The following is a 51,456-nucleotide window of genomic DNA, read 5'->3' as shown; positions in this document are numbered from 1 at the left end:
CTCGACGGCATCAAGAGCAAGATCGAACCACCCACGCCGATCGACAAGGACCTCTACGACCTCCCGCCAGAGGAGTGGGGCGACGTCAAGCAGGTCCCAGGCTCCCTCGCGCAGGCGTTGGACTCCCTGGCTCACGACCACGACTATCTGCTTGCCGGCGGCGTCTTCGGGCCGGATCTGATCACCACGTGGATCGACTGGAAGCGCGCCAACGAGGTCGAGCCCACGGCGCTACGCCCGACCCCGCACGAGTTCGCCCTCTATTTCGACTGCTGAACCGCCCCGCGTTCGGCAGGTCGGCCAGCGGTGGTCTCGGCAGCCAGGTGGTCCGGGGTCGCGACCACGTGCCGACACGTCCCCCGCCCGGATGTCCGCGGTCGGGTAGCCGATTCTCTCGGTTCACCGGGGCCGCGCCGGTGGCGGCTGCCCGAGAGTGCCGCGGGTGCGTGCCGCGATGCGGATGGTGGTGCCTGCGGGCCCGCTGTCGACGAGGACGTAGTCGGCCATCTGCCCGACCATCCATAACCCCATTCCTCCCGTATCGGACAGGGGCGGTCGCTCGGCGCACGGAACGTAGCGGGCAGCGTTGAAGCCCCGCCCCTGGTCAGTGACTTCACAGATGAGCTGACCGTCCAGGAGCAGGCGTAGACCACCGGTGCCGCCCCCGTGCCGGGTCACGTTGATCATCAGTTCGTTGACCGCGATGACCCAGTTCTCAATCTCGTCGTGATCGAGGCCGCATTGACGACTGACGGCCTCAACCTCGTGTCGAACGCGGGTGAGGTCGGCGAGGGTGAACGACGTGGAGAACAAGGGCGGCGTGGCGATGGCGGCACGGTGGTCGAGCGGTGGGTTCGCCACTGCTTCCCCTCCCTGTCGAACGTGGAGACGGTGACCTTGCCGGTGGCACGAGGGAGGATAGCTCCCCGGAACGGCTTCAGCCGGCGACCATTCATCGATGGGACAGGGGAAGGTACCCCACATCGAGGGCGCGACACTGTTGATCTCGCTCCTGACGGGCATCGGTGGCGTACCGGCGTCTAGGCTGCCTGGGTGCCCGATGCCGAGCTGGTGACGAATGAGGAGCGGCTGCGCCGTATCGAGGCGATCACCGATGCCGCCCTGTCAGGGCTGAACATCGCCGAGTTACTCGACGAGCTACTTGAACGGGTCCGGGACCTGCTCAAGGTCGATACCGCCACCATCCTGCTGCTGGACGACCACACCGGCGAGCTCGTCGCGACCGCGGCCAAGGGCCTGGAGGAGGAGGTGCGCCGCGGGTTCCGCATCCGAGTCGGACGCGGCTTCGCCGGCAAGGTGGCGGCGACACGCGCCCCGGTCACGATCGACAACGTGACGCCCGACGACGTGGTCAATCCGATCCTGCTCGCCACCGGCATACGTGCCCTGCTGGGCGTGCCCATGCTCGCCAACGGCAACCTCGTCGGCGTGTTGCACGTCGGCTCGCTGGCCCTGCGGCGGTTCGGCCCCGACGACGTGCGGCTGTTGCAGCTCGTCGCCGATCGTGCCAGCGCCGCAAGTCAGGCCCGAGCGCAGGTCCTCGACCGGCAGGCAGCGCTGGCCCTGCAACACAGCCTGCTACCAGGCCGGCTACCCGACATCCGCGGCCTGGACTTGGCCGCCCGGTACGTGCCCGGCCACGACCTGGGCATCGGCGGCGACTGGTACGACGTGTTCACGTTGCCCTCGGGCTGGCTGGGCGCCGTCATCGGCGATGTCTCCGGCCACGGGCTGCCCTCCGCTGTCGTCATGGGACGCATCCGCAGCGCGCTACGCGCCTACGCCCTCGATTCCGACGCCCCCGCCGCGGCCCTGACCTCCCTCGACCGCAAGATCCACCACTTCGAGGCGGGCACCCTCACCACCGCCGTCTACGCCCTCATCACACCCGACCGCACGAGGGTGCACCTCTCCTCCGCAGGCCATCTACCGCCGCTGCTGGCTGTCCCCGGCCAACCCACCCAGCTCGTCAACCTCCCGGCGGACCGGCCACTCGGCGTGGGCCGGCCATTAGCCAATCGCCGCACCACCGTCCTGGACCTACCGCCGGGCGCGGCGCTCGTCTTCTACACCGACGGACTGGTCGAACGCCGCGGCGAACTGATCGACACCGGCATCGAACGCCTCGCCGACGCCGTCCAGTCCGGCCCCGCCGAGGCGTTGTGCGACCACATCATGGCCACCACCGCGGAGGAGCACCCCACCGACGACATCGCCCTGCTGGTCATCCGCCGCCAACCGCCATCGGACCAAGCCGATCAGGCCGGCTGATCCGGATCCACTGCGAGAACGGGGTGGCAATCGCTCCGTTACGGAGAGGTCAACGCCTGCCGACGGACCGGCGGGGGCAGGCGCTCCGTCTGCCCCCGCCGGCTGCGCCGTCAGACCAGTCGGCGGCGGACCCACCAGAGGGAGAACAGGGACAGCACGACGGTCAACGCGATCAGCACGCCGAACTCCCGCCATTGCAGGGCCCAGAACTTCGAGCCGGGCACGTAGCTCACCTTCACGTCCAGGTTCTGCTTCCCCAGCCACCGCTGGCAGGTCTCCCGGCCGCCGGTCGCCGCCGGACCGCACTGGGTCATGTCGGCCGGGCCAGTGAACTCCGCTCCGGTCGGGGTGATCGTGGTACTCGACACGACCCAGTCACCCCTGCGGTCGGGCTGGACCTGGATCGTCATCCGCCCGGTGTCGGGGCTCATCGAGATCCCGTAATCACCGTCGAACGTCAGCGGGCTGACCGTGGTGACCGGTTGAGCCAGCCAGGGGCGCACCACGAACGGCGCGGCGATCTGAAGGCTGATCACCACCAGCAGGGTCACCGCCATCGCGGCGAGGGTCCGCCGCAGCAGCAGCCCGGTGGCGACACCCACCACGAAGGCCAGCGTCGCGTAGCCGACCGGCACAATTCCCCGGGCCGCGAACACCAGCGGGTTCATCCGGTCGGCGGAGGCCCCGTCGATCGGTTGCGCCCACTCGGTCAGCACCAGGCTGAGCAGGCCGGCACCGAACGCGGCGGCACCGACGCCGACCGCCAGCTTGACCAGCAGCCAGCGGCCCCGGCTGACGGACTGGCTGAAAACCATGCGGTACGTGCCGGACTCCAACTCCCGGGCCACCAGCGGCGCGCCCCAGAAGATGCCCACCACGGCGGGCAGCAGGTACAGGGCCCCGATGGCGGCGATGTGGAACTCACTCGCCCATCCCGGTTGCAGCGCCTGGAGGAATGCCTCGCCCGCGGCACGGCAGGCGTCAACCTGGCAGCCGGTGTAGCCGGTCTGCGTGGCCAGCTCGGTCACCTCCGCCCAGGTCAGCGCCAGACCGCCCAGGAGCAGCAGCAACAGGGTGCCGGTGGCCAGGGCCGAGGTCCGGAACTGCCGCCAGGTCATCCAGATCATCGCTGTCCCTCCAGAACCCGGTCCGGCCCGTCGCCGGTGGCACCGCTCATGTACGCCAGCACGATGTCCTCCAGGTCCAGCCGGTCGACCTGCCAGGACGGGTCGACGATCGGCGCGGTACTGCGCACCACCAGGGTCGACTGCACGTCGGTGTGGCTCTGCTCGACCAGGGCCCGCCCGGCGCCCAGGTCGGCGGTGTCGCGCCGCTGCCCGACCAGGCGGTGGTGGGTGGCGAGGAGGTCGTCCACGTCGCCGGCCACCCGCACCCGAGACGCGACCAGCACGATCAGGTAGTCGCAGACTCGTTCCAGGTCGGCGACCAGGTGCGAGGACATCACGATGCTCATGCCCTGCTCGGCGGTCAGCTCCATCAGCCCCTGCAGGAAGTTGCGCCGGGCGAGCGGGTCGAGTGCCGCCACCGGCTCGTCGAGCAGCAGCAGATTGGGCCGCTTCGCCGCGGCGACGGTCAGGGCAAGCTGGGCGCGCTGGCCGCCGGAGAGCTTGCCCGCCTTCTGCGCCGGGTCCAGGCCGACCTGGGCGATCCGCCGCTCGGCGAGCGCACCGTCCCAGGACGGGTTGAGGTGCGCGCCCATCCGCAGGTGGTCCGCGACGGTCAGGTTGGCATAAACGGGGGTGTCCTGCGCGACGAACCCGACCCGCGGCGACCCGCTGACCGGTCGCGCGCCGAGCACCTCGATCCGCCCCGCGGTCGGATCGAGCAGCCCACAGGCCAGTTGCAGGAGCGTGGATTTACCGGCGCCGTTCGGCCCGACCAGGCCCACGACGTGGCCGGCCGGAATGTTGAGAGTGCAGTCCTTCAGTGCGGAGCGCCGCCCGTACCGCTTGGTCAGGCCCTCAGTGATCAGGGCGCTAGTCATGCTCGGGCCTCCGAAAAAGCCCGAAAGCTGCTGAGGAAGAGCGCTTCGATGCTCTCGTCGTCCAGGCCCGCCTCCCGCGCCTCGGCCAGCCAGCGCGCCAGGTCCTGACGCAGCGGTTCGTGCCTGCTCAGCGAGTCGCCGACCAGCGTGCGGGTGACGAATGTGCCCAGTCCTGGCCGGGCGGTGACCAGACCCTCGTACTCCAGCTCGCGGTACGCCTTCGACACCGTGTTCGGGTTGATCGCGACCCGGGCCACCACCTCCTTGACGGTGGGCAGCTTGTCGCCTTCGTTCAGGACTCCGAGCCGGAGCGCGTGCCGTACCTGTCGGATGAGCTGCATGTACGGCGCAACCCCGGACCGTGCGTCCAGGTGAAACTCGATCACCTCGCCACCCCATTTCACTAGTTGCCTAGCACAATAGGGCCACGGGTGGTCCGTCCGCTACCGAATGAGTCGCCTCGCGCCGTGGGCGTACCCGTCAGATCCGCGACCGGAGCCGTCGCGGAAGTGGGCACCCGGGTCCCACATCCCCGGGCTCAGCCCCTGTCGCCCGCCTCAGGTGGAGTCGCGAAGTTCTCGTCGGTGGCCCTCGGCCGGGGGGTGCCCGGCCGACCTCAGGACATCGGGATCGGGAAGTTGGCGCGTCCGTCGTTTCAGTAACGCCCAGGCACGCCGTTGCCACCATTGCCTACGCAACTCGTGTCGGTATGCCATCCGCGCCAGCCATTCGAAGTAGATCCACTGATCGGGGGCGTTCTGACGCGTGCGCAGGTCGGCGATCATCGGCGACAGGATGACGAAGAGTCGGACGCACCAGTTGGACCAGAAGTCGAGGAACGCCCTGCGGTCGGCGTAGGAATTGCGGAGCAGGAAGCCGACTTGCGAGATCTGCATGCCCACAGCAGTCGCCGCAGCACGCTCCTCCTCCGACCACTGCGCGTATTCCTTGTTCTCCAGTCCATAGACCACGTCTCGCAGCGCCACGTTCTCCGCCGACCAGTGGTTCATCATCGCGCTGGACAGGATGCCACCGCGTGAGACGGACCGGCCGACCAACAACTGAACGCACGAGATCAACGCGGCAACGATCGCCACCACGGCCGAAATCTGTGCCGTCAAAGCGCCCTCCCGCTGACCATCAGGAACGCGATCCGATGTTCCTGGGCGCACCTGCCCCGGACCATCCATCCTCGACGATTTCGTCAAGTGCCCGGGGCGCCGTCGACCGTCTCGCGGCAGTCGTCTCCGGGTCGACGACGACGATGCGATGGGTCCCGCCGACGTCACTACAGGCCCAGGCTCCGCAGGGTCGGTACGGTCTGACCCACCCAGGCGAGGTCGGCGTCCTCGCGAGCACCCTGGGTGCGTTGTGCGCCGGCCAGGAACCACAGGAAGTAGGTGGTGAAGCCGGGTGCGCTGACCACTGTGTGGTACCCCTCGGGCATCATCTGCATCACATGATCACGGATGGTGACGTTTTCCTCGTACCCGTCGTCGGTGTAGACCCGGCTGATGCCGAACCCGTCCGCCGGGTCGACGCGGTAGTAGTACATCTCCTCGTGTGCGGCCTCGGCTGGCAGGTCGTCGACCTTGTGCCGGTGTGGCGGGTAGGTGCTCCAGTTGCCCGAGGGCGTGTAGGTCTCGCCGACGATGAGACGGCGGGCGGGCAGGTCCGGCTGGGAGATTTCGGTGAGGATTTGGTGGTAGGTGCGGCCGAAGTTGGCCGCTCCCCAGCGGCCGGTCGCGACCTGCTCCGGCGCGATGACATAAGGGTCGGTGGCCAGTTCGCTGGGTGCACTGGGTAGCGCGATCTCCACGTCGGTGACCGCCTCGACGGTCACCTCGGAGCCGGCCGGGAGGTAGACGGAGTGCGGCTTGCCGGAGAAGACGTCCGGACGCCCGCCGACCTGCGGGAAGTGGCGGCCGGCGACGGTGAAGCTGGCCGTGCCACCGAGGATGACGGCCAGGATCTCCCGGTCGCCGGACCCACCGGTCCAGGACTCGCCGGTCGACAGCCGCAGCAGGGTGAAGTCCAGCAGCCGGCAGGGGTTGAAGGGCAGCGTGTTCCGGCCGTCGAGGGCGGGGATGGAGCAGTGGTAGCGGTAGTCCATGGTCACCTTTCGGAGGGTGCGGAGCGATGTGGTTCGGTCCTGGCTGTTACCAGGGGCTGAGCCAGCCAGGGATCGTGGCGCGGGTGAGGGCTTCCAGGTAGAAGTAGTCGCCCCAGAGGGTTCCCTCGTCGACGCCGACGTTCTTGGGTTTGTCGTAGACGCCGTGCAGGATCAGCGCGTTCGAGACCGGGTGGCCGCCGGTGGAGTAGTGGTCGATCAGCGAGCGCAGAATCGTGGTGGCGGCTGTCCGGTACCGGCCGGCGCTGGCCGTGTCGGTGAGACCGTCCGCCAGTTCGACCAGGCCGCAGACGGCGATGGCCGCGGCCGAGCTGTCCCGCTCCTGACCGCTGCCGTCGCCGAACTCCAGATCCCAGTACGCGACGTGGTCCTCGGGCAGGCGCGCGAGGAAGTGGTCGGCGCAGGTCCTCGCGGCGGCGAGCAGCGCGGGGTCGCCGATGTGCCGGTGGTTGAGGCTGAACCCGTAGATGCCCCAGGCCTGCCCGCGCGCCCAGCAGGAGTGGTCGGCGTGGCCCTGTTCGGTTTCCCCGCGCAGTGACGCGCCGCTGTCCGTGTCCCAGTAGAAGGTGTGGAAGGTGGTGCCGTCCGGACGCAGGATGTGCTGGCGCAGTTGAGCGGTGTGCCGGCGGGCCGCGGCGGCGTAGCGGTCGTCGCCGGTGGTCTGGCTGGCCCAGAAGAGCAGCGGCGTGTTCATGAGGCTGTCGATGATCGTGCGGCCGCGTTGACGCGGGTCGTTCAGGTCGCCCCAGGCCTGGATGATTCCGGCGGGTTCGAGAACGCGCGTCATCAGGTGGTCGGCGGCGGCGAGAGCCGCGTCTCGGGCCCGCGGGTCGCCGGTACGACGGGCCGGGGTGACGCAGGCGAGGGTGTAGAGGAACCCGAGGTCATGGGTGTCCACGTCGATGCCGTCGGTCATCCGGGCCGCGAAGCTGTCCACGTGCGACGTCGCGGCCCGCAGGTAGCGATCGTCACCGGTCAGGTCGTGCGCCAGCCAGAGCATGCCCGGCCAGAAGCTGGTGGTCCAGCCGATGTTGGCGCCCTCGGGCTGGCCAGCACCCGGTGGCCGGAGGGGGTAGCGGTTGGCGTCGGTGGTGTCCGCTGGGTACCGGTCGCCGAAGGTGTCGATGTTCGCGTCGACGGTACGTACCGCGGCGGCCACCGCGGCCGCCGTGGCTTCTGCGTCGGAGCTGGGACGGACGTCGCTCGCCGTCATGGATGCTGTTCTCCCTCGTGTGTCCGGTCCGGTGCCGCGCAGGTCTCATCGGCGTCCCGGATCGGTGGCCGGAACGTGGTGTTCAGGTGCTCTGGGGTGCTGTCGTCGGTGGGTCGAGGGCGGCGCGCATGGTGAAGCGGCTGTTGGCCCACACGACGTAGAGCAGTGGCGCGGCGGCGAGGCCGAGCGCGATCGCGGGGCGGGCCGCCAAGATCTGGGCGAGCAGCACGAGTACGAGCAGAGAGGCGGCGGTGAGGTACCAGCGGCGCACCGCCAGGTACGCGCAGGCGCGGGCCACCTTGCGCAGTGGCGCGGTCGGTCGGTCGGCGAGGGTCACCAGCCCGAGTAGCGTGGTAGCGGCGGTGAGGACGATCAGGGTCGCCAGGATCGGCAGGGTGAGTGCCCCGATCCGGTGGCCCCACGCGGTGCGGGCGTCGACGGCGAGCACTACCAGTGCGGCCATGGCTGCCGCCGTCCAGAGCATCGCCGGCCGGGCGGTGGCCCGCCAGGCGCGGCCGTAGGTGCGCAGCACCCCGCCGGAGTTGCCGGCGGAGTAGGCGGACATGACAGCGAACACCGCACACAGCCCGGGCGCGCAGAGCGGGGCGGTCAGCGCGTACAGCGGCCAGGAGCGCGCCGCCTCGGTGGTGAACGCGAGCGTCACCAGTGGCAGGCAACCGAGCACGAGCAGCAGGTTGCTGACGAGCGCGACGTAGAACCCGTCGAAGACGGCGGTGATGGTGTGGTGGCGCGACCGCATGGACCTCAACCCTTCAGTCCGGTCGTGGCGATGCCCTCGATGAAGTAGCGCTGGCCGAGCAGGAAGATGACAGCGACGGGCAGCACGGACAGCACGGAGCCCGTCATGATGAGCGCGTACTCGGCGTTGTACTGGGAGATGAAGGTGTTCAATCCCAGCTGGATGGTGCGTAGGTCGGGGCTGCGTAGGTAGATCAGTGGGCCGAGGTAGTCGTTCCAGGTGGTCACGAACGTCAGCAGGGCCAGGCTGGCCAGGGCGGGGCGGGACAGCGGCAGCATGATCCGTCGGTAGATGCCGAACTCGCTGAGCCCGTCCACCCGCGCCGACTCGCTCAGCTCCTCGGGGATCGTCTCGTAGAACTGCTTCATCAGGAACACGCCGAACGCTCCGAACGCCTGTATCGCGACGATCGACCACAGGGTGTTCGACAACTGCAACTTCGACATGAGGATGAACTGCGGGATCATGTACGACTGCCAGGGCACCGCGATCGTGCCGACGTACGCCAGGAAGAGCGCGTTGCGGCCGGGAAAGTGGACCCGGGCGAAGCCGTAGGCGGCGAAGCTGCCGGTCACCACCTGGAGGAGGGTGACGATCACCGACAGCAGCAGCGTGTTCCACAGCCATGTCGTCATGTCCGAGCGCTGCCAGATGTCGAGGTAGTTTCGCCACACCACGGGATCGGGGAGCCAGGTGATCGGGATGGTGAAGACGTCGTTGTTGGTTTTCAGCGACGCCACCACCATCCAGTAGAACGGCAGCAGCAGCCCGGCTGCCGCGAGCACGAGGGCGGTGTACCCGACGAGCCGCCAGCCCCGGGACCGGACCGGTCGGCCGGGCGCGCTGCGGTTGTCGGGCGTGGCGACGGCGGGGGTGGGCAGGGAGAGGTCGGTCGCGGTCATCAGCTGTTCCTCCGCTTGTTGACCATGAACTGGATGACCGTGATGCTGAAGCAGATGGCGAACAGGACGATGGAGACCGCCGAGGCGTAGCCGAACTGGTTCTCCTCGAAGCTCTTCTGGTAGATGTACTGCGAGAGCACAAGTGTCGATTGGCCAGGTCCGCCGCCGGTCATCACGAGGATGAGGTCGAAGACCTTGAAGCTTTCGATGGTGAGCAGCACTGTGACGAAGAAGGTGGTGTGTCGCAGCCCGGGGAGGGTCACGTGCACGAACCGCTGCCACGGTGTGGCGCCGTCGGTCTCGGCCGCCTCGTAGAGCTGGGTCGGGATGGTCTGCAGGCCGGCGAGGAACAGCAGCATGTAGTAGCCCATGTACCGCCAGGTGCCGACGATGATGACTGCCGGCATCGACCAGGTTGACGACGTGGTCCAGCCCGGCGGGTTGTCCACCCCGACGGCGCCGAGAAGAGCGTTGATCGGGCCGTACTCCGGGCTGAAGAGCTGGTTCCAGACGATCGCGATCGCCACGATCGAGGTGATGTAGGGGAAGAAGGCGACGGTGCGGAAGAACCGTACGCCGCGCAGTTTGCGGTTGAGCAGCAGCGCCAGCCCGAGTGCTGCCGCGAGGGTCAACGGGATGTGGAAGGCGGTGTAGTAGACGGTGTTGCGCAGTGCGGTCCAGAAGCTCGCGTCGTCCCACATTCGCCGGAAGTTGGCGGTGCCGGTCCACTCGGCCACCCCGAAGACGTTCCAGTTGGTGAAGGCCACGTAGAACAGCACGGCGACGGGTAGCAGGGTGAGCAGGGCGAAGCCGACGAAGTTGGGAAGGATGAACGACCAGCCGGCGACCGTGTTGCGCGACACCAGCCGCCGGTTCCTGGGTCTCGTGCTCGGCACTGTTGCCATAGGGAGTCTCCGGGAGCGTTCGGCATGGTGGCGGGACCGGCGTGCGGCTCAGGCGCGCCGGGCCCGCCATCAGCTCACTGGTTGAGAACCTCGTTCTTGGCGCGGGTCCGCGCCTCGCTCAGCGCCGCATCGACGCCCTTGCTGTCGGAGAGGATCGCCGAATGCGTCTCGTTGAGGAGGTTCTGCAGGCCGGCGGTGTGCTTCGACACCGGGTTCTCCGGCTTGACGGTGTGCGTGGCGTAGGCGAACTTCGACAGGTCGTCCTGCGGTACGCCGTCCAGCCCGAACAGCGTCGCGGTGACCGCGTCGGTGACCTGGGCCGGGGTGATGCCGATCCCGGCCAGCGCCTTTCCGGCGTCCGGGCCGGCCGCGTACTGGAGGAAAGCCTTGGCCGCGGCGATCTTCGACTTGCTGATCTTCGGGTTGATCCCCAAGCCGGTCGGGTCACCGAAGGTGACCGGTGTGGCGGAGGTGCCGGTGGTGGACTTGTCGAACTGCGGCGCCGGGGCGAGCCCCCACTGGAACGTGTCGGCCTCACCGCTCTTGCGCTGGTTGAGCAGCGTGGCCACGTACCAGGTGCCCATCAGCAGCATCGCCGACTGCTGCTTGCCGAACTGCGCCTGGTAGGTGAGTTTGTTGGTCTTCGCGGTGCCGAAGCTCGGCTGCGCGCCGGCCGCCTGCAGGTCCAGTGAGCGCTCGTAGTACGGCTTCAGGTAGCCGAAGTCCCCGGAGAGCAGGTCCGCGCCGGGGGTCTGGGCGAGCGCGAATCCCTGCACTGTCGACTGGAAGGTGTGCTGGTACGCGCCGGTCGCGTTCGAGCCGGCCGCCTTCAGTCCAGGGCTGAGCCGCTTCGCCGCGTCGGTGTAGTCGTCCCAGGTCCAGCTGCCGTCCGGCGGGGCCACCTTCGCCTTCGCGAACAGGTCTTTGTTGTAGAACAGCACCCACGAGTCCTGCCGGTACGGCACCGCGTACGCCTTGCCATCCACCTGGTACGACGACAGTGCCGGGACCGAGTCGAGACCGGAGGTGGCGTCGGAGACGTCGAGCAGCTGACCACCGCTCTGGTACGTGTAGAAGTTCTTGAGGTTCTTCATGACGTAGACGTCCGGGGCGGTGCCGGCGGCCAGGTCCGTGATCATCTGGGTGTCGTAGTCGTTGCCCGGGGCGTACTCCTTGAGCTCCACCGTCACCTTCGGGTGGGTCGCCTTGAAGCCGTCGGCGAGCGCTTTGAACTCGGGCGTGGACGACAGGCTCCAGCCAGCCAGGGTGATCGTCACCGGGGCATTGGGGTCGACTGGCTCGTCTCCACCCCCGCAGCCGGCGAGAACCAGCGTCAGGGCCGTCGCGGCGCTGATGACGGCCGGTATCGCACGCTTCATCCTCTCTCCTTCAGGTCAAGGGGCCCGGACGGGCCCGCACTGCTACCAGGTCGCCGGGGTGGCCTGGCATGCTCCGTGTCCAGACGGGTCGAGGTGCTGATCCCGTCGGGCCAGTCGACCGCCAGGTGGAGGCCGTGGCCGTCCTCGTCGACCACGGCCTGGCATGCCTGCCCGACCGTGGCCACCGGCACCCTGGCCAGCTCGGTGAAGGTGGCGGCCCATGCCCCCGGCCGGACGGGGTGGTCCAGCCAGGGCACGACCAGCCCGCCGGCCAGGGGCCCGCCGTGCGGAACGGCGGTGGCGCCGGCCGTTCCGCCGCCGTGAACGCTCTCGATCCGGCTGGTCAGGTCGGCCCCCGTCACGACCGCTACACCGCCGCGGAGGTCGGCCGTCGCATCCCCGGCGATGGCCCAGCCGCCGATCCGTAGCCGCAGCGCAGCCGCCTCGACGCCGTCGGCGAGGCCGTCGACGCGGGTCAGACGTAGCTCCCAGGGGCCGCGGACCAGCGAATACACAGTGAGGTGCCCGGCCGGTCGGGACCGTCCCACGCGACCGCCGCCGTGATCGCGCTGACCCGGGTCCGGGTGCACCCAGTGGGCGAGGGCACGTGACCCGGCCACGCCCATGCCGTCGGTGTCGACGTGAACGGTCAGCAGGCGCATACCGGCGCGGTGGGTGACCCGGCCCGCGTCGTCGACGAGAGTGACGGACTGGTCGAGCGGACTGGCCCAGCCACTGTCGTCGAGGACCGGGGTGGTGGCGGTGGAGTAACCCAGTCGGGCGTAGAGCGGGGAATCTGAGACGGTGGCGCCCTCGACGGCGTGGTCGGTGCCGTGGTTGACGACGCGGACGATGCCGTCCGCACGGGTGCCGGAGACCAGCCAGCCGGGCGCGTGTATCGCCCGCACCGCGTCCCGTTCCTCCACCGGCAGCGGCTCCTCGGGAGTCGTCCACACCGGATGGTCAACGGGTAGCGCGATGCCGAGCAGGCCCTTGCTCGCCCAGTACGGCGAGCCGGGCCCGGAGTACGACTGCGCAAGTCGCGGCCACGGCCCGTGCCAGCCGAGGGTGAGCAGGCCTCGTTCGTCCAGGGCGCCGTTGGCGACGAAGTGACGCACGATGCGGGTGGCTGCGCCCCGCAACCGGCCGAGGCTGACCGAGGGCACGCCGGCGATCGCGCCGATCCAGAACGGCGCCGCCGCGGCGAAGCGGTAGGTCAGGCTCCGCCCCTGGATCAACGGTGATCCGTCGGCGCCCACGAGCGCGACCGCGTCGCTCAGGAAGCGGTCGAGGCCGGCCAGGTCCCGTTCGCGGCGCTGCTCGGCCAGGTCCGCGGCGCCGGCCATCCGGGCCCACAGCGTCGGGTAGAGGTGCAGGGCCCAGCCCACGTAGTGGTCGTAGGCGCGGTGCGGCCCGTCGGACATCCAGCCGTCCCCCCGGGCGAAGCCGTCATGGGTGGTCAGGTCCTCGTTCATCTCGTCGAGCGAGTGCGGTCCGCCCACCGAACGCAGGAACGTCTGTACGACCAGCCGGAACCAGACCCAGTTGATCCGTGGGTACGTGTCGTCGCCGACCGCCGGGCGCAGATAGTCCACCACCCGCTCGCGCACCACGGACGGCAGCCGATCCCAGATCCACGGGCGGGTCATGTCCAGGACCAGCGCGATGGAGGCCGCCTCCACCTTCGCCTGGGGGTGCTCGTCCAAGCGCACCCAACGGTCTGGAGAGCGCGGGTCGGTGCCGGCGGTGATACCTGCCGTGTACCGGTCCACGAGCTCGTCCACGCCCACTCCTGCGGCACCCGCGATGCGGAAACCAGCCAGCAGAAATGTGCGGGCGAAACCCTCCAGTCCGTCGACGGCCCGCCCATAGCCGCCCTGCGGCCCGGGAAAGGTGACGAGGGCGTGTCCGGGCGACGCGAACGGTCGGGCGGCGGCGAGCATCCGGTCGGCGAGGGCCAACCAGTCATCTCGGCTCCAGGTCCCGGCGGTGGCGACATCCGAGTCCGTCCCCGGCGTCACCTGGCCGGTCGTCCCGTACGTCATCCGTGGTCCTGTCGCATCGATCCGTCTCCATGGAATGTGGCGAGCGGGGCGTTGCCCATGAATGTGACGCGCAGGCATCCGCAGGGTTTCCGAAGTAAAACGCTCACAACGGAGCAAGTCAATGCCGCTCCCAAACCGATGTGAACACATCCGATCAAAAGAAGGCATGTCCCGTGCCTCGATTCGGGTGCGACCGGCGTCGTCACTACCGACCAGAAGGCGGGCATCGACGGAGAAAACCGTCCAATGAGGCCGTTCCACGAGTCGGGCCTCCGGTCGACCTCCACTTCGTGGCGATCTCGCCGACACCTCGACCGCCATAAGTGCTCTGATACGATCAGAATCGTTCATAGTTGCTCTATCAGCCCGAGGAGCCATGCAAGAGCTCCCGCCGCACGAAGCGTTCCGCGGAGGTCCCCCATGACCAAGGACAGCCCCTTCGTCGCCACGGCGGAGGCCTCCCGAGGGCCGCTTCAGGTCGCCCGCCGCCAGCAACTGCTGGCAGCCCTGCAACGCGACGGCTCGATGCGCATCTCTGACCTGTCCCACGCGCTTGGCGCCGCGCCCGTCACCATCCGGCGCGACATCGCCGAACTCGCCGCCGAAGGGTTGGTTCGCCGGGTCCACGGTGGGGTCGCCCTGATCCTGCCGGACGACGTCCCGGCAGCCGACGAGCCACCCGCCCCAGGCCGGGACCCGCTGGTAGGGCGCGCCCTCGGCATGCTCGTGCCCTCCTTGGACTACTACTGGCCGGACGTGGCTCGCGGCGTCGAGTCGGCCGCCCGCGAGCTTGACATGCGTGTGGTCCTGCGCGGCTCCTCCTACGACAGTGAGGACGACCAGCCGCAACTGGCCCGCCTGGTGGAGCGGATGGGCGTCGACGGGCTGATCATCGCGCCGAGCATGGACGCACCGACCGCCGAGCGCACCATCGAGTGGCTCGACCAGGTCGGCGTCCCGGTCGTCCTGCTGGAACGCACCGCCACGGTAGGCAGCCACCACGCCGTCATGGAGTCGGTGGTCACCGACCACGCGCTCGGTGCGGCCATGGCGGTGCGCCACCTCACCTCACTCGGACACCGCAAGGTCGGCCTGGTACTCGACGCCAACAGCCCCACCAGCCAGCACGTGCGGCGCGGCTGGCTCGACGCCACCACCGAGTGCGGCCTCGACTCGGACGCGACGGTGGTGGCTGTGGTACCCGACGCACGGTCACCCGAGCGAGACACCGTGCTCAACGGCATCCTCGACCAGTGCCAGACGACCGGGACGACGGCGCTGCTGGTGCACGCCGACGCCGAGGCGATCGCGCTGGTGCAGCACTGCGAGGAGCGGCACCTGTCCGTTCCCGGCGACCTCTCCATCGTGGCGTACGACGACGAGGTCGCCGGGCTCTTCAGCCCGCCGCTGACCGCGGTCCGACCGCCGCGACGCTCGATCGGACGAGCCGCCGTGCGTCTCGTCGCCGACCGACTCGCCGACCCCGACCGTCCCACCCACCGGATCGTCATCAGCCCGTCGCTGCGGATCCGGGAGTCGACCGCGCCCCCACCCGCGTAGGCGGTCTCCCCCGGCCCGGGACGTTCGGGCTGGGCAACTCCCGCCGTTCACCTGGCGCGGGCCGGTCGGCCGTGAGCCCGTGCCGGGGAGCGGAACAGAATCCGTTTCCGATCGTTCGTCACCGCAGCACCGGCCTGCGGCCTGGCCACCGGTGCACTCGTGCCGGCGGTGGCCGCCGGCGGGCGGGTGCCGGACGGAGCGGCGGATGCGCCCGCCCGGCCCGCGCAGCGTGATGACCGGTTCGCCGATCAGGGGCCAGCCGAGGCCGCGTGCGACCGGCCTCCACATCAGACGTGGTGTTGCCGCATCCTGCCGACGGGGCCGCACATCACCGGATGCGGCCACGTGAGCGCATCGCTACTATGGGTCAGCAATCCAGAGGAAGGGGTCGTGCCCGCGTGCGAAGTCCCGTCATCGGAACCGCGTCGGCGCCGGACCGGTCCGCGCCGCTTGCGGCCGGCCGGCTGCGCAGGCTCGCCCGGCGGTTGGTGCTGATCGCGGCCGCCGTCGGGGCCGGTTTCGTCGTGGCCGCCCTGTTTCAGGGGCCGGCCGCCGCCGACGGGATGCGCAGCGGGTCCGGTGACGAGCCTCATCGGAGGGTCGACGGTCTGGTCGAGTCGGTCGCGCGGCTCACGGTAGCCGAGCGCCCCCACCAGGACCGTCACAGAGCCGCGGCCGCCGACGACCGCCGCCACGATGGGCTCCGCGCCCCGCTGGCAGGGCCCATCGGTGGCGTCGTCGCTCCCCGCGAGGAGGCACCCTCGACGGAGCCTCGACGGCCGACGAGTGCGCTGCCCGTGTCCGTGCCGCTGCGCCGCGTCGGCGCCTCCGTCGCACCCGGCGCGACGGACCGCGAAGGGCTCCGACCGGTCTCGGGGGCCCGCGCGGCTCATCGTTCGACTCACCGGGTGGACCTGTCGCGGCCGGCCGTCGACCCACCGCGACAGCCGGCCACCGCCGTCCCCGACGCGTCGGCGGTGCGTACGCCAGTGCTCGGCCTGGTCACCGCCCCACTGCCGTTCGTCGTCGACATCGTGAGCACAGTGCCGATCAGGCCCGTCGTCATGGCGCTCCTCCGTGTCACCGATGCCGTTCTACCGCCCGCTCTCGGCCCGGTGATCATTCCGGCGGAGGCACCTGCGCGGCCCGTCCCCCCAGTGCTCTGGCCGGCCGCCGTGGCGGTGACCGAGCCGGCTCCCGTACCGACAGTTCCGGCGCCACCAGCGGATCCCGCCCTGACCCCCGCACGCGCCGCAGTGCCGTCGACCCCGGCCGCGCCACCGCCGATGTCCGTCGTCGGCCCCGCGCGGGCCACGGCCTTGACCGGGCACCTCGCCGCACGCCCGCCACCGGTGGCCGCGGAGGGTGAGCTTTCTGGCCAGCCCGTCGCGCCCGCCGACCGGGACGCCGCTGGCGTTGATATTGGATCGACACCTGGACCGGGGCTGGTCCGGCCGCTCGGCCGGCAGTCACACCTCGGTGCCGGGCAACCCTGCGATCTCGTGCCGCTTCTGGTCGAGAGCCGAACTCCGTCTGTGATCACCCGTCCGGGCTGAGGCCGGTCCACCGACCCCGGTGGCTTGGCCCACAAGGCCTGTTCCACCCGCTGGTCGGTCGGTCAGTGCCCGCGCCCGTCCGCCGCGACGGTGCGGCGGGCCGATGCCTACCCGTCTGTAGCGCACGACCGCCCTGATCAACCCGTGGAGGTTCCGGGGATCGGTGGCCGTCGTGACGCGTACCTGAGATCGGAGAAAACGTGGTGATCCACGTTGTCGTCGCCGAGGACATGGGTTTGCTTCGCGGGGCGCTCTGCGCCGCGCTGTCACGTGAGGAGGACATGGACGTGGTCGCCGACGTCGAGGGTATCGGCGAGCTGTTGACGGTGGTCCGGCGGTGCCGACCGCAGGTGGTGGTGCTGGCACTGACACCGGAGCTGCCCGATCCGGTGGCGGTGGTCGCCCGGATCGGCGTCGAGGTGCCGCACGCCGCCGTGCTGGCGATGAGCCCTCGGTGGAGTCCGGCGCTGGTGGAGGCGGCGCTGGCAGCCGGCGCGCGCGGCCTGGTCGGGAAGGACAGCTCGCTGGCCGAGTTGGTGCGGGCGATCCGCGCGCTCGCGGCCGGGGAACGGGCGATCGACCCGGCTGCGGCGGTCGCGGCGTTGAGTCCCTCGGCGATCCCGTTGACGCCTCGGGAGATGGACGTGCTGCGGATGGCGGCCGAGGGTCTGCCGCTGAAGGAGATCGCCGTCCGCCTTTACCTGGCACACGGCACGGTGCGCAATCACCTGTCGGTGATTCTGCGCAAGACCGGGGCTCGCAACCGGTTGGAGGCGGTGTCGCGCGCGCGGCGTAACGGCTGGTTGTAGCTGTCGGGGCGGGTCCGGTGGAGATGTCCGGGCCCGCCCCCGTCGCCGTGCGGCCCCGCCGAATGCGTGTTTGAATATTGACGTTGTGTGATCATTATCGGAGTGCGGGAAGGTCATCGTGATCCGTACCCTGCTCGCCTTGGACGGTGCCCTGGTGCTGGGCGCGCTGTCGTTCGTTCTCGCCGCCGAGGAGGACATCCGTGTCGTGGCGGAGGTGGATCGCGGCGACGCGGTCTCCGCGGCCGTCCGCGCCCAACGCCCCGACGTGGTGGTGGCCGATCTCGACTTCGTCGAGGGAGTCGATCCCGACCGCCTCGGCCGGTGCCCCGTCCTGGTGCTGGCCCACCCACATCGGGCCCGGCGGCTGCGCGGCATGCTCTGCCCGACCAGGGTGGTCGGCCTCCTGCGCAATGACGCCGCCCCCCAGCGGATCATCGACGGGATCCGCCGGCTCGCCCGCCGGGAGCCCGTGCTCGACGCGGATCTCGTCGTCGCGGCGCTGCACTCGGACGGCCCACTGACCAGCCGCGAGACGGAGGTCTTGAGGCTGACCGCCGCGGGGGCGCCGGTCGCGGAGGTGGCGGTGTCCCTCGGGCTCACCCGTGGCACAGTCCGCAACCATCTCGGACGGATCGCCCGCAAGGTGGGCGCGCGTACCCGGGTGGAGGCCGTGCGGATGGCCGGCGAGGCGGGCTGGATCTGACCGGCGTCGTCCACGCGGACGCGCGGAGGTTCAGCCCTGTCCCGCCGACGCCGCCTGGGACGGCAGCACCGAGCCGTCCCAGCAGCCAACGAGCACCCGGTAGGTGGCCGAACGGGCCAACAAATCTTCGTGCGTCCCCACCATGGGCTCGTCGCCGTCGAGGACCAGCACCCGACCGGCCCGCAGCGCGGAACTGATCCGGTGTGCGATCACCACGAGGCTGCCGGGCCGCCGGGCGAAGGCAGCCTCGACCGTCGCCTCCAGCGCCGGGTCCAGGTGACAGGTCGCCTCGTCGAGGACCACCAACGGGGCGGGTGCCAGCCAGGCCCGGACCGCCGCGATGAGTTGCCGCTCGCCGGCGGAGAGCAGGGCCGGCGCGACCGGCGCGCCCAGGCCTCCCAGGCGGGTCGCCAGGGGACGCGCGCCGAGCGCGTCGAGGGCGACCTCCAGCGTGTGATCGTCGGCGTCCGGCCGATGGTAGCGGAGGTTGTCCGCGAGACTGCCGGTGAAGACGTACGCCTCCTGGGGCACCAGCACTCGCATCCGGGCGAGAACGGCCGGCTCAACCTCGGCGACCCTCGTGCCGGCCAGGTGGACCGTGCCTGCCTGGGGCACCATCAGACCGGCCATCAGGGCGGCCAGTGTGGACTTGCCCGCACCGCTCGGGCCCACCACGGCGAGGTGGTCCCGGTCGCCCAGTGTCAGCGAGAAGTTCCGCAGGACGGGCCGGGCGCGCGGGCCGTAGCCGAAGGTCAGTCCCCGGACCTCGACGGCTGGCGGACGGCCGGCAGGACCGGTGGGCGGTCGGCGGCGGGGCGTCCGGGCGGCGGAGGCTGACCGGCGCTGGTCGTCGGAGACCGGATAGGTGCGCAGGATGTTCTCCAGGGTGACCGCGTAGCGGAGCCCGCCGCCGCCGAGGCCCTGCACCAGGGTGTGCAGGGCGGGTTGCAGCCCGGTGGAGACGTAGATCAGCGCGCCCAGCACCGCGCCGGCGGTGAGACCACGCTCGACCAGCCACGGGGCGGCCACCATCAGCACCAGCAGTGGCAGCCAGCCGCCGATGCCGAGGCTGAGGCTGCGGATCGCCGCCATCCGGGCGAGCATGCGTTCGGCGGCGGCCTGCGCCGACACCCAACGTGCCACGTCGGCCGTCACGCGTGCCTGGGCGCCGCAGGCCAGCACGTCGCGGTGACCGGCAAGCGCGGTCGCCGCCGACTGGCCGAGCTGCTCACCGGCCCGGACGTATGCGCGCTGGTGCGTCACCATCGCCGGCAGCGCGGCGAGGAACACGACCAGACCAGCGATCAGTGGTGCGACCGCCAGCGCCGCCACCACCGGGGCCAGGGCGAGCAGGCCGAGCAGGGCCGCGCCAGCGGAGAAGAGGAAACCGCGGGTCACCATCAGCAGGCCGGCGAAGGTGTCGCGGACGATCTCCACCTGGTGGGTCAGCCGGGTCACGGCGGCGCTGTCCGGGCGGCCACCCACCCTGGTGGCGTCGCGTAACGCGCCCCGGACCACCTGAGCGGCCACCTCGTCACGGAACGGCTCGACCACGGCGCCGAGGCTCCGGTACGTCCTGCCGGTGGCCGCCGCGCCGACAAGCACTGCCACGGCGAGGACCGCCAACCAGGCCAGGCCGGTGAGGAGACGTCCGGCCAGAAAGCCCTCGTCGACGGCGCGGGCGACCAGGTAGCCGGCGAGCAGCGCGGGCAGCGACTCGACAAGCGACCAGCCGCCGAGCGCGGCGAGCTCCCGCCTGCGAGCCCGCAGCGCCCGCCAGGTCACCCGGCGTACGCCGGGACGGCTCACGACGCACCGCCGGCCGGCTGGAAGACGGCACGGTAGTCCGGGTCGGCCCACAGCTGCCGGTGCGGCGCCAGGCCGCGCAGCCGACCACCGTCCAGCCACGCGACGAGATCGGCCGCCGCGGCCGCCGAGGTCCGGTGGGTGACGACCAGTCGGGTACGCCCCCCGGCGCGCCCGAGAACCGCCTCGGTGATCCGGTGTTCGGTAGCGGTGTCGAGGCTGGACGTCGCGTCGTCCAGGATGAGCAGCCGCTCGGCGGCGAACGCGCGGGCCAGGCCGAGGCGTTGGGTCTCGCCACCGGAGAGCGGTGTGTCCACCAGCGGGGTGCGGTAACCGCCGGGGAGACGGTCGATCACGTCGGCGACCGCCGCCATCCGGGCCGCCCGCAGAACCGCCGGCGTGGCCGGGCTCCGACCGGCCGGCGGCGCCGCCGAGTCGACCGGCAGCGCCAAGCCGATCGCGTCGTGGACGGTCGCGCCGATCAGCACCGGCAGTTCGAACGCGTAGCCGACTGCCCGGCGCAGTGCCGCCGCGTCGAGGTCTCGCAGCGGCACCCCGTCCAGTCGCACGTCACCGGCGTCGGGGTCGTACAACCGTCCCGCCACGGCCGCCAGGGTCGACTTGCCGGCACCTGACGCTCCGACGACGGCCACGGTAGCCCCCGCCGGCACGTCCAGGTCGACGCCGTCCAGGATGGACCGGCCGTCGTCGGCGTGCACGCACACCCCACGCAGTCGCAGGGCGCCGCCGCCGGGTGGAAGGGGCCGGTCGCCTGCCGGTGTTACGGGCTGTGTCAGCAGCTCGGCGACCCGGTGTGCTCCGGCGCGGCTGCGGACCAGGTGGTTCAGGGTGGCGAGCACCGCACCGAGCCCGGCGCCCATGGCCGCGTACCGGACCGCGGCGACCAGTTCACCTGGTGTGAGCCAGCCTGCGGTCAGGGCGTACCCGCCGACAGCGATGACGCTCAGGTTCAGCAGCGGCGCCACCGCCGAGGTGCGCGCACTCGCCCGGGCGAGCAGTCCCCAGGTGCGCCGGCCGTGCCGGTTCAGCTCCGGTAGGGCCGCCAGCACCCGGTCTTCCTCCCGAGCGGTGGTGCCGGCGGCGGCGATGGTCCGGGCACCGGTCAGCGACTCCAACAGTCGGCCGGCGATGCTGCCGAGCACCCGTTGGTACCCGGCGGTCGTGACCGAGGCGTCGGCCACGAAGGCGCGCATGAGCACGGCGAGCAGGCCGAGACCGGCGAGCAGGGTGACCCCGAGGACCGGTTCCATGATGGCGAGCGCGACGACGCTGCCGAGCGGCGGAAGCACCGCCACGACGGCCAGGACCACGGCGTTGCCGGCCTGTCCCGCGTCGGCGGTCTGGCCGACCAGTCGGCCGACGAGGTCACCAACCGGGTGTCGGCGGGTGGCGCGGACGTCCAGGGCGAACAGGTGACGCAGCAACTGCCGGCGCATCCGGGCGGTGGCGCGCGCCGCACCGAACCCGCTGGCCAGGTCCGTCAGGGTGTCGACGCAGATGAGGATGACGACCAGGGCGCAGGCGGATATCGCCCACCAGCCGGAGCCGCCGGCGAGGGCGGCGTCGACGGCGCGGCCCAGGGCCGCGGGTAGCAACAGTTCGGCGGCCGCGCCGAGCAGCGCGACCGCGGCGAGTCCGGCGGTCCAGCCGCCGCCCGCCAGGACCGTCTGCCGCAGCAGCCTGTCCCCCGTGGCGAACGTCGGCATCGGTCCTCCCGTTGGTACGCGGTTGCCCTGGGTGGGCACGTCTACCCACCCAGGGCCCCACGTGTGGTGGATCAGTTGCAGGTCGTGACGGAGAGCGAGCTGTCGCCGCAGAGCAGCAGGCTCGCCCGGCTACCGCCACCGGTGCGGTCGGCCGGAGCCATCTCCAGGCCCTGGAGGTCCAGAAGTGCCATGTCGTTCACCTCCCTTCCATCCGTTCGCCGAACTGGTCGCCCCCGCTGTCGCGAGGGAGTCTCGTCGCGCCCGGCAGGGGCGCGAGGAAGGGCAGCACCGGCGGCTGGTCGTGCTCCGCGCTGGTCAGCGCGTGCAGCACGCCGGCGGTGCCGGTGCCGAAGTCCATGGAGAGCCGCAGCAACTGCTCACCGGGGAACGCGGTCCCCTCCCGGTACGGCAGCGCGTGCCAGGCCAGCCGATCCACCTGCGCGCGGAGTTCGCGGCGGTCGGTCTCGTCGGCCGAGGCGGCGAGGTAGGCGATGATGCCGGCCCGGCCGGCGAAGAGCCCGGACTGTGCGTAGAACGGTGAGCGCGCCGCGCGGCGGACCCCGGCGCTCGCCTCAGCGAACTGGTCGTCGGCCCGGTGGCGCAGGTACTGGTCGAGGACCAACCCGATCCCGACACTGCCGTGCGCCAGGTAGGGCATGGTGCGCCAGCCCTCATTGACCTCCAGGGCACCGTCCGGGCGCAGCACACACCGGCGCAGATCCTGACGCAGCGCCGTGGCGGCGTGCCCCAACAGCTCGTCGTCGCCGCTGAGCTCGTAGAGCCGCAACAGCATCAGCGCCGGGCCGGTCCGGCCACGCAACAGCCCCGCGTACGGGTTACGTCCGCCGCTGACGTCCGGGCCCGGGTCGTCGGCCAACTGCCCGATCACCCGCTCGGCGGCTCGCCAGGCAGCGTCGCGCAACGACGCCTCCCCGGTACGCGCGGCCAACTCGGCCAGGTTGAGCGCGATCCCGGACAGTCCACTCGCCAGGCTGTGGTCGAGCCCGTCCAGGGGTTCGCGCAGGCAGATGTCGAGAACGTCCAGCGCGTCCTGTCGGCGGCCGAGGTGAACGAGTGCGTAGGCGACACCGTGCAGCCCGTCGTAAAAGCCGCAGCGGGTGCCGGACGGGGGCGCTGTCGCCCGCCGCACCAGCCAGTCTTCGTGCTCGGGCCACCGACCGGCGCCGCTCCTGTCGAGCGCGTACAGCACTCCCGCGGCGCCGTGGGCGAGGTTGAGGCCGCCGCTGCGGAACTGTTCGATGTCACCGGGGAAGAGCCGGTCGTCGCGCTCGGGGGTCGCGCTGGCCACGATCGCCGTCGTCAGTCGGTCCCGCATGCTGAGCCAGTCGTTCGCGCCGAACTCCCCTGCTGGGTCGGCGGTGACCCGCGGACCACCGGTGATCTCATCGACCGCCGGGTCGAGGAAGGACCTCGGCACCGGGAAGTTCGCGGCGATGATGTCGGCGAGGTGAGTCACCTTCGCCGGGGCGAGCCGGACCAGTTGGGTCAGGGGCAGGAACAGCGCCAACCGCAGGCACGCCAGGGCGTACCTGTCGACCGCCGGCCCGGTCCGGTCCCTCGGTGCCGCGAAGCCCTGGTTGCGCAGCCCGGGTCGGCGGTGCCCGGCGATCGGGGCGGCCACCTCGAAGTCGACCAGGGCGACCCGGTCGTCCGGCCGGATCATGATGTTGAACAGGTGCAGGTCCCCGTAGACCAGGCCGCGCTCGTGGATCGCGGCCACGACGGATTCCACCTGTTCGTACACGTGGCGGGCCCATCGGGCGTACGCCGCCCGGTCGCTGTCCGTGGCGTCGGCGTCGATCAGCGGGTACCTGTCGACCAGCACCTTGTTCAGCGGTCGGCCCTCGATGAACTCGAGGGCGAGGAACCGGTGCTCGCCGAGGGCGAACTCGTCGTGCACCCGAGGCACCTGCGGCAGGTCGGCGAGTTGCCGCAGGGCTTCCGCCTCGCGGGCCAGCCGGGCGACGGCATCGGTGCCGTCGGCGTCCAGGCCGGCGTGCGGTCGGGCCTCCTTCAGCACCACCTCGGTGTCGGTACGCAGGTCCCTGCCCACGTACAGCCCACCGCCGTTGGAGAAGTGGATCACCCGCTCGATCCGGTACGGCACCTCGTTGGTGCTGGTGTCGTTGCGGGCGGCGAGGTGCGGGCCGAGGAAGTCGGGCAGGGTGATCCAGGACGGCACGTGGAAGACGGGCTCGCGGCGGTCCGGCACCAGCGTGCCGGAGTCGTCCTCGATCGCCGGCACCACCTGACCGTCGGTAGAGTGGCAGTAGCGGGCGGCGAAGCCGCCGTAGCGCACGTAGACCGGGCCGGTGCCGTAGCGGAGATCACTGAGGATGTACGGCCCGGGCTCGCCGGTGAGCAGTTCGTCGAGTTCCTTGCAGGCCAGCTCCAGCTCCGCGTCGTCGCGGGGGTAGACCGTGATGAACTTTCCGCTGGCGGCCCGCGTGGCGTACTTGGAGTTGCGCAGCAGCAGCGTGCGCGGCCCGCGCAGGAACTTGAAGGACAGGCCGCGGGGGACGCAGTAGTTCCAGACCGCGTCCAGCACGCGCTCCGCGTTCGCCAGACCCGCCGACACGTGGATCTTCCAGCCCTGCTGCGGCAGCGAGCCGCCGTCCGGCGCGTAGATCAGCCAGTCGTCGAGCGGCTCGCGGCGCCAGCCGGCCGGCATCGGCCGTTCGGCGGCCGGGAAGACGGGCTGGGCGACGGCGCTGCCGAGCGAGTCGTAGAACAGCCGGTCCGCGGCGCAGTAGCTGTCGTAGCGTTCGTCCACCGTCTCGCCGCCTCTCGAACTCGGCCGGCTGTTGTTCCGGCGTTGAATCGAGTCTCATCGACAGGACGTAGCGAGCCCCAGTGCGCTTAGTCACGACGTTCGATGCGGGGTGCACAGGTACTCATGACATTAGTCAGGCCCGCACCCCGTAGACGGCAGCGCCCATCGGCTTGTCGACTTCCAGGTCCGTCACCGCGGCGACGCGGGCGATCATCATGTACTGCCCGATCACCATCAGGAGTTCGACCACCTCGCGCGGGGAGAGCAGCCCGGTCAGTGCGGCGGTGGTGTCATCGGGCGGGCGGACGTCGCGGACGACTTCGGTCGTGAAACGCAGGACGATCCGCTGGTCCGACGTGAAACAGTCCGCCCCGATCTCGTCGCGCCCGAGCGCGTGGATCATCTCGTCGGTGGCGCCGACGGAGCGGGCGATGGGCTCGTGCTGAACCCACTCGTACGTGACGTCGCTCAGCTGCGCGACTCGCAGGATCGCGATTTCGCGGAGCAGCGGGTCGAGGGCCAGGTCCTTGAGCAGCGTGCCGCCCCAGCGCATCCAGTCCGGAAACGCCGTCTCGGCGTGGGCCATGACGCCGAAGAAGTTCAGGGGAAGCGCGGCCTGCAGCGCCTCGCGGACCGGCGCCGGAGCGTCGGCGGGGTTCACGTACGGCAAGCGACTCATATTTTTCCTCTTACAAACGGCAAATCGGGTGCCACGGACCATATCCCGATCCCCGTTGCGCCCGCCGCCAATCTGTTCGGATGCGGGCTGCGGACATCGGCCTACCGAGGCCGGTCCGGTGGTCATCGCGTGAGGGATGTCAGCATGTCCCGCAGCCAGGCAATCTCCGTGCGGCTGGTGGCGGTGGCGATGCGGAACAGTCCCCGACGAAACGGGTCGTCGGGAAAGTCGTCGGCGCGCAGTGGCCGGTCGCCGTCCCAGAAGAAGCTCGCCGGCTGGGTGAGGAAATTCAGCCGCCGGCGCAGCACGGCCCCCTGGGCCGCCGGGTCGTCGAGGTGGCGCAGGAACGCCAGCAGCGTGAACCAGCGGTTCTCGTCGGTGATGAACAGCTCGTCGGGTTCGCGGAGCTGGCGCAGCAACTCCGCCTGCCCGCCCGGGCTCAGGGTCAGCACGTGCCGTGGTGCTGCCATCTGGCCAGCCTGTACGTCGCGGCGCAGCAAGCCCGCACGTTCCATGCGCTTGATCGTCGGATACAGCGTCCCGTCCGCGATCGGCCGGACGTGGCCGGTGAGTGCGGCCACGCGCCTGCGCAGCTCGTAGCCGTGCAGCGGGGCGTCGGCCAGGAAGCCCATTATCGCGAACTCCAACACCGTGTTAGCTTACATCCGCCAGGAGATACCTCGGACACGAGGTACCGGCCTCCGGAGGTATGTGATGCGCGGCGCCCAGGTTCGACCAGATGGCACGACGATCCGCTGGGTGGAACTCCCCGGCACCGATCCCACTCGGATCTACCTGCACGGGCTCGGCGCCTCCTCGCCGGCGTACTACGCGGCGGTGGCCACCAACCCCGCCCTCAGCGGACAGCGCAGCCTGCTGATGGACCTGCTCGGACACGGCATCAGCGACCGGCCGACCGACGCCTCGTACACACTGGAGGAGCACGCCGACCTCCTCGCTGTCGCCCTGTCGGCAGCCGGGGTCAGCGCCGCGCAGGTGATCGCACACAGCATGGGCGGCGCCGTCGCCATCGTCCTGGCCTCCCGCCATCCGCACCTTGTCTCCGCACTGGTCCTTGTCGACGCCACCCTCGACCCGCAGCCTCCGGGCGAAGGCATCGGCGCCCGCTACACAGAGGAGCAGTTCGTCCATGGCGACGGCCGGTCCGAGACGCTCACCCGGGTCGGCACGGCCTGGGCGGCGACGATGCGGCTCACCGGCCCGGAGGCGCTCTACCGCACCGCGGCACACCTCGGCCGCGGCACCACCCCCACCATGCGTGAGCTGCTGGTCGAACTGCCCGTGCCGCGCACATACCTCCATCCGGCCGACAACGAGCCGAGAGGTGCGCGCGCCCTGACCGATGCCGGCGTGCGGGTGGTCGCCGTACCAGAGGCTGGCCACAACATCATGCTGGACAACCCCGATGGCTTCGTCGCGGCCACAGAGGCGGCATTGCAGGGGCGGTGATCCCCCACCACTGGAGCGGGTGACCGGGCCGGAATCACGCTGACGCTCGTCGATGTTGCCAAAGCCGATCCAGACGTGTTGGAATAGCTCATATCGCCGCAGCGCGGGGGCAACCGCGCTGGGAACGGCCAGCACGGGAGCATCGCAGCGCCGGCAGCGCACCGCCTTTGGCGGACGCGCGCCTGGCGGATCGCCGGGCCATCTCAACGACGACGGGCGCTTTGCCGGGCAATCATCCTCGCCCGCCGCAGGTAACCCCCGGCACGTGTCCGCAACGGCCGGCGCGCGACGCCTGACCCGCCGGGGGCGTCCGATTCGGCCTGCCAGCACCAGAACCGGCGACGAGGTGAGAAGCAATCATGATTTCCCGAGTGAACTTCGCGGGTTGGCACCGAAACCGCTTCGTGTGGGTGGCGGTGATCCTGCTGGCGGTGTCGGCCGGCACGGTCGTACTGGTCAACCGGGCCGGCCCGAAGGCGGAGCCGGCGGATCTGCAAGCGCAGATCACCGCCCGGATGCGGAGCACGCTCGAACAGGCGGACCCGGGGCAGCACAACCACGCCGGACACAACGTCCAGCAGGCGGCCGCCACGGAGAAGCCGGCAGTGATCTGCGGGGTCCGCGTCTACGGCTACGAGCCGTCCGAGGCCACCGCGCTCGCCGACGTGCAGACGGTCTACGGCTTCCACCTCTGCGGGGTCGCCGAGCAGAAGCGCCCCTGGGACGTGGCGGTCAAGCTGGCCGGTCCCGTGATCATGGACATGTCCACCGAGCCGCCGGGCATCCAGGTGGTCGAGGCGACCGCCGAGGTCATGTTCACCGACCGGGTGCGGCAGATGCTCCCGCCCAAGTACGCGGACTTGGCGCTCAAGGAGGCGCTGACCGAGTCGGAGATGGCCGACCAGCGCCGCCGGTACGACGCCGCAGCCGGCCTCTGACCTTGCCGGGCGCCCGGGGGCGTGGTCGCACCGCACCCTGATCCGAACCGGGCGGCTGCGGACACCCCGGTCAGCTCGATCCACATCCGACCAAAGATAGATAACGATTGATATTTGAGCCAATAGATGTAACAGTTGGCTTGGGAGCGTTCCCATCCTGATCTGTAGTCCCGAAGAGCGGAGGATGAACAGTGCGTTCACTCAAGTCCGATCAATCCGGCGGACGATCCCGGTCAACCGTCCGTCGGTCTCTCCAGGTGCTCGTCCTGCTGTTCACCATGGTGATCGGCACGCTGCCCTTCACCGGGGCAGCCCAGGCGCACGGCACGATCATCAACCCGATGAGTCGCGCCTACCAGTGCTGGAAGACCTGGGGTAACCAACACATGAACCCCGTCATGCAGCAACAGGACCCCATGTGTTGGCAGGCGTTCCAGGCCAACCCCGACACCATGTGGAACTGGATGAGCCAGCTGCGGGACGGCCTCGCCGGCCAGTACCAGGCTCGTACCCCGGACGGGCAGCTGTGCAGCAACGCCCTGTCCAGGAACGACAGCGTGAACCAGCCCGGGGCGTGGAAGACGACCACCGTCAGCCGCAACCTCACGGTTCAGCTGTACGACCAGGCCAGCCACGGCGCTGACTACTTCCAGGTCTACGTCACCAAGCAGGGGTTCAACCCATCCACCCAGCGGCTCGGGTGGGGCAACCTCGACCTGATCACGACGACCGGGCGCTACGCGCCGGCGCAGAACATCTCGTTCAACGTCTCGCTCCCTGCACGCACTGGGAACCACATCCTGTTCGTGCTCTGGAGGGCGTCGCACCTGGACCAGACCTACATGTGGTGCAGCGACATCAACGTCACCTGATCGGCCAGGACCGACAGCGGTGGCACCACTCCGGCCCAGGGCGTTGGCGTCCTGGGCCGGAGTGCTGCGCTCGCGTGTGGATCGACCGCCAGGACCCGCACCGGGCCGGTACGTCGGTTCCCTATTGCATCAAATCAGTTTGATGTAATCTGCGGACGTGACGTCAAAGACACCCGACACCGTCGCGCCACTCAGGTTCGTGATCGCCGCCGGGCACCCGGTGCGGTGGCAACTGCTGAGTGAGCTGGCCCGTGGCGATCTCGCCGTACACGAGTTGAGCGGGTTGCTCGGCCAGCCACAGAATCTCGTCTCGTACCATTTGGGCAAGTTGCGCAAGGCCGAGCTGGTGGCTGCGCGGCGCAGCAGCGCGGACGGCCGCGACACCTACTACTCGCTCGACCTGGCCCGGTGCGGGGACCTGCTGTCCGGCACCGGGGCCGCCCTGCACCCCGGACTGCGACTCGCCCCGCCCGCGCCCGCCGCCTCGGTGACCGGACGGGTGTTGTTTCTGTGCACGGGCAACAGCTCCCGATCGCAGCTGGCCGAAGCGCTGCTCCGAGACCGCACCGCCGGCACCGTGCAGGCGTTCAGCGCCGGCAGCAGACCGAAGCCGATCCATCCGCACGCGGTGACCGTCATGGCAGCGCGCGGGATCGACCTGGCCGGGGCCCGGCCCAAACACCTCGACGAGTTCACCGGCCAGCGTTTCGACCTGGTGATCACCTTGTGCGACCGGGTCAAGGAAGTCTGCCCCGAGTTCCCCGGCCACCCGCGACCGGTGCACTGGAGCATTCCGGACCCGGCCGCAGACCCCGGCGAGCCGCCCGCGTTCGAGCACGTCGCGGACGAACTCGCCCAGCGCATCGGATTCCTGCTGCACACGCTCCCCCACCGTTTGGAGAAGCCGTCATGACCAGCCCCACCGATGACAGCACCGTCAGCGTGCGCTACCTGGTTGACGACGTGGCCGCCGCACTCGACTTCTACACCACCCACCTCGGATTCACCCCGGTCACCACGTTCCTGCCCGCGTTCGCCGACGTCCGGCGAGGCAACCTGCGGCTGCTGCTGTCCGGCCCGGGCAGCTCTGCCGCGCGCGCCATGCCCGACGGACGCCGTCCACACCCCGGCGGCTGGAACCGCATCCACCTGATCGTCACCGACATCGACACCGAAGTGGCCCGACTGCGCACCGCGGGCATCGTGTTCCGCAGCGATGTCGTCAGCGGCCCCGGCGGCAGGCAGATCGTCATGGAAGACCCGGCCGGCAACCCCGTCGAGCTCTTCGAGCCCGCCCGTGCGTGACCCGGCCACCACCCACGCCCGCGACTGCGCGGCTCTGGCGGGACGGGGCACGACAGGGATCGTCGGACGCGGGACGAATTCGGCGAACCTGGCCTACCCCTGCGCAGGGCCATCGCCCGCAGCGGCGGCGCGCAGCTCCTTGAGCACGTACGTGGCGGCCTTCTCGACGACGCGGATGCCCGCTTTCTGACTCACGTGATGGTCGGAGAGCACGGCGATCAACCAGTCATGACGGGCCTCGACGATCCGTCCGATGCTGTTGACCAGCCAGCGTCCGCCGTCGACATCAACGGTGTCCCAGCCGTTCTTGACGTAGTAGGAACGGCTGCCCGACTCCCTGGCGGCGGTGACTCCCCATCGTTGCTCGGGAATCACCTCCTTCATGAGGCCCATGATGAAAGTACGGTCCTGCGGGGTCAGCGGTCCCTCCGGCGAGGTCAGCGCGGTCAGCAGGCGGAGCTGGTCGGCAGCCGTGGTCGTGGTGAGTCCCCAGTGCGTGTTGGGTCTGGTCTCCCGCAGACCGAATGCGCGGTTCGCGGCGGTGAGGCCGCGCGAGCCCCCGATCCGCTGCCACAGGGCCACCGCCGCATCGTTGTCACTGGACACGATCATGGCCTCGGCCAACCGTCGAGTGTCAGAACCCAGGGCCTTGCCCGGCGGGTTCTGGCGCAGCAGGAGGGCCGCCAGGATGTTGACCTTGACGATGCTGGCGGTCTCGAACCGTCTGGCGCCGACCGTCAGCGCAGCCGTCCCCTCTCGGTCCAGAGCCGCGACCGCCAGGTGGCCGTCGTACCGGTCCACGTAGGCCTTGATGCGCGTCCTCGCCTGGGCGATCAGGTCGACGGCCGGCGTGGTGGGGATCGGACTGGCAGGGGAGGAACCGTGCGATGGGCCGGCTCCGTCGCCGTCCCGGGTGCGCGTGGCACCGAAGGCGGCCGTCGCGACGCCGGCCAGAGACATGGCGGCCGCGGAGACGACCCAGCGGCGCGGCAGCTGCCGACCTCTCCGCTCAGCCAAGGCGGACCACCGCCCTCGCCGCGATCGAGTCCACCGCGGCCTGGCTGCCCGGATCGGGCAGGCGGACCGTCGAAACCGTGTCGCCCCGTCTCAGCATCACGAAGTAGGTGACGGTACTCGGGGTGTCGGCATGCGCGATGCGACCTCGAATGAGCATGCCGGCGCCCTGCAGATAATGCGGATCGACGACGTCGAACGAGACCTGCGATCCGAGGGCCAGGTAGGTCGCGCACCGCAGCAGCACCCGACGAACGTCATCGACATTCCGCTCGGCCCATCCAGGTTCGTACGTCTCCACGACGTGGTGCGCCGGCGACGAGCCGTCAGCCAGCCGGTAGTAGCGCTGCACGGCAGCGCGCCGATGCGACTTGGCCAAGTAGTCACTGCTCTGATAGTTGGGGCAGCTGTCCTGCTCCCACGGCCAGGGCGCCAGACCGGTTCGGGAGTCGTCCTCATGCCAGTTCGAACCCAGATCACCCGCCCTGAGCAGCATGTTGGGATCGCTCCGTTCCGCGTTCGCGGTAGGCCGCTCATCGGGGCCGTCGCCGGACTCCCGCTGCTGACAACCCGCGGCCATCACCACCAACGCCACCAGCACCACCGGTACGACAGCGACCGGGCGCCGGCCTCTGCCGCGGATCCTGCCTCGGCACGTCCTGCCGCTCGATATGGACACCATGGACCTCCCCAAACCCAGATATCTGCGCCACCGCGCTTCAGGCGACGAGACGCGGTGGCACGCTCGTCGTCGCCGCGTCACCGGCGCCGCCGTTGCCGGCCGGTGGCCCGGCGCCACCGGAATCGGTCGCACCTCGGCCGCAGACGGCACCGGTCAATGGCGTTCCTCGGCGAACAACTCGGAACGGGTCTCGCCGAGCAACTCGCGCAGGCGGTTGAGGGAGCGCATGCTCTGGCTCTTGACGACGGCGATGGAGACACCCACCACCTCGGCAGTCGTCTCCACGCTCAGGTCGTCCCAGTAGCGCAGGACGATGATCGCCCGATCCCGCAACGGCAGGGTGGCGACCGCATCCAGCAACGTCATGCGCAGCTCGGCCGGATGTTCCTCGCCCCGCTCCGGCGGCGCCGACATCGCCAGTTCGCGGCTGGAGCGACGCCGCTGCTGGTCGATCATGCAGCGCAGCAGTATCTTGCGGGCGTACGCATGGGGGTCGTCGGCCCGGCGGACCCGCCTCCAGTTGGCGTACACCTTGGCCAGCGTCGTCTGGGTGAGGTCCTGGGCGAGATGCCAGTCGCGGCACATCAGGAAAGCGGCGTCGCGCAGCCGGCCGGCGGCCGCCTGCGCGAACTCCACGAAGTCTTCGTCAGCCATTCGACCCGGCCAGCGTCGGGAACCTCTTGGCACCGTTGATCAGGAACTCGGCCGGCAGTCTCGTCCCCCAGGTCGGGTTGGCGGCGATCCCGGTCGCTTCCTGCACGGAGAGGACGGGCGGTGCCGACGAGATGATCCCCTTGGCGTCCCAAGCCAGACAGGTGGAGATCATCAAATCGACCTGGAGGCCACCGCGGTGGTACACCGTGACCACCTTGTCCTGCACGCAGTTGTCGGGTACTTCGGTGAGCTCCACCGTCCCCGGGGCGGGGCCGCCGCCGAGGCTGTCCCGGGAGATGGAGAGTCGCACCATGCCGGGTCCTTTGCCTCGATCCAGGTAGAGCTGGACGTAAGGCATGCCGGGGCCCGCCGCGCTGCTGTGCAGGCTCGCATAACCGCTGGTCTTCCCCTTGGGCAAGAGCCGGGTCAGCAGTTCCAGAGCGCCCTCCGGTGTGGTGGTCAGCAGCTCACCGTCCGGCCCCGCCCCGATCCTCACGGTGTCGATCACCGTGGTCGAGGGAGTCGGCGAGACAAACACACGGGGGTTCCCCGGGTGCTCCTCGTCGGTGCCCTTCTCGAACACGGCCGAGGGGGCGCCGTCGGGGGAAGGGGAATGAGCCGGGGACGGTGTGGCGGCGTCGACCGGCCCACCCGGCGCACCGACGTTCGGCCCGCCGAGCTGACCGGCGTCATCCGCTCCGAAGCCGAGCGGCCCGGCGGCCAGGCCGATCACGAGCAGCATCGCCAACGCCGACCCGCCGGCGCCGAACTGCGCCAGGCGGCGTCGGCGGCGCAGTCGGCGGCCCCGCACCACCGACTGCTGGACCAGGTCACCCAACGGTGGGGCGGGGTGTCGGGCCAGGTCGTCCCTGAAACGCCCACGCACGTCGCCCATGTCCCGTACCCCTCCTCGGCCGACCGCCCGCAGTGGCGATCCATCACTGACCTGACGGTTTGGCCGACCGATTTGGTTACCGCCTTCCGGCACGAATTTTCAGCCGCCCAGCCGGCTGGGCACCGGTGTTTCAGTACGTGTGCGGCCGTCTCCGCACCGTCACGTTTCCCTTGCCGATGGCGGTGAGGGAAAGGACGCCGACCTCGTGGCGAACGGCACCGCGCCGGCGGCGACCGACTCGCCGTCGACGACGCCGGTGACCGGCCCACGCCGGGATGAGCCCGGGCACAACCCGTACAGCGTCCTAGGAGGTTAGGTCGTTGAATGTCTTCAGCCCCGCCAAAACAGGCCGATATCAACGGCCACAGCCCGACCAGCCGGCCGCCGCGGATGAACTCCGAACAGGGGTCGACCAGCCACGGTGCGCGGGGGCTCGCGCCCCACCGCGCTGATCCGTAACAGGCCCGAAACTACCGGTTGAAAAGTCTGGAATTTTCTGCCAGCCTGAGAGCCATCGACAAGTGTGAACGTTAACAAGATCACCGCAGTACTGGAGGCGCTCCACGCGACCGTCAGGCCCACCCACCCGCCAGGTGACCTCGTCCACCACCGAAAGATCCCGGCACCCGCAACCATTCTCCGACGGGCGACCGGACCTGCACGTCACCGCCCTTCACCCACTGGTCAGGTAGCCCAGCCGACTCGCCTCCGGGCGTACGCCTGACGTGGGTTCCGGCCCACTCGGGCGGACTCACCATCGTGGCCACCGCCATCCGAGCAGGGCCTCCCACTGGAACAGCGACAGGAATCTCCTACCCCACCACTGGAGGATCAGCATGGTTTCCCGGACCCGTCCCACCGGGCGCACCCGGCTACGAACACTCACTCTTTCCGGAACAGCCGCGATAATTCTGGCCCTTGTCGTGTCGCTGCTGCCCAATCTGGCCCAGGCCGCCGAGACGACCCTCGGTGCCGCCGCGGCCCAGTCCAGCCGGTACTTCGGTGCCGCCGTCGCCGCGAACAAGCTCGGCGACAGCGCCTACACGACGATCCTGAACCGCGAGTTCAACGCCGTCACTCCCGAGAACGAAATGAAGATCGACGCGACCGAGCCGCAGCAGAACAACTTCACCTTCGGCAACGCGGACCGGATCGTGAACCACGCCCTCTCCCGGGGCTGGAAGGTCCGCGGCCACACCTTGGCCTGGTACTCGCAGCAGCCGGGCTGGATGCAGAGCATGGAGGGCACCGCGCTGCGCAACGCGATGCTCAACCACATCAACCGGGTGGCCGGCTACTACCGGGGCAAGATCTACTCGTGGGACGTGGTGAACGAGGCGTTCGAGGACGGCAACAGCGGCGCCCGTCGTAACTCGAACCTTCAGCGCACCGGCAACGACTGGATCGAGGCGGCGTTCCGCGCCGCCGACACGGCGGACCCGGACGCGAAGCTCTGCTACAACGACTACAACACCGACAACTGGACCTGGGCCAAGACTCAGGCCGTGTACAACATGGTGCGCGACTTCAAGCAGCGCGGGGTGCCGATCGACTGCGTCGGGTTCCAGTCGCACTTCAACGCCAACTCGCCGTACAACAGCAACTACCGCACGACGCTGTCCAGCTTCGCCGCCCTCGGGGTGGACGTGCAGATCACCGAGCTGGACATCGAGGGCTCCGGCACGACGCAGGCCAACACCTACCGCAGCGTGGTCAACGACTGCCTTGCCGTGGCTCGCTGCAACGGGCTCACCGTGTGGGGTGTGCGGGACTGTGACTCGTGGCGCTCCGGCGGCACTCCGCTGCTCTTCGAGTGCAACGGCAACAAGAAGGCCGCCTACACGGCCACCCTTGAGGCGCTGAACAGCGCGGGCCCCGGGACCACCCCCACGCCCACCACGCCGGGTCCGACTCCCACCGTCCCTCCGGGCTCGGCCAGTGAGATCGTCGGCACGCAGTCCGGCCGGTGTATCGACGTACCCAACGCCTCGACCACCAACGGCACCCGGGTCCAGCTCTACGACTGCAACAAGCAGACCAACCAGGCCTGGACCTACACCTCAACCAAACAACTCCAGGTGTACGGCAACATGTGCCTCGACGCCGCAGGCACCGGCAACGGCGCAGCAGTCCAGATCTACAGCTGCCACAGCCAAACCAACCAACAGTGGAACATCAACTCCAACGGCACCATCAGCAACGTCCAATCCGGACGATGCCTGGACGCCTGGAGCACCAGCAACGGAGCCCAGATCCAGCTCTACGACTGCCACGGACAAGCCAACCAGCAGTTCAAGCTCGCCTCCGTCGGCGGTCCCACCCAGACGCCGACGCCGACGCCCACCACGCCCACGCCCACGCCGACCAGTGGCCCCTGTGATCTGCCCTCCTCGTACCGCTGGTCGTCGACGGGCGCGCTGGCGCAGCCGAGGTCGGGATGGGTGTCCCTGAAGGACTTCACCCACGCGCCGTACAACGGCCAGCAGTTGGTCTACGCGACGACGCACGACACGGGTACGACCTGGGGCTCGATGAACTTCGGTCTGTTCTCGAATTTCAACCAGATGGGGTCGGCGTCGCAGAATCAGATGCCGTTCGCGGCGGTGGCGCCGTCGTTGTTCTACTTCGCGCCGCGCAACGTCTGGGTGTTGACCTATCAGTGGGGTGGGCCGGCGTTCTCCTACCGCACGTCGACCGACCCGACCAACGTGAACAGCTGGTCCGCGGCACAGACGCTGTTCACCGGGAGCATCTCCAACTCCAGCACCGGCCCGATCGACCAGGCGATCATCGGTGACGACCAGAACATGTACCTGTTCTTCGCCGGGGACAACGGCAGGATCTACCGGGCCAGCATGCCCATCGGGAACTTCCCGGGCAGCTTCGGGTCGAACTACACGACGATCATGACCGACTCGACGAACAACCTGTTCGAAGGGGTGCAGGTCTACAAGCTCCAGGGGCAGAACCGGTACCTCATGCTCGTCGAGGCGATCGGCGCGAACGGGCGCTACTTCCGGTCGTTCACTGCCACCAGCCTGGGTGGTACGTGGACGCCGCAGGCCACGTCGGAGAGCAACCCCTTCGCCGGCAAGGCCAACAGCGGCGCCACCTGGACCAACGACATCAGTCACGGCGAACTGATCCGCAGCAACGCCGATCAGACCATGACCGTTGACGCCTGCAACCTGCAGCTGCTCTACCAGGGTCGTTCTCCCAGCTCCGGCGGCGACTACGGCCTTCTGCCGTACCGGCCGGGTCTGCTGACGTTGCAACGCTGACGACCGGACACAGCCAGGGCGGGCGGGCCCGGCGCAAAAGCGAGCCCGCCCGCCCCACACCACCCACCGCCAGGAGGTACCGACAGTGCGAGGACACGGACACCACCCTCCGCCCTCGGGGAACAGCCATGCTGACCGGACGTCCCGCCGATCTCGGGGACGGCTGGTCAAGCTCGCAGCGGCCGGGATCGCAGCCGCGGTCGGGTTGTTCACCATGACGGTGGCGACCGGGTCGGCCTCGGCCGCCGACAACCCGTACCAGCGGGGCCCGGACCCCACCCAAACCAGCGTCACCGCCGTGAACGGCCCCTTCGCCAACACCTCGGTCAGCGTCCCGACCGGGTACGGCTTCAACGGCGGCAGGATCTACTACCCGACCGACACCAGCCAGGGCACCTTCGGGGCCATCGCGATCTCGCCGGGTTACACCGCGTTGTTCTCCGCCGAACTGGCCTGGATGGGACCGTGGCTGGCCTCGCACGGCTTCGTCGTGATCGGCATCGAGACCAACAGCCGCAACGACTTCGACACGGCCCGAGGCACCCAGTTGCTCGCCGCACTGGACTACCTCACCCAGCAGAGCCCGGTACGCGACCGGGTCGACCCCAACCGGTTGGCGGTCGCCGGTCACTCCATGGGCGGCGGTGGCGCACTGAGCGCGGCCACCAGGCGCTCGTCGTTGAAGGCAGTGGTGGGCATCGCGCCGTACTCGCCGTCGTCGAACCTGGCCAACGACCGGGTGCCCACCATGATCTTCGCTGGGCAGGCGGACACGGTGGTCACCCCGTCCTATGCCACCGGCCTGTACAACAGCCTCCCGGCCACGACGGAGAGCGTCTACCTGGAGGTCGCCGGCGCCGATCACGGGTTCATGGTCGGACGGCCGAACCCGGTGATGGTCCGGACCATGCTGCCGTTCGTCAAGATGTTCATCGACAACGACACTCGGTACAGCCAGTTCCTCTGCCCACTGCTGGACTCCAGCGGCGTGGTCACCTACCGCAGCACCTGCCCGTTGCTGCCCACGACGCCGACCACCCCGACGCCGACCCCCACCGATCCGCCGACCGTCCCGCCGGGCTCGGCCAGTGAGATCGTCGGCGCCCAGTCCGGCCGGTGTATCGACGTACCCAACGCCTCGACCACCAACGGCACCCGGGTCCAGCTCTACGACTGCAACAAGCAGACCAACCAGGCCTGGACCTACACCTCAACCAAACAACTCCAGGTGTACGGCAACATGTGCCTCGACGCCGCAGGCACCGGCAACGGCGCAGCAGTCCAGATCTACAGCTGCCACAGCCAAACCAACCAACAGTGGAACATCAACTCCAACGGCACCATCAGCAACGTCCAATCCGGACGATGCCTGGACGCCTGGAGCACCAGCAACGGAGCCCAGATCCAGCTCTACGACTGCCACGGACGAACCAACCAGCAGTTCAAGCTCGCCTCCCTCGCACGATGATCACGGCCGACTTCGCGCACAACCTGATCGAGGGTGTGCACATCCACCAGCGGTAGGCGAGATCGAAAGCCCCGGAACAGACCGCAGTGGAACGGGCGGGCTCGGCGTCACGCCGGGTCCGCCCGCATCACCCCGCCAGTGGGCGGCGGTGCCGCCGGCCAGGGCAAGAAGTCGGACAGGACGACCTGAACTGAGGCGGCGCGGGCCCAGCCGGTTGGTCAACCATGCCGGCTGACTCAGCGCTCGTAGGTCCTCGGCCGCACAAAATTCCCGCGTGGACGTGCTAAGCGGTGGTTAGCGTACGCGGATGAGCATTGTCCCGATGGCCGGACTGCGGCTGCGATTCTGCACCGATCCGGGCGATTTCCTGGCTGCTGCGGGTGACTACCTGAGCGCCGATCCGGTCGTCAGCACGGTCGTGACCACCGTCGCGCACCGGCTGTTGTCGCAGCGGGCCGACGGTATCTCGCAGCCCGACCACACCTGGTGGCTGGTGGTCAGCGACGACTCCGGCACGGTGGTCGGTGCCGGGATGCGTACCGCACCGTATGCCCCCTACCCGCCGTTCCTGCTGCCCATGCCGGACGAGGCGGCCGTCGCACTGGCCCACGCGCTGCACGGGCGCGGGGAGGAGGTCCTCGCGATCAACGGGGCCCTGCCTGCCGTTGACCTGTGCGCCGCCGAGCTGACGCGGCTCGGCGGGGGTCGAGTCCAGGTCACCCAGCACACCCGGTTGCACGAGCTCGGCGAGCTGACCTGGCCGCCACCGGTGCCGGGCGGCTTGGCGGTCGCGACCGAGGACGACGTGGCACTGGTCACGCAGTGGTTCGCCGCGTTCATGGGCGACGCCGACGAACAGGCGGGCCGCCCGAGCGGTGCCAGTGCGCACGACATACCCGATCACCCGGAGATTCTGCGCCGCCTCCACGCCGGACGGCTGTGGTTCTGGGTCGACGAGACAGGGCAGCCGGTGCACCTCACGGGTGCCAACCCGCCGTCGTTCGGGGTGGCCCGGGTGGGCCCGGTGTACACGCCACCGGCCCAGCGCGGGCGTGGTTGGGCCAGCAACGCGGTCGCCGAGGTCTCCCGGCGAATCCAGGCCGAGGGTGCCCGGGTGTGCCTGTTCACCGACCAGGCCAACCCGACGTCGAACAAGATCTACGCCGCCCTCGGCTACCGGCCGGTCGTCGACATGGCCAACCTTGTCATCGTCCGCGAGGCGCTGAGCTCGTGGAACCACGTCGACCCTGGTGCGGCGCAATGACAGGCGGCTGGCGGAGCAGGGCCACCGATCAGGTCGTGGTCTGCTCGCGCGGTGCCCTGGTCGAGCTGACGGCGGTGTTACCGGCAGCGGGCAGGTTCGTCGTTGCGCGGCTTGACGCGACGAGGATGACGGATGCGGACCATGTCTTCTACGAGTTCTCCGACGCGCTGTGCTTCCCCGGTTACTTCGGCTGGAACTGGAACGCGTTGTCCGATTGTCTCCGTGATCTGAACTGGTTGCCCGCGGAGGGCTATCTCGTCGTTGTCGAGAACGCGCCCCGGTTGCTGCCAACCAGTGCCGAGGATCGGCACACGCTGTTCCAGATCCTGGCGCAGGCCGTTCATCACTGGGCGAGCCCGTTCGGCCAGCCGGAGTTCACGGTGCTGCTGCTCTGCGACCACGACGACGAGGCGGCGCTGTTGCGACAGGAGATCGCCGACGCGGTCCACAGAATGCGGTGAGACCGCGCGACGCCGCCCGCCATTTGCCCATCGGCATGCGCGGACGTCGGTCCACCGAGATGAGCACAACGTTGAAGACCACGCAGGCCCTCACCCGACAGAACCCGGCCAGATCAGGCGGTCGCGGAGGCTGCCTTCGGAGTAACAGGAAGCGGATTGCCGAATGTGGCAATGCACGAACGGTCCATGCTGATTGCGGTGTCGGGCGCCTCACGCTGGCGTGCCAGCGCCGGAGCCTTCGGGGCGAACGTGCGAGTTGGGTCTGAGATCCGGGTGGCGCAGTTGCACGCGTCGCAGCAGTTGGGCGTTGAGCGCAACCACGATGGTGGAGGCGGACATCAGCACCGCGGCGACCGCGGGGCTCAGGCTCACGCCGGCCCACGCCAGAGCGCCGGCGGCCAAGGGCAGGGCGACGACGTTGTAGCCAGCGGCCCAGGCCAAATTTTGGATCATCTTGCGGTAGGAGGCGCGCGAGAGCCGGATGACCCCGGTGACCCCGCGCGGGTCGGAGGAGGCGAGCACCACGCCCGCGGATTCGATGGCGACGTCGGTGCCGGCGCCGATGGCGATGCCGACGTCGGCGCGGGCCAGCGCGGGAGCGTCGTTCACGCCGTCACCGACCATCGCCACCCGCAGGCCCCGGCGTTGCAGCTCACCGACCGCCTCGTCCTTGTCGGCGGGCAGCACCTCGGCGAACACCTCGTCCTCGCCGGGCCTGAAGCCCAGGTCGGCGGCGACCGCCTCGGCCACCGGCCGCGCGTCCCCGGTAATCATGACGATCTTGCGGATGCCCTGCTGACGCAGGTCGGCGATCGCTTGCCGCGCCTCGGGGCGGATCTGGTCCTCAAGGGCGAGGGCGCCGATGACGCTTGCCTGTGCGCCGTCGAGACGCAGCAGGTGCAGTACCGCCGCTCCCCGCCGGGACCACCCGGCACGGTGCTCGTCCAGGTCGCCGGGCGCCGTGGCGTCGAGTTCGCGCAGCAGGGCAGGTCCGCCGACGGCGTAGCTGACGCCGTCGACGTCGGCGCGCACCCCGCGACCGGTCAGCGACCGGAAACCGGTCGCGGTGCGCCGGGCGCCCTGCTGGGCGGCGGCGGTGACGATGGCCCGTGCGAGGGGGTGTTCACTGTCGGCCTCGACCGCCGCCGCAACGGCCAGTACGTCGGTCTCGCTGACGCCGCCGGTGGCGGCGACACCGGCGACGACGTGCTCGCCGCGGGTCAGGGTGCCGGTCTTGTCGAACAGCACCGTGTCGATGGTGCGCATCCGCTCCAGGGCGAGGCGGTCCTTGACCAGGATGCCGCCCTTCGCGGCCACCGCGGTCGACAGGGCGATCACCAGCGGGATGGCCAGCCCCAGCGCGTGCGGGCAGGCGATGACCAGCACCGTGACGGTGCGGACGACGGCCTCGTCGAGGTTGCCGACCAGTGTCCAGATCAGCAGCGTCGCGGCGGCAGCGGCGGTGGCGATGTAGAACAGCCAGGCCGCAAACCGGTCAGCGAGAACCTGCGCCCTGCCGCTGGACTGCTGGGCCTGCGCGACCAGGCGTTGGATGCCGGCCAGGGCGGTGTCCTCGCCGACGGCCTCGACGCGCACCCGGATGGCCGCGTCGGTGGCGACGGTGCCGGCTACCACCCGGTCGCCGTGTTCGCGGCCGACCGGCCGGGACTCGCCGGTGATCATCGACTCGTCCAACTCCGCGCGGCCGTCGGTGATGCGCCCGTCGGCCGGAACCCGCCCGCCCGGGCGTACCAGGATCACGTCGCCGACGCGCAGGTCGCTGACCCGCACTCGTTCGGGCTGACCGTCGCCACCGAGGCGTTCGGCGTCGTCGGGCAGCAGCGCGGCCAGGGCCGACAGGGCGCCCTGGGCCTGACCGATGGCCTTCATCTCCTGCCAGTGCCCGAGCAGCATGATCGTGACCAGAGCCGCCAGCTCCCACCAGAAGTCCAGGTCGAACACGCCCAGCGCGGTCGCCGCCGAGGCCACGTACGCGACGGTGATGGCCATCGCGATCAGCAGCATCATCCCCGGCGCCCGGTCACGGACCTCCCGCACCGCGCCCTGCAGGAACGGCCACCCGCCGTAGACGAACACCACAGTGCCCAGCACCGGGCCCACCCAGTCGACGCCCGGAAAGTCCAGCCGATAGCCGAACCAGTCCATCACCATGTGACTGGTGGCGACGATCGGCACCGTCAGGACCAGGCTCAGCCAGAACTTGCGCCGGAACATCTCCGGGTCGTGCCCGGCGTGCTTGTCATGCCCGGCGTGTCCGGCATGGCCGCCGTGGGCGCCGGGCTGTACCGGCTGTCCGCTCGGGTCCCCTCGGCGGCTCCCGTGATCACCGTGGTCGCCGTGTCGGTCCACCGTCTCATCCGAGGGCTGCATCCGGTGGTGCTCGTTCTCGTGCGACATCCTCATCGCCTCCTCACCCTCACGATATACCCCCTGGAGGTATCTCCGTCCAGGTGTGTCGATGTTCCGGACGTCACCCACGTGTGAACCCAGCATTGTCAGCGGCGCAGGACGGAAGACCGTAGTTAGTCCACTTCGCCACCAAAGGAGCAGCGGTCAACGGCGTCGGAGGCAGACCCCCTCTCCGGAGTCGCGAGTGCATGCCCCGCAGTGCTGTCCACGTGCTCGGGAACGTCACCCTCGTGGCGATCGCCGGTGGTGGAGGTCCCGGTCGGTTCGAACATGAGGATCGAGCCGCCCGGGCGATGACGGCTTGTGTGCCGTTGCTCGCCCCGGGTGTGGGCGATCCGCACGTCATAATCGTTGACCCGGGTCACGATCCGCGGGCTGTCTTTGTCGTCGAACGACGCAAGCGCCTCGGACAGATTCACGGCGGTCAGGTGGACGGGAGTGATCGACATGAGCCGAGCCTCCGCCAGGGCCACCGCGCGACCAGGCCCACCTGACCCGGCACTTCCGCCGACACACCTCCACCCCCCGGCCCGATACGCCTCGGCCGAGTGGCCAGCAGCGCGGCTACACTCCCCAACCTCCACGGATCTGTAAACAATCCTTGATATTTAGCGTCACGAACGTCAATATGTGGAGGTCGCGGGTCGTCGAACCCTGGGAGTGAGCCATGAGAAGCCGTCGGATTTTCGCAGTGGTGGCGGGGGCGGCGCTGACCGTCACGGCCGCCGTCGCCTTCGTCCCCAGCAGCATGGCGGCCGTGTCCTCGGCCGCCGCCGTCCCGATGGTCGCCTGCACGGCCCCGGCCTGGGCCGAGGGCACCACCTACCAGGCTGGTGCCCAGGTCACCTACGGCGAAAGGCTCTACCAGGCCCTGGTCACCCACACCGCGTACCCCGGCGCCGGCTGGAACCCCGCCGCGACCCCGTCGCTCTGGCGTGACCTGGGCGCGTGCTCGGGAAGCACCCCGCCGCCCACCACGCCACCACCGACGACCCCGCCGCCCACCACGCCACCACCGACCACACCTCCCCCCACCACGCCGCCGCCCACCGGCGGGACCTGCGCGGTGAAGTCGCGGCCCACCGGCAAGGTGCTGCAGGGCTACTGGGAGAACTGGGACGGGGCCTCCAACGGCGTACACCCCGGCCTCGGCTGGATCCCGATCACCGACAGCCGGCTCAACCAGCACGGCTACAACGTGATCAACGCGGCGTTCCCGGTGATCCGCTCGGACGGCACGGTCCTCTGGGAGAACGGCATGGACGCCGGCGTGAAGGTGGCCACCCCGGCCGAGATGTGCCAGGCCAAAGCGGCCGGCGCCACCATCCTCATGTCGATCGGCGGGGCCGCCGCGGGCATCGACCTGAGCTCCAGCGCGGTCGCCGACCGGTTCATCGCGACGATCGTGCCGATCCTGACGGCCTACCACTTCGACGGCATCGACATCGACATCGAGACCGGCCTGACCGGCAGCGGCAACATCAACACCCTGTCCACGTCGCAGGCCAACCTGATCCGGATCATCGACGGCGTACTGGCCCGGATGCCCTCGAACTTCGGCCTGACCATGGCCCCCGAGACGGCCTACGTCACCGGCGGCAGCGTCGTCTACGGCTCGATCTGGGGCTCGTACCTGCCGATCATCAAGAAGTACGTGGACAACGGCCGACTCTGGTGGCTGAACATGCAGTACTACAACGGCAGCATGTACGGCTGCGCCGGCGACTCGTACCCGGCGGGCACCGTGCAGGGCTTCACGGTGCAGACGCAGTGCCTGAACAACGGCCTCACCATCCAGGGCACCACCATCCGCGTGCCGTACGACAAGCAGGTCCCGGGCCTGCCGGCGCAGATCGGGGCGGGCGGCGGCTACCTGTCGACGTCGTTGGTCACGCAGGCCTGGAACTCGGTGCCCGGCCTCAAGGGTCTGATGACCTGGTCGGCGAACTGGGACGGGTCGAAGGGGTGGACCTTCGGCGACAACGTGAAGCGCCTGCAGGGGCGCTGACGGGTGACGGGCCGGGCCCACCGCCAGTCGGCCTCCCGGCCGGTGCGGGCCCGGTCCCGTGCCGGCGACGCCCGCGTCGGTAGCGCACGGCGATCTCCACTCCTTGCACGTGTGGCAGCGACGCGGGAGGTCACCTGGCGCTGCCAGGGCACGCAGGACGGTGGTCCGGTCAGTATCCGGCCAGGGACGCTTCACGATCGGGTCGAAGCAGGCGATGGTGCAGGCGCGCCGCCTCCTCCTGGCCGGTGATCTGACGTAAGGCGAGCCAGGCGGCCCCGATCGCCGGATCCCGGGCGGTCGCGGCCGGGACGGCGAGGGTGGCCAGGACTGCCGTTCGCACGGGTGTGGCGTTGGTCAAAAGGCTGCCGGCGAGCACGACGGGTCCGTCCGGTGGGCCCAACTCGTCGAGCGTGGCGACCAGTCGAGTGGCGGCTTCGGCGGTCAGCCGCTCGGCGAGGGCATCGCCGGCCGTGGCGTACGCGCAGACCAGGGGTGCCAGCGCGGCGAATGCCGCGGGTTCCTGGCGGCCGGCCCAGTGCACGAGTTCGTCGCAGCTGGTCACGCCCGCCTGCGCCGCGATCGTTGCTGCCAGCCCGCCGTCCATCGTGGGACCCGACCAGGCCCGGGCGATCGAGCGAACCGCCTGTAGGCCCAGCCACATGCCCGAGCCTTCGTCTCCGAGCAGCCAGCCGAGGCCGTCGGCGGTGCGGCTGACGCGCCAGTCGTCGATTCGGGCGGCGACCGCGCCGGTGCCGGCGATGAGCACCGCTCCCGAGGGCGCCGACGTGCCTGCCGCGAAGGCCGTCACCGCATCGCCGACCATGGCGATCGGGCAGGTGAGTCCGCATTGGGCCCACTCGACGGTAAAGGCCGCCGTTATCCCCGGATCCGCCATGATGCCCGCGCCGGCGATGCCTGCGACGCCGCTGCGCACGGATGCCGGGTCGTGCTCCCCCAGGGCCTCGCGCACCGCCACGCCGATGGAGCGAGCAGCCGCTGTCCCCGCAGCCGTCGGGTTGCCCGCACCCGCCGTGCCGCGCCCCACCACGGTGCCGTCCACTGTCGCCACGACCGCCCGGGACGCCGTGCCTCCGGCGTCAACGCCCAGTACCAGAACCATGCACAAAATCGAAGCATAGAAATTATATATTGACTAGACGTCGATGTGGTCGTAATTTTCATGCTCGTAGTTAATCGATGGAAAGGACGATCACTGGTGACGGGTGAGAGTGGCGGGCTGCTGGTGCGGCTCCGCATGGAGGGACCCACAATGCCGGAGGCCCTGGCGAAGATCGCCGAGGCCATCCTCGACGATCCGGAGACGGCGGCGCACGCCAGCATCGTCGACCTGGCCGAACGATCCGGGACCTCCACCGCGACGGTCACCCGCTTCAGCCGGGCACTCGGCTTCAAGGGGTACGCCAACCTGCGCGTGGCCGTCGCGACCGAGACCGGGCGCGCCGAGCAGGCACGCTGGGAGACCGACATCTCCGGGGACATCGCGCCGGAGGACCCGATCGGCGGCGTCCTCGACGTGATCACCGCCGCGGACACCCGGGCCATCCAGGCGACCGCATCCGGCCTGGACACGGCCGCTGTCGAACGGGTGGCGGCCGCGATCGCCGCCGCCGGCCGAGTGGAGATCTTCGGGCTGGGCAGCAGCGGCACCGCCGGCAGCGAGATGGCGTTCCGGCTCGAACGCATCCGCATCCCGGTGCGGTACCGCGCCGACACCCACACCGCACTCACCAACGCCGCACTGCTCGGGCCGGGCGACGTCGCGATCAGCCTGTCGCACTCCGGTCGGACCCGAGAGGCGATCGAGATGCTGGCCGAGGCCGCCGATCACGGCGCGCTGACCGTGGCGGTCACCTCGTACGCCCGCTCACCCCTGGCCGAGGTCGCCGACGTCGTCTTCACCACCTCGGTGCACGAGACCACGTTCCGGCTCGCCGCCCTCTCCGCGCTGCACTCGCAGTTGCTGATCCTCGACCTCATCTACGTCGCCGTCGCGCAGCGCACCTACGAGCGCACCGCCGAAGCTCTCGAACTCACCGTGCGGGCCGTCGACGCACACCGGATGCCGGACACCAATGCGAACCGCAAGCGAGCACGGAAGGAAAAGCCGCTGTGACGATCACAAGCGCGGACTATGTCGAGGTCATCACCAAGGCCATCGAACGTGTCGGCAACAACCAGGGCGACCAGGTGGCGCGGGCCGCCGATCTGCTGACCGCTACGCTGCAGGCCGGCGGCGTGATTCAGGCGTTCGGCTGCGGACACTCCGAGGCACTCGCCATGGAGATCGCCGGTCGGGCCGGCGGCCTCGTGCCCACCAACAAGATCGCCCTCCGCGACATCGTCCTGTACGGCGGCGAGCCCACGAGCGTGCTCGGTGACCCGCAACTCGAGCGCACGCCCGACATCGCGCACCGCCTTTACGCACTCGCCCCGATCAAGCCCGACGACGCGTTCGTCATCGCCTCGAACTCCGGCGTCAACGGCGCGGTAGTGGAGATGGCGCAGTTGGTGAAACAGCGCGGGCACGCGCTGATCGCGATCACTTCGGTCGAGCACTCCGCCCGGGTCGAGTCGCGGCACGACAGCGGGCTCAAGCTCGCCGACCTCGCCGACGTCGTGCTCGACAACGGCGCACCGTACGGCGACGCGTCCCTCGACTACGGCGATGGCGCTGTCGGGGCCGTCTCGTCGATCACCGCGGCACTGCTGGCCCAGCAGATCGTCACCGAGGTGGTGGCACGGCTGCTGGCGCTCAACGTCACCCCGCCGGTCTACCTCTCCGACAACGTGCCGGGCGGGCGGGAGCACAACAAACTCATCGAAGCGCGGTACGCCGGCCGCATCCGGCGTACCGCATAGGGAGAAGGCCCAGCTGATGAACCGTTCACCCGTATCCGGACCGTATCCAACGAGACGAACCGTGCTGCGCGCGGCGGCGACCGCCGGTGTCGCGCTGCCAGTGCTGAGCGCCTGCGTGACCAGTGGTGGCGACGACCAGGACCGAGCCGCCGGCAACACCGGCGCCAAGAGCGCCGACAATCCGTTGGGCGTCAAGGCGGACGCGCCACTCGAGGTCGTGATCTTCAAGGGCGGCTACGGCGACGAGTACGCCAAGCGCGCCGGGACGCTCTACACCCAGAAGTACGCGGGCGCGAAGATCGACCATCAGGGCATCCAGAAGATCGGCGAGGCGTTGCAGCCTCGATTCGTCGCGAACACCCCTCCGGACGTCGTGGACAACACCGGTGCCAGCCGCCTCGACATCGCGACGCTGGTCTCCGCCAAACAGGTGAGTGATCTGAGCGAGCTGCTCGACGCTCCCGCCTACGACGACCCGGGCCGGACGGTACGCGACACGTTGCTACCCGGCGTGATCGACGACGGCACGTTCGACACGGTGCCGCTGACGCTCAACTTCACCTACACCGTCTGGGGCCTCTGGTATTCCAAGCCGCTCTTCGCGGCGAAGGGCTGGACCTTCCCGACGACGTGGGAGGAGATGCTCACGCTCTGTGCCACGATCAAGGCGGCCGGCATCGCACCGTGGACGTACCAGGGCAAGTACCCGGAGTACATCAACGACCCGCTGCTCGGAATGGCCGCCAAGACCGGCGGACCGTCGCTGGTCAAGGCGGTGGACAACCTGGAGCCGAACGCCTGGAAGGCGCCGGGTCTGCTCGGCGCGGCCGAGGCGTTCGCCGAGCTGGCCGGCAAGGGTTACCTCATGCCCGGCTCGGAGGCGCTGTCGCACACCGAGGCGCAGGCGGCATGGTCCCAGGGCAAGGCGGCGATCATCCCCTGCGGGTCCTGGCTGGAGAGTGAGCAGAAGGGCGTCACGCCCGCGAACTTCGACATGGTCATGGCCCCGGTCCCCGCACGGACGACGGCGGACGCCCTGAAGCACACGGCGGTGCAGGCGGCGAGCAGCGAGTCGTTCCTGGTGCCGGCGAAGGCCAAGAATCCCGCCGGCGGTATGGAGTATCTGCGGATCCTGTTCTCGAAGCAGTCGGCGAAGGCGTTCGCCGAGACCGCCGGGACCCTGCCCGCCGTCGCCGGGGCCACCGACGGTCTCACGCTGAGCAGCGGCCTCGGCTCGGTCCGCGACACGGTCCGGGCGGCCGGCACCGAGACCTTCACCTACCGCTTCCGCACCTGGTACGCGCCGCTGGCCAAGGCCGTCGACGACGCCACCGGCGAGCTGGTGAACAAGCGGATCACCGCAACCCAGTGGTCGGACCGGATTCAGAAGGCGGCCGACGGGCTGGCCAAGGACTCCACGGTGAAGAAGTACACCCGCTGATGAGACACGGTCGGTGGCGGTTCCTGGCCGGCGCGCTGGTGCCCGCGCTGGTGCTGCACGCCGTGTTCGTGCTGTCGCCGTACGCGCAGGCCTTCTACCTGTCACTGACCGACTGGACCGGCGTTGCCGGCGAGGCGCGTTTCGTCGGGGCGGGCAACTACGCCCGCCTCGGCGGCGACTCCCTGTTCCTGCACGCGGTCCGCAACAACGCGGTGATGCTGGTCGTGGTGCCGCTGGTGACCATCGGCATCGGGTTGTTCCTGGCGAGCATGATGCACCTCGGTGGCCGCGGTGGGAGGCGGGGGATCGCGGGCTCCGGGGCGTACCAGATCGTCTATTTCTTTCCGCAGTTGTTGTCCCTGGTGGTCATCGCGGTGCTGTGGAGTTTCGTCTACAACCCCAACACCGGCCTGCTGAACGGGGCGCTGCGGTCGGTCGGCCTGGACGGGTTGACCCGGAGTTGGCTCGCCTCGCCCTCCCTGGCGTTGATCGCGGTGATGGCGGTGCTGGTCTGGTCGTCGGTGGGCTTCTACGTGGTGCTGTTCAGCGCGGCGATCGACAGTATCCCGCAGGAACTGTTCGAGGCGGCGTTGCTCGACGGAGCCGGCGGCTGGGCGACGTTCCGTACTGTGACGTTTCCGTTGGTGCGAGAGAGCGTGCACGTCGCGTTCGTGTATCTCGGCATAGCGGCGCTGGACGCCTTCGCCGTCGTCCAGGTGATGACCGTCGGGCCCGGTGGGCCGGACGGTGCGACCGAGGTGATCGGCTTGTCGCTCTACCGCAACGCCTTCCAGTACGGGAAGTTCGGCTACGCCTCGGCCATGGGTGTCGCGCTGTTCTTCGCCACGCTGACCCTGGCCGTGCTGGCGCTGCGGTCGGGCCGCAAGGAGAGGCTGGAGCTGGCATGACCGTGACACGTGAGCCAGCGGCGGCGGTCGGTGCACGGCCCGCCCCGGTACGTCGCGTCCGGCGCCCCGGGGCCGCCTTTCCGGTGCACCTCGCCATGCTGGCCTGGGCCGTCGTCACCGCGCTGCCGCTGCTCTGGGCGGTGGTCAGCTCCTTCAAGACCGACGACGAGATCCTCAACGAACCGTGGTCCCTGCCTGCCGCACCACAGTTCGACAACTGGTCACGGGCGTGGACCCAGGCCAGCATCGGCCGCTACTTCCTCAACAGCGTCATCGTCGTGGGTGGCGCGCTCCTGCTGACCATGCTGTTGGGCTCGCTGGTCGCCTATGCCCTGGCACGCTACGAGTTCCGCGGTAACCGGCTCATCTACTACACCTTCGTCGCGGCGATGTTCTTCCCGGTGTTCCTGGCGTTGGTGCCACTGTTCTTCGTCGTCCAGCAGCTGGGCCTGCTGGGCACGTACCACGGTCTGATCCTGGTCTACGCGGCGTACGCCGTACCTTTCACTGTCTTCTTCCTGCACGCGTTCTTCCGCACGCTGCCCGGCGAGGTGGCGGAGGCGGCGTTCGTCGACGGTTGCTCGCACGGCGGGGTGTTCTTCCGCGTGATGCTGCCGATGGCCCGGCCGGCCCTGGTGGCCGTCGGCATCTTCAATTTCCTCGGGCTCTGGAACCAGTACCTGCTGCCACTGGTTCTCAATCCCGACCCGGACCGGTACGTCCTGGCGCAGGGTCTGGCCGCCCTGTCGGTCAGCCAGGGGTATCGCAGCGACTGGAGCGGCCTGTTCGCCGGTTTGACCATCGCCATGCTGCCGGTGCTCGTCGCCTACGTCGCGTTCCAACGGCACATCCGCGCCGGTATGACCGCTGGCGCGGTCAAGTAGGTCCCCTGTCCACACCCACCCATCGGAGGACACGGCTCATGCGCATCGACAAACGTAGATCAATGGGGTTCGCGGGATCAGCGGCCCTGCTCGGCACGCTGGCAGTCTTCAGCAGCGCACCGAGTGCCTCCGCCGCCGAATGCGGCTACCTGTTCGACGACTTCTCCTACACCTCGTCGAGCGACAGCTCCCTGACCGCACACGGCTGGACCCCGCGCAGCTACTCCGGTGGTCCGGGCGTCCCCGGGGCGACCTGGTCGCCAAACAGCATCACCTTCCCCACCGTCAGCGGCCAGAAGGTCATGCAGCTCAGCGCCTCGACCGACGGCACCGGCGCCGGCACCAACCAGGCGGAGCTCTACAGCACCCAGAAGCGTTACCTCGAGGGCACGTACGCCAGCCGCGTGCGCTTCACCGACACCCCCACCAGCGGCAACGACGGCGACCACATCAACCAGACGTTCTTCACCATCAGCCCGTTGAACGGTGACCTCGACCCGACCTACAGCGAGCTGGACATTTCCGAATACCTACCCAACGGCGGGTGGGGCGAGACCGGCCCGATCAACTACCAGACCACCTGGTACACCTACCGCAACGACCCCTGGTACGCGGACAACGTGCACTCGGAGCAGCGCAGCAGCCTCAACGGCTGGCACGACCTGGTGGCGACGGTGGCGAACGGCCATGTCATCTACTACATCGACGGCGTGCAGGTGGGCGACCATTCGGGCAAGTTCTATCCCCGGCAGACGATGACGATCAACTGGAACCTCTGGTTCATCGACACGGCGGCCCACACCGGTGGGCTGAGCACCTACATCCAGCAGGTCGACTGGGTGTTGTTCGCGAAGAACCAGGTCCTGACCCCGGCGCAGGTGACGTCGAAGACGGCGGCGTACCGGACGGCGGGCAGCACGTTCGCGGACACGGTGGCCACGACGGGCACCTGCTCGAACCCGACCAACCCACCGACCACGCCACCGACGACTCCGCCCACCACGCCGCCGCCGGCCGGCAGCTGCGCGACCGCGCCGGAATGGGCCTTCGCCACCGCCTACACCGGCGGCCAGACGGTGAAGCACGAGAAGAGCAGGTACGGCGACCCGAGCGGCCCGCCGTCGGGCGACGGCAAGCACCTGTGGCGGGCGCGGTACTGGACGCAGGGTTCCGAGCCGGGCTGGACCCAACAGTGGGAGGATCTCGGCCGCTGCTGAGCGGCAACTGAAACGACGGTAACGGACGGGCCCCCCGCCGGAACCGCCGACGGCCCGCCCGCCGAACACCGCGGGTTTGAGCTCACGGGTGGTGGTAAGACTTGTTAACCCCCACACC

47 protein-coding genes and 1 pseudogene are annotated in these 51,456 nt (G+C 69.8%); 21 read left to right on the top strand and 27 right to left on the bottom strand.

Annotation, left to right across the window (positions count from 1 at the left end):
• Window positions 1–276, top strand: a pseudogene (locus ABZU74_RS29570) (type I glutamate--ammonia ligase); the annotation flags it as partial.
• 123 nt (window positions 277–399) lie between these two features.
• Here the strand turns inward: ABZU74_RS29570 and ABZU74_RS29565 are convergent.
• On the bottom strand, window positions 400–861 hold the full coding sequence (locus ABZU74_RS29565) for an ATP-binding protein (protein WP_355430589.1): 462 nt from the start codon (window positions 859–861) through the stop codon (window positions 400–402).
• A gap of 192 nt (window positions 862–1,053) precedes the next feature.
• Between ABZU74_RS29565 and ABZU74_RS29560 the strand changes: the two genes are divergently transcribed.
• Complete coding sequence (locus tag ABZU74_RS29560; protein WP_355430586.1) at window positions 1,054–2,292, top strand: GAF domain-containing SpoIIE family protein phosphatase; 1,239 nt, start codon at window positions 1,054–1,056, stop codon at window positions 2,290–2,292.
• Between the two features lie 110 nt (window positions 2,293–2,402).
• Here the strand turns inward: ABZU74_RS29560 and ABZU74_RS29555 are convergent, their stop codons facing one another.
• The 11 genes from ABZU74_RS29555 to ABZU74_RS29505 form a co-directional block, all read right to left on the bottom strand.
• Entirely contained in the window at window positions 2,403–3,419 is a 1,017-nt protein-coding gene (locus ABZU74_RS29555; protein ID WP_355430583.1) for a hypothetical protein, read from the bottom strand.
• Entirely contained in the window at window positions 3,416–4,297 is an 882-nt protein-coding gene (locus tag ABZU74_RS29550) for an ABC transporter ATP-binding protein (protein ID WP_355430580.1), read from the bottom strand. Before ABZU74_RS29550 ends, ABZU74_RS29555 begins: the two co-directional genes overlap by 4 nt.
• Window positions 4,294–4,683, bottom strand: a complete 390-nt coding sequence (locus ABZU74_RS29545; protein WP_355430577.1) for a GntR family transcriptional regulator — start codon at window positions 4,681–4,683, stop codon at window positions 4,294–4,296. Before ABZU74_RS29545 ends, ABZU74_RS29550 begins: the two co-directional genes overlap by 4 nt.
• Window positions 4,684–4,854: 171 nt before the next feature.
• Window positions 4,855–5,397, bottom strand: a complete 543-nt coding sequence (locus ABZU74_RS29540) for a hypothetical protein (protein ID WP_355430574.1) — start codon at window positions 5,395–5,397, stop codon at window positions 4,855–4,857.
• Window positions 5,398–5,585: 188 nt separating this feature from the next.
• Entirely contained in the window at window positions 5,586–6,410 is an 825-nt protein-coding gene (gene iolB, locus ABZU74_RS29535; protein WP_355430600.1) for a 5-deoxy-glucuronate isomerase, read from the bottom strand.
• Window positions 6,411–6,456: 46 nt separating this feature from the next.
• Window positions 6,457–7,641 (bottom strand): glycoside hydrolase family 88 protein, encoded by a 1,185-nt coding sequence (locus tag ABZU74_RS29530; protein ID WP_355430571.1) that lies wholly within the window; start codon window positions 7,639–7,641, stop codon window positions 6,457–6,459.
• Between the two features lie 82 nt (window positions 7,642–7,723).
• On the bottom strand, window positions 7,724–8,401 hold the full coding sequence (locus ABZU74_RS29525; protein WP_355430568.1) for a hypothetical protein: 678 nt from the start codon (window positions 8,399–8,401) through the stop codon (window positions 7,724–7,726).
• A 5-nt stretch (window positions 8,402–8,406) separates the two neighbouring features.
• Entirely contained in the window at window positions 8,407–9,303 is an 897-nt protein-coding gene (locus ABZU74_RS29520) for a carbohydrate ABC transporter permease (RefSeq protein WP_355430565.1), read from the bottom strand.
• Window positions 9,303–10,166: a sugar ABC transporter permease gene (locus tag ABZU74_RS29515; RefSeq protein WP_355430562.1), complete on the bottom strand. Its 864-nt coding sequence runs from the start codon at window positions 10,164–10,166 to the stop codon at window positions 9,303–9,305. The genes ABZU74_RS29520 and ABZU74_RS29515 overlap by 1 nt, the downstream gene beginning before the upstream one ends.
• Before the next feature lie 116 nt (window positions 10,167–10,282).
• Window positions 10,283–11,587, bottom strand: a complete 1,305-nt coding sequence (locus tag ABZU74_RS29510; RefSeq protein ID WP_355430559.1) for an extracellular solute-binding protein — start codon at window positions 11,585–11,587, stop codon at window positions 10,283–10,285.
• Window positions 11,584–13,632: a DUF2264 domain-containing protein gene (locus tag ABZU74_RS29505; RefSeq protein ID WP_355430556.1), complete on the bottom strand. Its 2,049-nt coding sequence runs from the start codon at window positions 13,630–13,632 to the stop codon at window positions 11,584–11,586. Before ABZU74_RS29505 ends, ABZU74_RS29510 begins: the two co-directional genes overlap by 4 nt.
• Before the next feature lie 420 nt (window positions 13,633–14,052).
• Here ABZU74_RS29505 and ABZU74_RS29500 point away from each other — a divergent pair, with 420 nt between their 5' ends.
• The gene (locus tag ABZU74_RS29500; protein WP_355430553.1) at window positions 14,053–15,192 is read left to right on the top strand and encodes a substrate-binding domain-containing protein; all 1,140 of its coding nucleotides are present in this window, start codon (window positions 14,053–14,055) and stop codon (window positions 15,190–15,192) included.
• Window positions 15,193–15,479: 287 nt separating this feature from the next.
• On the opposite strand, the gene ABZU74_RS29495 is transcribed toward ABZU74_RS29500, so the two are convergent.
• Both ABZU74_RS29495 and ABZU74_RS29490 read right to left on the bottom strand, forming a co-directional pair.
• Entirely contained in the window at window positions 15,480–15,887 is a 408-nt protein-coding gene (locus tag ABZU74_RS29495) for a hypothetical protein (RefSeq protein WP_355430550.1), read from the bottom strand.
• Window positions 15,888–16,093: 206 nt separating this feature from the next.
• A complete protein-coding gene (locus ABZU74_RS29490) occupies window positions 16,094–16,258 on the bottom strand; it encodes a hypothetical protein (RefSeq protein WP_355430547.1) in 165 nt (54 codons plus the stop codon).
• A gap of 690 nt (window positions 16,259–16,948) precedes the next feature.
• On the opposite strand from ABZU74_RS29490, the gene ABZU74_RS29485 reads away from it, so the two are divergent.
• Together ABZU74_RS29485 and ABZU74_RS29480 are read left to right on the top strand one after the other, a co-directional pair.
• Entirely contained in the window at window positions 16,949–17,557 is a 609-nt protein-coding gene (locus tag ABZU74_RS29485) for a response regulator transcription factor (protein WP_355430544.1), read from the top strand.
• Between the two features lie 118 nt (window positions 17,558–17,675).
• Complete coding sequence (locus ABZU74_RS29480) at window positions 17,676–18,260, top strand: response regulator transcription factor (protein WP_355430541.1); 585 nt, start codon at window positions 17,676–17,678, stop codon at window positions 18,258–18,260.
• A 30-nt stretch (window positions 18,261–18,290) separates the two neighbouring features.
• Here the strand turns inward: ABZU74_RS29480 and ABZU74_RS29475 are convergent, their stop codons facing one another.
• The 6 genes from ABZU74_RS29475 to ABZU74_RS29450 form a co-directional block, all read right to left on the bottom strand.
• Window positions 18,291–20,069 (bottom strand): ATP-binding cassette domain-containing protein, encoded by a 1,779-nt coding sequence (locus tag ABZU74_RS29475; RefSeq protein WP_355430538.1) that lies wholly within the window; start codon window positions 20,067–20,069, stop codon window positions 18,291–18,293.
• Window positions 20,066–21,793, bottom strand: a complete 1,728-nt coding sequence (locus ABZU74_RS29470) for an ABC transporter ATP-binding protein (RefSeq protein ID WP_355430535.1) — start codon at window positions 21,791–21,793, stop codon at window positions 20,066–20,068. The genes ABZU74_RS29475 and ABZU74_RS29470 overlap by 4 nt, the downstream gene beginning before the upstream one ends.
• Window positions 21,794–21,864: 71 nt before the next feature.
• Window positions 21,865–21,984: a SapB/AmfS family lanthipeptide gene (locus tag ABZU74_RS29465; RefSeq protein ID WP_013734295.1), complete on the bottom strand. Its 120-nt coding sequence runs from the start codon at window positions 21,982–21,984 to the stop codon at window positions 21,865–21,867.
• A 5-nt stretch (window positions 21,985–21,989) separates the two neighbouring features.
• Window positions 21,990–24,587: a class III lanthionine synthetase LanKC gene (lanKC, locus tag ABZU74_RS29460; RefSeq protein WP_355430532.1), complete on the bottom strand. Its 2,598-nt coding sequence runs from the start codon at window positions 24,585–24,587 to the stop codon at window positions 21,990–21,992.
• Window positions 24,588–24,720: 133 nt separating this feature from the next.
• Window positions 24,721–25,266 (bottom strand): carboxymuconolactone decarboxylase family protein, encoded by a 546-nt coding sequence (locus ABZU74_RS29455; RefSeq protein WP_355430529.1) that lies wholly within the window; start codon window positions 25,264–25,266, stop codon window positions 24,721–24,723.
• Between the two features lie 122 nt (window positions 25,267–25,388).
• Window positions 25,389–25,898: a PadR family transcriptional regulator gene (locus ABZU74_RS29450; RefSeq protein ID WP_355430526.1), complete on the bottom strand. Its 510-nt coding sequence runs from the start codon at window positions 25,896–25,898 to the stop codon at window positions 25,389–25,391.
• 127 nt (window positions 25,899–26,025) lie between these two features.
• Here ABZU74_RS29450 and ABZU74_RS29445 point away from each other — a divergent pair, with 127 nt between their 5' ends.
• From ABZU74_RS29445 to ABZU74_RS29425, 5 genes are all read left to right on the top strand, one after another.
• Window positions 26,026–26,736, top strand: a complete 711-nt coding sequence (locus ABZU74_RS29445) for an alpha/beta fold hydrolase (protein ID WP_355430523.1) — start codon at window positions 26,026–26,028, stop codon at window positions 26,734–26,736.
• A gap of 359 nt (window positions 26,737–27,095) precedes the next feature.
• Window positions 27,096–27,674: a hypothetical protein gene (locus tag ABZU74_RS29440; protein WP_355430520.1), complete on the top strand. Its 579-nt coding sequence runs from the start codon at window positions 27,096–27,098 to the stop codon at window positions 27,672–27,674.
• Between the two features lie 257 nt (window positions 27,675–27,931).
• A complete protein-coding gene (locus tag ABZU74_RS29435) occupies window positions 27,932–28,546 on the top strand; it encodes a lytic polysaccharide monooxygenase (protein WP_355430517.1) in 615 nt (204 codons plus the stop codon).
• Between the two features lie 157 nt (window positions 28,547–28,703).
• Window positions 28,704–29,459 carry an ArsR family transcriptional regulator gene (locus ABZU74_RS29430; RefSeq protein WP_355430514.1) on the top strand — a complete coding sequence of 252 codons (756 nt, stop codon included), beginning with the start codon at window positions 28,704–28,706 and terminating at the stop codon, window positions 29,457–29,459.
• The gene (locus ABZU74_RS29425; RefSeq protein ID WP_355430512.1) at window positions 29,456–29,851 is read left to right on the top strand and encodes a VOC family protein; all 396 of its coding nucleotides are present in this window, start codon (window positions 29,456–29,458) and stop codon (window positions 29,849–29,851) included. Before ABZU74_RS29430 ends, ABZU74_RS29425 begins: the two co-directional genes overlap by 4 nt.
• Before the next feature lie 93 nt (window positions 29,852–29,944).
• Here the strand turns inward: ABZU74_RS29425 and ABZU74_RS29420 are convergent, their stop codons facing one another.
• The 4 genes from ABZU74_RS29420 to ABZU74_RS29405 form a co-directional block, all read right to left on the bottom strand.
• Entirely contained in the window at window positions 29,945–30,811 is an 867-nt protein-coding gene (locus ABZU74_RS29420; RefSeq protein ID WP_355430509.1) for a serine hydrolase, read from the bottom strand.
• Window positions 30,812–30,860: 49 nt separating this feature from the next.
• Complete coding sequence (locus ABZU74_RS29415) at window positions 30,861–31,460, bottom strand: hypothetical protein (protein ID WP_355430506.1); 600 nt, start codon at window positions 31,458–31,460, stop codon at window positions 30,861–30,863.
• A 240-nt stretch (window positions 31,461–31,700) separates the two neighbouring features.
• A complete protein-coding gene (locus ABZU74_RS29410) occupies window positions 31,701–32,201 on the bottom strand; it encodes a SigE family RNA polymerase sigma factor (RefSeq protein WP_355430503.1) in 501 nt (166 codons plus the stop codon).
• Entirely contained in the window at window positions 32,194–33,096 is a 903-nt protein-coding gene (locus tag ABZU74_RS29405; RefSeq protein WP_355430501.1) for a hypothetical protein, read from the bottom strand. The genes ABZU74_RS29410 and ABZU74_RS29405 overlap by 8 nt, the downstream gene beginning before the upstream one ends.
• Before the next feature lie 929 nt (window positions 33,097–34,025).
• Between ABZU74_RS29405 and ABZU74_RS29400 the strand changes: the two genes are divergently transcribed.
• From ABZU74_RS29400 to ABZU74_RS29385, 4 genes are all read left to right on the top strand, one after another.
• Entirely contained in the window at window positions 34,026–36,377 is a 2,352-nt protein-coding gene (locus ABZU74_RS29400; RefSeq protein WP_355430598.1) for a non-reducing end alpha-L-arabinofuranosidase family hydrolase, read from the top strand.
• Window positions 36,378–36,591: 214 nt separating this feature from the next.
• Window positions 36,592–37,845 (top strand): ricin-type beta-trefoil lectin domain protein, encoded by a 1,254-nt coding sequence (locus ABZU74_RS29395; RefSeq protein ID WP_355430498.1) that lies wholly within the window; start codon window positions 36,592–36,594, stop codon window positions 37,843–37,845.
• A 307-nt stretch (window positions 37,846–38,152) separates the two neighbouring features.
• Complete coding sequence (locus ABZU74_RS29390) at window positions 38,153–39,109, top strand: GNAT family N-acetyltransferase (protein ID WP_355430495.1); 957 nt, start codon at window positions 38,153–38,155, stop codon at window positions 39,107–39,109.
• A complete protein-coding gene (locus ABZU74_RS29385) occupies window positions 39,106–39,570 on the top strand; it encodes a barstar family protein (protein ID WP_355430492.1) in 465 nt (154 codons plus the stop codon). Before ABZU74_RS29390 ends, ABZU74_RS29385 begins: the two co-directional genes overlap by 4 nt.
• Window positions 39,571–39,780: 210 nt before the next feature.
• Here ABZU74_RS29385 and ABZU74_RS29380 read toward each other — a convergent pair whose 3' ends face one another.
• Window positions 39,781–41,805 carry a heavy metal translocating P-type ATPase gene (locus ABZU74_RS29380; RefSeq protein ID WP_355430595.1) on the bottom strand — a complete coding sequence of 675 codons (2,025 nt, stop codon included), beginning with the start codon at window positions 41,803–41,805 and terminating at the stop codon, window positions 39,781–39,783.
• A 308-nt stretch (window positions 41,806–42,113) separates the two neighbouring features.
• On the bottom strand, window positions 42,114–42,449 hold the full coding sequence (locus tag ABZU74_RS29375; protein ID WP_355430489.1) for a hypothetical protein: 336 nt from the start codon (window positions 42,447–42,449) through the stop codon (window positions 42,114–42,116).
• Between the two features lie 218 nt (window positions 42,450–42,667).
• Here ABZU74_RS29375 and ABZU74_RS29370 point away from each other — a divergent pair, with 218 nt between their 5' ends.
• Window positions 42,668–44,008 carry a glycosyl hydrolase family 18 protein gene (locus tag ABZU74_RS29370; protein ID WP_355430487.1) on the top strand — a complete coding sequence of 447 codons (1,341 nt, stop codon included), beginning with the start codon at window positions 42,668–42,670 and terminating at the stop codon, window positions 44,006–44,008.
• 169 nt (window positions 44,009–44,177) lie between these two features.
• Here the strand turns inward: ABZU74_RS29370 and ABZU74_RS29365 are convergent, their stop codons facing one another.
• Window positions 44,178–45,128, bottom strand: a complete 951-nt coding sequence (locus tag ABZU74_RS29365) for a BadF/BadG/BcrA/BcrD ATPase family protein (RefSeq protein WP_355430484.1) — start codon at window positions 45,126–45,128, stop codon at window positions 44,178–44,180.
• Between the two features lie 96 nt (window positions 45,129–45,224).
• Here ABZU74_RS29365 and ABZU74_RS29360 point away from each other — a divergent pair, with 96 nt between their 5' ends.
• The 6 genes from ABZU74_RS29360 to ABZU74_RS29335 all read left to right on the top strand — a co-directional run bounded on the left by ABZU74_RS29360 (window position 45,225) and on the right by ABZU74_RS29335 (window position 51,338).
• A complete protein-coding gene (locus ABZU74_RS29360; RefSeq protein WP_355430481.1) occupies window positions 45,225–46,142 on the top strand; it encodes a MurR/RpiR family transcriptional regulator in 918 nt (305 codons plus the stop codon).
• Window positions 46,139–46,888, top strand: a complete 750-nt coding sequence (locus ABZU74_RS29355) for an SIS domain-containing protein (protein WP_355430478.1) — start codon at window positions 46,139–46,141, stop codon at window positions 46,886–46,888. The genes ABZU74_RS29360 and ABZU74_RS29355 overlap by 4 nt, the downstream gene beginning before the upstream one ends.
• A 61-nt stretch (window positions 46,889–46,949) precedes the next feature.
• Entirely contained in the window at window positions 46,950–48,329 is a 1,380-nt protein-coding gene (gene ngcE, locus ABZU74_RS29350) for an N-acetylglucosamine/diacetylchitobiose ABC transporter substrate-binding protein (RefSeq protein WP_355430475.1), read from the top strand.
• Complete coding sequence (locus ABZU74_RS29345) at window positions 48,329–49,237, top strand: sugar ABC transporter permease (RefSeq protein ID WP_355430472.1); 909 nt, start codon at window positions 48,329–48,331, stop codon at window positions 49,235–49,237. The genes ngcE and ABZU74_RS29345 overlap by 1 nt, the downstream gene beginning before the upstream one ends.
• Window positions 49,238–49,332: 95 nt before the next feature.
• Entirely contained in the window at window positions 49,333–50,121 is a 789-nt protein-coding gene (locus ABZU74_RS29340; protein ID WP_355430592.1) for a carbohydrate ABC transporter permease, read from the top strand.
• Between the two features lie 38 nt (window positions 50,122–50,159).
• Window positions 50,160–51,338, top strand: coding sequence for a glycosyl hydrolase (locus ABZU74_RS29335; protein ID WP_355430469.1), 1,179 nt, complete (start codon window positions 50,160–50,162; stop codon window positions 51,336–51,338).
• Window positions 51,339–51,456 lie beyond the last annotated feature (118 nt).

The sequence above is a fragment of the Micromonospora sp. NPDC005171 genome (assembly GCF_040608575.1).
Taxonomy (GTDB): Bacteria; Actinomycetota; Actinomycetes; order Mycobacteriales; family Micromonosporaceae; genus Micromonospora.
This window is presented reverse-complemented; position numbering and strand designations above follow the sequence as displayed.

Bases quoted from the DNA above. Each gene is read 5' to 3' on its own strand.
- iolB (WP_355430600.1), bottom strand. From the start codon at position 6,410: ATGGACTACCGCTACCACTGCTCCATCCCCGCCCTCGACGGCCGGAAC.
- ABZU74_RS29510 (WP_355430559.1), bottom strand. From the start codon at position 11,587: ATGAAGCGTGCGATACCGGCCGTCATCAGCGCCGCGACGGCCCTGACG.
- ABZU74_RS29465 (WP_013734295.1), bottom strand. From the start codon at position 21,984: ATGGCACTTCTGGACCTCCAGGGCCTGGAGATGGCTCCGGCCGACCGC.
- ABZU74_RS29385 (WP_355430492.1), top strand. From the start codon at position 39,106: ATGACAGGCGGCTGGCGGAGCAGGGCCACCGATCAGGTCGTGGTCTGC.
- ABZU74_RS29530 (WP_355430571.1), bottom strand. From the start codon at position 7,641: ATGACGGCGAGCGACGTCCGTCCCAGCTCCGACGCAGAAGCCACGGCG.
- ABZU74_RS29380 (WP_355430595.1), bottom strand. From the start codon at position 41,805: ATGTTCCGGCGCAAGTTCTGGCTGAGCCTGGTCCTGACGGTGCCGATC.
- ABZU74_RS29405 (WP_355430501.1), bottom strand. From the start codon at position 33,096: ATGGGCGACGTGCGTGGGCGTTTCAGGGACGACCTGGCCCGACACCCC.
- ABZU74_RS29345 (WP_355430472.1), top strand. From the start codon at position 48,329: ATGAGACACGGTCGGTGGCGGTTCCTGGCCGGCGCGCTGGTGCCCGCG.
- ABZU74_RS29525 (WP_355430568.1), bottom strand. From the start codon at position 8,401: ATGCGGTCGCGCCACCACACCATCACCGCCGTCTTCGACGGGTTCTAC.
- ABZU74_RS29555 (WP_355430583.1), bottom strand. From the start codon at position 3,419: ATGATCTGGATGACCTGGCGGCAGTTCCGGACCTCGGCCCTGGCCACC.
- ABZU74_RS29470 (WP_355430535.1), bottom strand. From the start codon at position 21,793: ATGCCGACGTTCGCCACGGGGGACAGGCTGCTGCGGCAGACGGTCCTG.
- ABZU74_RS29520 (WP_355430565.1), bottom strand. From the start codon at position 9,303: ATGACCGCGACCGACCTCTCCCTGCCCACCCCCGCCGTCGCCACGCCC.
- ABZU74_RS29365 (WP_355430484.1), bottom strand. From the start codon at position 45,128: ATGGTTCTGGTACTGGGCGTTGACGCCGGAGGCACGGCGTCCCGGGCG.
- ABZU74_RS29335 (WP_355430469.1), top strand. From the start codon at position 50,160: ATGCGCATCGACAAACGTAGATCAATGGGGTTCGCGGGATCAGCGGCC.
- ABZU74_RS29455 (WP_355430529.1), bottom strand. From the start codon at position 25,266: ATGAGTCGCTTGCCGTACGTGAACCCCGCCGACGCTCCGGCGCCGGTC.
- ABZU74_RS29450 (WP_355430526.1), bottom strand. From the start codon at position 25,898: ATGGGCTTCCTGGCCGACGCCCCGCTGCACGGCTACGAGCTGCGCAGG.
- ABZU74_RS29505 (WP_355430556.1), bottom strand. From the start codon at position 13,632: ATGACGTACGGGACGACCGGCCAGGTGACGCCGGGGACGGACTCGGAT.
- ABZU74_RS29440 (WP_355430520.1), top strand. From the start codon at position 27,096: ATGATTTCCCGAGTGAACTTCGCGGGTTGGCACCGAAACCGCTTCGTG.
- ABZU74_RS29375 (WP_355430489.1), bottom strand. From the start codon at position 42,449: ATGTCGATCACTCCCGTCCACCTGACCGCCGTGAATCTGTCCGAGGCG.
- ABZU74_RS29390 (WP_355430495.1), top strand. From the start codon at position 38,153: ATGAGCATTGTCCCGATGGCCGGACTGCGGCTGCGATTCTGCACCGAT.
- ABZU74_RS29490 (WP_355430547.1), bottom strand. From the start codon at position 16,258: ATGACGACGGGCCTGATCGGCACTGTGCTCACGATGTCGACGACGAAC.
- ABZU74_RS29370 (WP_355430487.1), top strand. From the start codon at position 42,668: ATGAGAAGCCGTCGGATTTTCGCAGTGGTGGCGGGGGCGGCGCTGACC.
- ABZU74_RS29340 (WP_355430592.1), top strand. From the start codon at position 49,333: ATGCTGGCCTGGGCCGTCGTCACCGCGCTGCCGCTGCTCTGGGCGGTG.
- ABZU74_RS29425 (WP_355430512.1), top strand. From the start codon at position 29,456: ATGACCAGCCCCACCGATGACAGCACCGTCAGCGTGCGCTACCTGGTT.
- ABZU74_RS29420 (WP_355430509.1), bottom strand. From the start codon at position 30,811: ATGTCTCTGGCCGGCGTCGCGACGGCCGCCTTCGGTGCCACGCGCACC.
- ABZU74_RS29395 (WP_355430498.1), top strand. From the start codon at position 36,592: ATGACGGTGGCGACCGGGTCGGCCTCGGCCGCCGACAACCCGTACCAG.
- ABZU74_RS29500 (WP_355430553.1), top strand. From the start codon at position 14,053: ATGACCAAGGACAGCCCCTTCGTCGCCACGGCGGAGGCCTCCCGAGGG.
- ABZU74_RS29550 (WP_355430580.1), bottom strand. From the start codon at position 4,297: ATGACTAGCGCCCTGATCACTGAGGGCCTGACCAAGCGGTACGGGCGG.
- ABZU74_RS29410 (WP_355430503.1), bottom strand. From the start codon at position 32,201: ATGGCTGACGAAGACTTCGTGGAGTTCGCGCAGGCGGCCGCCGGCCGG.